Annotated in this window: 55 protein-coding genes (2 of these 55 running past the window's edge); 21 read left to right on the top strand and 34 right to left on the bottom strand. The window is 68.9% G+C overall.

The genetic code is table 11. The features are described from left to right. Window positions 1-1294, bottom strand: partial view of a tetratricopeptide repeat protein gene (locus FHW85_RS08520; RefSeq protein WP_343203683.1) — the 5' portion only. The gene continues 443 nt to the left of window position 1, outside the view; the window shows 1294 of its 1737 coding nt (coding positions 1-1294); the start codon lies at window positions 1292-1294; its stop codon lies off the left edge, out of view. 105 nt (window positions 1295-1399) lie between these two features. On the opposite strand from FHW85_RS08520, the gene hemA reads away from it, so the two are divergent. Beyond that, entirely contained in the window at window positions 1400-2674 is a 1275-nt protein-coding gene (gene hemA, locus FHW85_RS08515) for a glutamyl-tRNA reductase (protein WP_167256765.1), read from the top strand. Between the two features lie 68 nt (window positions 2675-2742). Beyond that, window positions 2743-3837 (top strand): peptide chain release factor 1, encoded by a 1095-nt coding sequence (gene prfA, locus FHW85_RS08510; RefSeq protein ID WP_168647960.1) that lies wholly within the window; start codon window positions 2743-2745, stop codon window positions 3835-3837. 61 nt (window positions 3838-3898) lie between these two features. On the opposite strand, the gene FHW85_RS08505 is transcribed toward prfA, so the two are convergent. Further along, window positions 3899-4960, bottom strand: coding sequence for a fimbrial protein (locus tag FHW85_RS08505; RefSeq protein ID WP_168647959.1), 1062 nt, complete (start codon window positions 4958-4960; stop codon window positions 3899-3901). A 345-nt stretch (window positions 4961-5305) separates the two neighbouring features. Between FHW85_RS08505 and FHW85_RS08500 the strand changes: the two genes are divergently transcribed. Beyond that, window positions 5306-7408 (top strand): tetratricopeptide repeat protein, encoded by a 2103-nt coding sequence (locus FHW85_RS08500; RefSeq protein WP_168647958.1) that lies wholly within the window; start codon window positions 5306-5308, stop codon window positions 7406-7408. 124 nt (window positions 7409-7532) lie between these two features. Next, window positions 7533-8315, top strand: a complete 783-nt coding sequence (gene ppk2, locus FHW85_RS08495; RefSeq protein ID WP_168647957.1) for a polyphosphate kinase 2 — start codon at window positions 7533-7535, stop codon at window positions 8313-8315. Between the two features lie 13 nt (window positions 8316-8328). Here ppk2 and FHW85_RS08490 read toward each other — a convergent pair whose 3' ends face one another. From FHW85_RS08490 to FHW85_RS08480, 3 genes are read right to left on the bottom strand one after another with little or no spacing between them, the layout of a single operon-like run. Beyond that, on the bottom strand, window positions 8329-8595 hold the full coding sequence (locus tag FHW85_RS08490; RefSeq protein WP_167256761.1) for an acylphosphatase: 267 nt from the start codon (window positions 8593-8595) through the stop codon (window positions 8329-8331). A 4-nt stretch (window positions 8596-8599) separates the two neighbouring features. Further along, complete coding sequence (locus tag FHW85_RS08485) at window positions 8600-9088, bottom strand: TlpA disulfide reductase family protein (protein ID WP_168647956.1); 489 nt, start codon at window positions 9086-9088, stop codon at window positions 8600-8602. Continuing rightward, on the bottom strand, window positions 9085-10347 hold the full coding sequence (locus FHW85_RS08480) for a YihY family inner membrane protein (RefSeq protein WP_167256759.1): 1263 nt from the start codon (window positions 10345-10347) through the stop codon (window positions 9085-9087). Before FHW85_RS08480 ends, FHW85_RS08485 begins: the two co-directional genes overlap by 4 nt. A gap of 107 nt (window positions 10348-10454) precedes the next feature. On the opposite strand from FHW85_RS08480, the gene wrbA reads away from it, so the two are divergent. The 4 genes from wrbA (at window position 10455) to FHW85_RS08460 (ending at window position 13716) form a co-directional block, all read left to right on the top strand. Continuing rightward, complete coding sequence (gene wrbA, locus FHW85_RS08475) at window positions 10455-11057, top strand: NAD(P)H:quinone oxidoreductase (RefSeq protein WP_168647955.1); 603 nt, start codon at window positions 10455-10457, stop codon at window positions 11055-11057. Next, window positions 11054-11407 (top strand): DUF2069 domain-containing protein, encoded by a 354-nt coding sequence (locus tag FHW85_RS08470; RefSeq protein WP_168647954.1) that lies wholly within the window; start codon window positions 11054-11056, stop codon window positions 11405-11407. The genes wrbA and FHW85_RS08470 overlap by 4 nt, the downstream gene beginning before the upstream one ends. Window positions 11408-11468: 61 nt before the next feature. Further along, window positions 11469-13109 (top strand): acyl-CoA dehydrogenase family protein, encoded by a 1641-nt coding sequence (locus tag FHW85_RS08465; RefSeq protein ID WP_168647953.1) that lies wholly within the window; start codon window positions 11469-11471, stop codon window positions 13107-13109. 121 nt (window positions 13110-13230) lie between these two features. Next, window positions 13231-13716, top strand: a complete 486-nt coding sequence (locus tag FHW85_RS08460) for an asparaginase domain-containing protein (RefSeq protein ID WP_167256755.1) — start codon at window positions 13231-13233, stop codon at window positions 13714-13716. A 144-nt stretch (window positions 13717-13860) separates the two neighbouring features. Here FHW85_RS08460 and FHW85_RS08455 read toward each other — a convergent pair whose 3' ends face one another. Together FHW85_RS08455 and sufT are read right to left on the bottom strand one after the other, a co-directional pair. Then, entirely contained in the window at window positions 13861-16491 is a 2631-nt protein-coding gene (locus FHW85_RS08455) for a protease pro-enzyme activation domain-containing protein (protein WP_168647952.1), read from the bottom strand. 640 nt (window positions 16492-17131) lie between these two features. Further along, window positions 17132-17686: a putative Fe-S cluster assembly protein SufT gene (gene sufT / locus FHW85_RS08450; protein ID WP_167256753.1), complete on the bottom strand. Its 555-nt coding sequence runs from the start codon at window positions 17684-17686 to the stop codon at window positions 17132-17134. A gap of 184 nt (window positions 17687-17870) precedes the next feature. Between sufT and FHW85_RS08445 the strand changes: the two genes are divergently transcribed. Next, window positions 17871-18302, top strand: coding sequence for a hypothetical protein (locus FHW85_RS08445; protein ID WP_167256752.1), 432 nt, complete (start codon window positions 17871-17873; stop codon window positions 18300-18302). Between the two features lie 21 nt (window positions 18303-18323). Here FHW85_RS08445 and FHW85_RS08440 read toward each other — a convergent pair whose 3' ends face one another. Next, on the bottom strand, window positions 18324-19751 hold the full coding sequence (locus FHW85_RS08440; protein WP_168647951.1) for an NAD(P)(+) transhydrogenase (Re/Si-specific) subunit beta: 1428 nt from the start codon (window positions 19749-19751) through the stop codon (window positions 18324-18326). Then, window positions 19751-20056, bottom strand: a complete 306-nt coding sequence (locus FHW85_RS08435) for an NAD(P) transhydrogenase subunit alpha (protein WP_167256750.1) — start codon at window positions 20054-20056, stop codon at window positions 19751-19753. Before FHW85_RS08435 ends, FHW85_RS08440 begins: the two co-directional genes overlap by 1 nt. Window positions 20057-20194: 138 nt before the next feature. On the opposite strand from FHW85_RS08435, the gene FHW85_RS08430 reads away from it, so the two are divergent. Genes FHW85_RS08430 through FHW85_RS08420 form a run of 3 tightly spaced genes read left to right on the top strand, consistent with a single transcriptional unit; the run spans window position 20195 to window position 21687 of the window. Then, window positions 20195-20782, top strand: coding sequence for an RNA polymerase sigma factor (locus FHW85_RS08430; RefSeq protein ID WP_167256786.1), 588 nt, complete (start codon window positions 20195-20197; stop codon window positions 20780-20782). Continuing rightward, window positions 20779-21153: a hypothetical protein gene (locus FHW85_RS08425; protein WP_167256749.1), complete on the top strand. Its 375-nt coding sequence runs from the start codon at window positions 20779-20781 to the stop codon at window positions 21151-21153. The genes FHW85_RS08430 and FHW85_RS08425 overlap by 4 nt, the downstream gene beginning before the upstream one ends. 3 nt (window positions 21154-21156) lie before the next feature. Next, window positions 21157-21687 (top strand): DUF3106 domain-containing protein, encoded by a 531-nt coding sequence (locus FHW85_RS08420; RefSeq protein ID WP_167256748.1) that lies wholly within the window; start codon window positions 21157-21159, stop codon window positions 21685-21687. A 51-nt stretch (window positions 21688-21738) separates the two neighbouring features. Here the strand turns inward: FHW85_RS08420 and FHW85_RS08415 are convergent, their stop codons facing one another. Then, complete coding sequence (locus tag FHW85_RS08415) at window positions 21739-22839, bottom strand: NAD(P) transhydrogenase subunit alpha (protein WP_167256747.1); 1101 nt, start codon at window positions 22837-22839, stop codon at window positions 21739-21741. Between the two features lie 202 nt (window positions 22840-23041). On the opposite strand from FHW85_RS08415, the gene cdd reads away from it, so the two are divergent. The 3 genes from cdd (at window position 23042) to FHW85_RS08400 (ending at window position 24976) form a co-directional block, all read left to right on the top strand. Beyond that, window positions 23042-23455 (top strand): cytidine deaminase, encoded by a 414-nt coding sequence (gene cdd / locus FHW85_RS08410; RefSeq protein ID WP_167256746.1) that lies wholly within the window; start codon window positions 23042-23044, stop codon window positions 23453-23455. Window positions 23456-23522: 67 nt separating this feature from the next. Next, a complete protein-coding gene (locus FHW85_RS08405) occupies window positions 23523-24092 on the top strand; it encodes a nitroreductase (protein ID WP_168647950.1) in 570 nt (189 codons plus the stop codon). After that, a complete protein-coding gene (locus FHW85_RS08400) occupies window positions 24089-24976 on the top strand; it encodes a 5'-3' exonuclease H3TH domain-containing protein (RefSeq protein WP_167256744.1) in 888 nt (295 codons plus the stop codon). The genes FHW85_RS08405 and FHW85_RS08400 overlap by 4 nt, the downstream gene beginning before the upstream one ends. An 87-nt stretch (window positions 24977-25063) precedes the next feature. On the opposite strand, the gene FHW85_RS08395 is transcribed toward FHW85_RS08400, so the two are convergent. Together FHW85_RS08395 and FHW85_RS08390 are read right to left on the bottom strand one after the other, a co-directional pair. Beyond that, the gene (locus tag FHW85_RS08395; protein ID WP_168647949.1) at window positions 25064-25663 is read right to left on the bottom strand and encodes an ankyrin repeat domain-containing protein; all 600 of its coding nucleotides are present in this window, start codon (window positions 25661-25663) and stop codon (window positions 25064-25066) included. Between the two features lie 105 nt (window positions 25664-25768). Next, window positions 25769-27304: a catalase gene (locus FHW85_RS08390; RefSeq protein WP_168647948.1), complete on the bottom strand. Its 1536-nt coding sequence runs from the start codon at window positions 27302-27304 to the stop codon at window positions 25769-25771. Window positions 27305-27456: 152 nt separating this feature from the next. On the opposite strand from FHW85_RS08390, the gene FHW85_RS08385 reads away from it, so the two are divergent. The 4 genes from FHW85_RS08385 to FHW85_RS08370 all read left to right on the top strand — a co-directional run bounded on the left by FHW85_RS08385 (window position 27457) and on the right by FHW85_RS08370 (window position 30522). Beyond that, window positions 27457-28281, top strand: a complete 825-nt coding sequence (locus FHW85_RS08385) for an AraC family transcriptional regulator (RefSeq protein ID WP_168647947.1) — start codon at window positions 27457-27459, stop codon at window positions 28279-28281. A 46-nt stretch (window positions 28282-28327) separates the two neighbouring features. Further along, window positions 28328-29299: a DMT family transporter gene (locus FHW85_RS08380; protein WP_168647946.1), complete on the top strand. Its 972-nt coding sequence runs from the start codon at window positions 28328-28330 to the stop codon at window positions 29297-29299. A 52-nt stretch (window positions 29300-29351) separates the two neighbouring features. Next, entirely contained in the window at window positions 29352-29918 is a 567-nt protein-coding gene (locus tag FHW85_RS08375) for an NUDIX hydrolase (protein ID WP_168647945.1), read from the top strand. Window positions 29919-30162: 244 nt separating this feature from the next. Continuing rightward, entirely contained in the window at window positions 30163-30522 is a 360-nt protein-coding gene (locus tag FHW85_RS08370) for a hypothetical protein (protein WP_167256738.1), read from the top strand. 160 nt (window positions 30523-30682) lie between these two features. Here the strand turns inward: FHW85_RS08370 and FHW85_RS08365 are convergent, their stop codons facing one another. From FHW85_RS08365 to FHW85_RS08320, 10 genes are all read right to left on the bottom strand, one after another. After that, window positions 30683-30985, bottom strand: coding sequence for an STAS domain-containing protein (locus FHW85_RS08365; RefSeq protein ID WP_208399793.1), 303 nt, complete (start codon window positions 30983-30985; stop codon window positions 30683-30685). A 127-nt stretch (window positions 30986-31112) separates the two neighbouring features. Continuing rightward, window positions 31113-32294, bottom strand: a complete 1182-nt coding sequence (locus FHW85_RS08360) for a methyl-accepting chemotaxis protein (protein WP_168647944.1) — start codon at window positions 32292-32294, stop codon at window positions 31113-31115. A 13-nt stretch (window positions 32295-32307) separates the two neighbouring features. Beyond that, window positions 32308-33408: a chemotaxis response regulator protein-glutamate methylesterase gene (locus FHW85_RS08355; protein ID WP_167256736.1), complete on the bottom strand. Its 1101-nt coding sequence runs from the start codon at window positions 33406-33408 to the stop codon at window positions 32308-32310. Window positions 33409-33580: 172 nt separating this feature from the next. Further along, a complete protein-coding gene (gene cheD / locus FHW85_RS08350) occupies window positions 33581-34219 on the bottom strand; it encodes a chemoreceptor glutamine deamidase CheD (RefSeq protein ID WP_167256735.1) in 639 nt (212 codons plus the stop codon). Beyond that, complete coding sequence (locus tag FHW85_RS08345; protein ID WP_167256734.1) at window positions 34216-35091, bottom strand: protein-glutamate O-methyltransferase; 876 nt, start codon at window positions 35089-35091, stop codon at window positions 34216-34218. Before FHW85_RS08345 ends, cheD begins: the two co-directional genes overlap by 4 nt. A 249-nt stretch (window positions 35092-35340) precedes the next feature. After that, window positions 35341-37056: a methyl-accepting chemotaxis protein gene (locus FHW85_RS08340; RefSeq protein WP_168647943.1), complete on the bottom strand. Its 1716-nt coding sequence runs from the start codon at window positions 37054-37056 to the stop codon at window positions 35341-35343. 9 nt (window positions 37057-37065) lie between these two features. Then, window positions 37066-37578: a chemotaxis protein CheW gene (locus FHW85_RS08335; RefSeq protein WP_168647942.1), complete on the bottom strand. Its 513-nt coding sequence runs from the start codon at window positions 37576-37578 to the stop codon at window positions 37066-37068. A gap of 588 nt (window positions 37579-38166) precedes the next feature. Next, window positions 38167-40149 carry a chemotaxis protein CheA gene (locus FHW85_RS08330; RefSeq protein ID WP_168647941.1) on the bottom strand — a complete coding sequence of 661 codons (1983 nt, stop codon included), beginning with the start codon at window positions 40147-40149 and terminating at the stop codon, window positions 38167-38169. Window positions 40150-40159: 10 nt separating this feature from the next. Next, window positions 40160-40522, bottom strand: a complete 363-nt coding sequence (locus FHW85_RS08325) for a response regulator (RefSeq protein ID WP_167256730.1) — start codon at window positions 40520-40522, stop codon at window positions 40160-40162. A gap of 11 nt (window positions 40523-40533) precedes the next feature. Next, a complete protein-coding gene (locus FHW85_RS08320) occupies window positions 40534-40842 on the bottom strand; it encodes an STAS domain-containing protein (RefSeq protein WP_168647940.1) in 309 nt (102 codons plus the stop codon). A gap of 239 nt (window positions 40843-41081) precedes the next feature. Here FHW85_RS08320 and FHW85_RS08315 point away from each other — a divergent pair, with 239 nt between their 5' ends. Together FHW85_RS08315 and FHW85_RS08310 are read left to right on the top strand one after the other, a co-directional pair. Then, a complete protein-coding gene (locus FHW85_RS08315; RefSeq protein WP_167256728.1) occupies window positions 41082-42221 on the top strand; it encodes a flagellar hook-length control protein FliK in 1140 nt (379 codons plus the stop codon). Next, window positions 42218-42478 (top strand): flagellar biosynthesis protein, encoded by a 261-nt coding sequence (locus tag FHW85_RS08310; RefSeq protein ID WP_168647939.1) that lies wholly within the window; start codon window positions 42218-42220, stop codon window positions 42476-42478. Before FHW85_RS08315 ends, FHW85_RS08310 begins: the two co-directional genes overlap by 4 nt. A gap of 222 nt (window positions 42479-42700) precedes the next feature. Here the strand turns inward: FHW85_RS08310 and FHW85_RS08305 are convergent, their stop codons facing one another. The 12 genes from FHW85_RS08305 to fliR form a co-directional block, all read right to left on the bottom strand. Then, a complete protein-coding gene (locus FHW85_RS08305; RefSeq protein ID WP_168647938.1) occupies window positions 42701-43174 on the bottom strand; it encodes a chemotaxis protein CheW in 474 nt (157 codons plus the stop codon). Between the two features lie 36 nt (window positions 43175-43210). Further along, window positions 43211-44251: a flagellar motor protein MotD gene (gene motD / locus FHW85_RS08300; RefSeq protein WP_168647937.1), complete on the bottom strand. Its 1041-nt coding sequence runs from the start codon at window positions 44249-44251 to the stop codon at window positions 43211-43213. Next, window positions 44248-44988 (bottom strand): flagellar motor protein, encoded by a 741-nt coding sequence (locus tag FHW85_RS08295; RefSeq protein WP_168647936.1) that lies wholly within the window; start codon window positions 44986-44988, stop codon window positions 44248-44250. The genes motD and FHW85_RS08295 overlap by 4 nt, the downstream gene beginning before the upstream one ends. 1 nt (window position 44989) lies before the next feature. Continuing rightward, window positions 44990-46942: a chemotaxis protein CheA gene (locus FHW85_RS08290; protein WP_168647935.1), complete on the bottom strand. Its 1953-nt coding sequence runs from the start codon at window positions 46940-46942 to the stop codon at window positions 44990-44992. Between the two features lie 13 nt (window positions 46943-46955). Next, window positions 46956-47588, bottom strand: coding sequence for a protein phosphatase CheZ (locus FHW85_RS08285; RefSeq protein ID WP_168647934.1), 633 nt, complete (start codon window positions 47586-47588; stop codon window positions 46956-46958). After that, the gene (cheY, locus tag FHW85_RS08280) at window positions 47585-47992 is read right to left on the bottom strand and encodes a chemotaxis response regulator CheY (RefSeq protein ID WP_167256719.1); all 408 of its coding nucleotides are present in this window, start codon (window positions 47990-47992) and stop codon (window positions 47585-47587) included. The genes FHW85_RS08285 and cheY overlap by 4 nt, the downstream gene beginning before the upstream one ends. A 48-nt stretch (window positions 47993-48040) precedes the next feature. Continuing rightward, entirely contained in the window at window positions 48041-48838 is a 798-nt protein-coding gene (locus FHW85_RS08275) for an RNA polymerase sigma factor FliA (RefSeq protein WP_167256718.1), read from the bottom strand. Next, complete coding sequence (locus FHW85_RS08270; RefSeq protein ID WP_243868124.1) at window positions 48835-49797, bottom strand: MinD/ParA family protein; 963 nt, start codon at window positions 49795-49797, stop codon at window positions 48835-48837. The genes FHW85_RS08275 and FHW85_RS08270 overlap by 4 nt, the downstream gene beginning before the upstream one ends. Further along, a complete protein-coding gene (gene flhF, locus FHW85_RS08265) occupies window positions 49794-51143 on the bottom strand; it encodes a flagellar biosynthesis protein FlhF (protein WP_168647933.1) in 1350 nt (449 codons plus the stop codon). Before flhF ends, FHW85_RS08270 begins: the two co-directional genes overlap by 4 nt. A 180-nt stretch (window positions 51144-51323) precedes the next feature. Continuing rightward, on the bottom strand, window positions 51324-53423 hold the full coding sequence (flhA, locus tag FHW85_RS08260) for a flagellar biosynthesis protein FlhA (RefSeq protein WP_167256716.1): 2100 nt from the start codon (window positions 53421-53423) through the stop codon (window positions 51324-51326). Window positions 53424-53444: 21 nt separating this feature from the next. Beyond that, window positions 53445-54578 carry a flagellar biosynthesis protein FlhB gene (gene flhB, locus FHW85_RS08255; RefSeq protein WP_167256715.1) on the bottom strand — a complete coding sequence of 378 codons (1134 nt, stop codon included), beginning with the start codon at window positions 54576-54578 and terminating at the stop codon, window positions 53445-53447. A 15-nt stretch (window positions 54579-54593) separates the two neighbouring features. Beyond that, window positions 54594-55211 carry the 3' portion of a flagellar biosynthetic protein FliR gene (gene fliR, locus FHW85_RS08250; RefSeq protein WP_168647932.1) on the bottom strand. Its footprint extends 153 nt past the window's final position, so only the last 618 of its 771 coding nucleotides appear in the window; its start codon lies beyond the right edge, outside the window — the gene reads right to left on this strand; its stop codon occupies window positions 54594-54596.

Genomic DNA, 55211 nt, shown 5'->3' with positions numbered 1-55211 from the left:
CCGGGTCGTCCGGCACCACCTGCAGCGCGCGGCTGAACGCCGCCTCGGCCTGGGCGAACTTCTGGTCGGCCATGTACAGGCTGGCGTCGGCCTCGTAGGCGCGGCGCAGCTGGGCCGGCTGGTCGAGGTAGTCGGTCTGCATCTGGGTCAGCAGCTCGTGGGATTCCGAAGCCCGGCCCATCTTGTGCAGCAGGATGGCGCTGCGCAGGTCGGCTTCGAAGGCGTGGTCGTCCTCGTCCGGCACCTGGTTGTACCAGTCCAGCGCTTCCTCGTTCTTGTCCAGCATTTCGGCCAGGGTGCCGAGCAGGAAGTTGTTGCTGTCGCGTACGTCGCGCGGCGCGCGCTGCAGCTGGGCGTAGATGCGGGCGATCGCCTTGCTGTCGTTGGCGCGCGCGGCCAGGGTGGCGCGCAGGGCGTAGGTCTCGGTGTTCTGCGGACCGTTGTCGAGCACCTTGGTCGCCCCGGCGTAGTCGCCGGCCTGGCCCAGCAGGGTGGCGTAGGCCATGCGCAGGCCGGCGTTCTTAGGCTCGCGGCCCAGCGCCTTCTGGAACATGGCCTGCGCGCCGGCGCGGTCGCCGTTGCGGTACTTCAGCTGGGCGGCCCAGGCGTAGGTCTCGGCGCTGTTGAAGCGCTTGATCGCGGCGTCGGCCAACTGCTGCGCGTAGGCGTGGCGGCCGAGCTTGTCGCCCAGCTCGCTCATGGCCAGCCAGGCCTGCGGGTCGGACGGCAGGCGTTTCGGGGTGGCCAGGGCTTCCAGCAGGCGGGCGGAAACGGCGGTATCGCGGCTGCCGAGCAGCACGCGGCCGAACTGGCGCCAGGCGTCCGGATCGCCGCTGGAGATCAGCGCGTCCAGCTGCTTCTGCGCTTCGCCGGTGTCGCCCCGGTCCAGCGCCAGCTGGGCCCGCACCGTGGCCAGGTCGGCCGGCTTGGCGCCCAGCTGCTGCCAGCGCTCGATGGCGCGTCCGGCCAGCACGGGATCGTGGATGGCCGTGGCCAGCTCGGTCGCCTGCTGGGCCACGCGCGGGTCGTTGCTCAGCCCCATGGCCTTGGCGTAGGCCGCGGCAGCGGACTTGAGGTCGGTGCGGACGATCGCCATCTCGCCGGCCAGCAGCTGGGCGGTGAGGTCGTGGTCTTCATCGGGAGTGACCACCGCCAGGTGATCCAGCGGCTGCGCGGACGCCGGCTTGGCGGCCTGCTGGCCCGGTACCGTGGCGCATCCGGCCAATACGGCCAGGCCGATGGCGCCGATCGCAAAATGCCGCAGTTGCTTGAACTTGGCCCACCTGCTCAGCACACTATTCTCCGTTCATCCGTCATATAGCCGCCGCTCCCCGGGAACGGCCAGTATCGCGGCCTAGTTTACGCCGCGGATGCCTGCCGCTCCCAAACGATCCTCACCATGCCGCTGATCGCCCTCGGGCTCAATCACCTCACCGCGCCGGTCCAGCTGCGCGAGCAAGTGGCGTTCGACGAGTCGAACGCCGGCGCCGCGTTGCAGGAGCTGACCAGCCAGCCCGGCGTGGAAGAGGCGATGATCCTGTCCACCTGCAACCGCACCGAGCTCTACGTCAGCGTCGCCGCGGGCGCCGAGGCGGTGCCGGAGGCATGGCTGAGCCGGCACCATCAGCTGACTCCCGGCAAGCTCGACGAGTTCCTCTACCGCCACGACGAGGACGACGCCGTCCGCCACATGTTCCGCGTGGCCACCGGCCTGGACTCGATGGTGCTGGGCGAGCCGCAGATCCTCGGCCAGGTGAAGGACGCCTACCAGGTGGCGCGCGACGCGCAGACCCTGCGCGCGCCGATGGACCGCCTGCTGCAGCACACCTTCGCCGTGGCCAAGCGCGTGCGCACGGACACCCGCATCGGCGCGCATACCGTGTCGGTGGCCTTCACCGCGGTGCGCCTGGCCGAGCAGGTGTTCACCGACCTGAAACAGGCCTGCGTGCTGCTGATCGGCGCCGGCGACACCATCGAGCTGGCCGCGCGGCATCTGGCCGACAAGAAAGTGCGGCGCCTGATCGTGGCCAACCGCACGCTGGAAAACGCGCAGGAACTGGCCAGCCGCCACGGCGGCTACGCCATCGGCCTGCACGACCTGCCGCAGCACCTGGCCGAAGCCGACATCGTGATTTCCTCCACCGCCGCGCGGCTGCCGATCGTGACGCGGCCGATGGTGGAGAAAGCCATCGGCGCGCGCCGGCGCAAGCCGATGTTCATGGTGGACATCGCCGTGCCGCGCGACATCGAGCCGGCGGTGGGCGAACTGGAAGACGTGTTCCTCTACGGCATCGACGACCTGCGCCAGGTGATCGACGACAACCGCCGCTCGCGCGAGGCCGCGGCCCGCGAGGCGGACGCCATCATCGACCTGCAGGTCGACCGCTACATGGCCTGGCGCCGCGCGCTCACGCTGCGCAATCCGGCGGTGGACATGCGCCAGCACGCCGAGGCGCACCGCGACGAAGTGCTGGAGAAGGCGCGCGCCATGCTCGCCCGCGGCAGGTCGCCGGACGAGGCGCTGGCCTTCCTCGCCAACACCCTCACCAACAAGCTGCTGCACCATCCCAGCGCCCGCCTGCGCGAAGCCGCGCTGGCCGGCGACATGGACCTGCTGCACGCGGCCGGGCGCCTCTACGGGCTGGACGAGAAGGAACCGGACGCCGAAGGCTAGCGGGCCTGTCCAACGCCGCTGCTTCCTGGCCGTACCGGCCGCGTCCCTTCCCTCTTCCGCGCCCGCCCATGACTCCTTCGATCCGCCGCAAACTCCAATCCCTCGCCGAACGCCACGAAGAAGTCGGCCTGCTGCTCGCGCAGCCGGACGTGCTCGCCGATGGAGGCCGCTTCCGCGATCTGTCGCGCGAATACGCGCAGCTGGAACCGGTGGTCGGCGCGCTGCGCGAGCACGAGCAGGCGCAGCGCGAACTGGACGAATCGCGCGCCATGCTGGCCGACCCCGACATGCGCGAACTGGCGGCCGACGACGTCGCTCGCCTGGAAACGCGCCTGGCCGAACTCGACGCCGAACTGCAGATCCTGCTGCTGCCGAAAGACCCGCGCGACGAAGCCAACCTGTTCCTGGAAGTGCGCGCCGGCGCGGGCGGCGACGAGGCGGCAATCTTCGCCGGCGACGTGTTCCGCATGTACGCGCGCTACGCGGAGCGCCAGGGCTGGCGCGTGGAGATCCTGAGCGAGCATGCCGGCGAGCATGGCGGCTACAAGGAGATCGTGGCGCGCGTGGAAGGCCCGATCGTCAACGGCCTGGGCGTGTACTCGCGGCTGAAGTTCGAATCCGGCGTGCACTGCGTGAAGCGCGTGCCGGCCACCGAGGCGCAGGGCCGCGTGCACACCTCCACCGCCACCGTGGCGGTGCTGCCGGAGCTGGACGACATCGAAGAGATCCAGATCGCGCCGGCCGACCTGAAAGTGGACACCTTCCGCGCCTCCGGCGCCGGCGGCCAGCACGTCAACAAGACCGACTCGGCCATCCGCATCACCCACCTGCCCAGCGGCATCGTGGTCGAGTGCCAGGACGAGCGCAGCCAGCACAAGAACCGCGCCCGCGCGATGAGCCTGCTCAAGGCACGCCTGCTCGACGAGGCGCAGTCCAAGCAGACCGCCGAGCAAGCCGAGTCGCGCCGCCTGCAGGTGGGCAGCGGCGACCGCAGCCAGCGCATCCGCACCTACCGCTACAAGGACAATCTGGTCACCGACCACCGCATCGGCCTGGACCTGTATCGGCTGCCGGAGATCATGCAGGGTGATCTGGACGAACTGGTCGCGGCGTTGAACCGCGAGCATCAGGCCGACGAGCTCAAGTCGCTTGCCGACCATTAACCTGGCGGCCGATCCGTGGGCCGTCCAAAGTCATCCCCCAACAGCTGATGGCATCAGCCGTCTATTGATACGACAACGTAAAAGTCATACTTACTTCGATCGGTCCGGGCGGAAATGGCTCCGCCATGGGACCTACGACATATCGAGCAAGCAGCGGAATCTTCAGCACGCCGTCCGGAGTATCGCCAATAAGAAACTGATTTTCCGTGCCGGCGGCGGAAGCATCCGGACCGAAATTCTGAAGCGTCCCATCGCCACGCTTGATCTGTATCCCGCGCCACTTGCCCCATTCCCCCCGTTGGACAAGATAGCTAATACGGCTTTGGGGATTAATGGCATCGGTCATGACCATATAAAGATGTGCGCCCTTGCTGCAGTTCAGATCGATGGAGAATGGCGTGTCTCCCGCATACATCCATTTACCGTCCCTCGACGTCAGGGCTTGCCGTGACACGGTCGGAAGCGTCACGCTCTGGGTAGGATTGGTCACCGTACAGGTCGTCACCGCAGGTTTGCTGATGGTGTAACTGTAGGTCCATTTGGTCTTTGCCTGATTCTCGTTGCCATAGACTTGGCCGGCCACACCGGTAATGAGCCACATGGATCCGGTCCCCGCGGATACCTTATCGGCGGTCTTGACCAGTTCGATCGCCCCGCTCCAGTGGAAGCTCGTCTGGCCCTGGGGAGCGTCACTCATATCGACGGCATTGGCGTAGCCCACCGGGCCAAACGGCACAGAGTTGCCTGACGCATCGAGAAACCGGAAGCCGATGCCGGACACGCCAGTCGCGTCACCGCTGGAAACCTGATAGACGTTGGTGAGCCCCTGCACGGCGGTAGCGGCCCATGCGCCATCGGGCATGATGGTCCAACGCTTGCCGCCCGTAATGCCCGTCGGCTTACAAGTCCATGTCCAGTTGATGTTCACTCTGCTGCCCGGGATAACCCCGCCTATCGGCAGGTCCCTAGGTATTTGCAGATTGGTCAGCGGTGTTGTCGATGGCACCGGCGGGCTGCCCGCCTGGGTGCAGTCATTTGTCGCGGCATTCGCTGTTGAAGCCGCCAATGCGAGCAGAAGCGCCAGGAGCAACTGCAGATATATGGATTTGGCTGTGCAGGGCATATATGGGCTCGATAATTGCGGTCCTGGCACGAGAGGCACCAGGCAAGCCGGGATTCGGCTGTTCGGGGTCGGCGAGGCACATCGCAAACGGCCATCCGAGGAGAATTTAACGGGGACATGCACTGGAATAGCATTGGAAAATGCCGGCATTTCGCAGCCATTCCCTATGTGAAACGCATTTCTGGTTTTTTCTAAAGCATTGAATCCGAGCGCCAAGATTTCACAGTCCAGGTATTCCCGTGCCTGCGAACGGTCTGCCCGCCCTCCGAACCTCTCACCCGGTCTGCTTATCGGGTCACGCACCCGGCGATTGGCAGTGCCCGCAGCGTGGGTTAGCGTGCGCGGATGAAGCAGGCTTCACGATCCGAACTCCTCGCCCTCCATCACCAGCTGGCCCGTCTGCTCGACCGCGCTGACGCGGCCGGCGCCGAGGCGCTGGCGGCGCGCGCGCGCGCGGCATCGCCGCAGGACGTCGAGCTCGCCCGCCTGCATGGCCTGGCCCTGCTCCAGCTGGGCCGCGCCGACGAGGCGCGCGCCGCGCTGGAAGCCGCGGCGGAACTGGCGCCGGACAGCGTCGAAGTGCAATGCAACCTGGCCGGCGTGGAGCTGGAGCAGGGCGATGCCGAAGGCGCCATCGCGCGCCTGCGCGCCGCGCTGCGCAAGCAGCCCGGCCACGCCGCCATCCTGCTGGCGCTGGGCAATGCGCTGATGGCGGTGGGGCGCTACGCGCAGGCGCGCGAGTCCTACGCCATGGCCACGCACGGCGCGCCCCAGCATGCCGGGCTGCGGCTCAATCTCGCCGCGGCCGAACTGGAACTGGGCAATCTCGACCAGGCCGCGCAGCACACCGACGAAGGCCTGCAGCTGGCGCCCGACTACGACGGCGCCTACGCCATGCGCGCCCGCGTGCTGCACGCCATGGGCCGCGTCGACGAAGCGGCCGAGGCCTGGCTGCAGGCCGAACGCTGCGCGCCGGAACAAGCGCTCTACCCGTTCCACGCCGGCCTGCTGCTGGACGACGCCGGCAACCTGCCCGCCGCCGCCGAAGCGTTCGAGCGCGCGCTGCGCCTGGACGCCGCCGCCGGCGCCGCGCTCGCCATGCTGGTCTTCGCCAAGCGCCGCCTGTGCGACTGGCGCGGTCTCGATGAACTGAGCGAACGCCTGCATCGCGCGGTGGCCGAAGGCCGCGACGGCGTCATGCCGTTCGCGTTTCTCGCCGAGGAGGCCAGCGCCGCCGAACAGCGCCGCTGCGCCGCGACCTTTGCCGCGGGCGTGGAAAAGATCGCCGCGCCGTGGCGCCACGTGCTCGCCTTCGAACCCGCGCAGCGCACCGCCATCGACCCGCTGCGCGTGGGCTTCGTCTCCAACGGCTTCGGCGAGCGGCCGATCGGCCAGCTGCTTACCGGCGTGCTGGAAAAACTCGGCGACGAACGGCTCCAGGTCCACGTGTTCTGCCTGGTGCCCGACGATGGCGGCCCGATCCGCCAGCGCCTTGCTGCAAGCACCACCGTGCACGACGTCACCGGCCTGGCCCCGATGGAAGTGGCGCGCCGCGTGCACGCCGCCGGCATCGAGGTGCTGTTCGACCTGCGCAGCTACGGCGGCGGCGCCAACAGCGACCTGTTCGAATTCCGCCCCGCGCCGGTGCAGGTGAACTGGCTGGCCTATCCGGCCACCGCCGGCGCGGCCTGGACCGATTACCTGCTGACCGACGCCGTGGCCCTGCCCGCACCGCTGCGCGAAGGCTTCAGCGAGAAGATCGTGCGGCTGTCGCGCTGCGCGCTGCCGTTCGACGACCGCACGCCGATTGCCGCGCCGCCTTCGCGCGCCGACTGCGGCCTGCCCGAAAGCGGCACCGTGTTCGCCAGCTTCAATGGCCACCACAAGCTCAACCCCGCCAGCTTCGCGCGCTTCATGCTGATCCTGCAGCAGGTGCCGGGCAGCGTGCTGTGGCTGTATTCCGGCAACGACGGCACCGACCAGCGCCTGCGCCAGGCCGCCGGCCTGATGGAGGTGGATCCGGACCGCCTGGTCTTCATGCCGCGCTTGCCGCATGCCGAGCACCTGGCGCGGCTGGCGCATGCCGACCTGTTCCTGGACACCCTGCCCTGCAATGCGCAGTCCACCGCGGCCGACGCGCTGTGGGCCGGCTGTCCGGTACTCACCTGGATCGGCCGCACCCTGGCCGGCCGCCAGGGCGCCAGCCTGCTGTTCCATGCCGGCCTGCCCGAGCTGGTGGCCGACGACGAGGACTCGTTCGTCTCCATGGCCGTGCACCTGGGCAAGGACCGCGAGGCGCTGGACACCTTGCGCCGCCATCTGCAGGACGCGCGTGCCGACAGCCCGGTGTTCGATACGGCCGGCTTCGCCAACGACCTGCGCCGCGCCATCCAGGCCATGGGCGCGCGCCATCGCATCGGGCGTCCGCCGGCCGACCTGGATCTTTGATGCCCCGTTGTAGGTTGGGGTGAGCCACAGGCGAACCCCAACGGTGCGAGACTCTTGAAGTTGGCCATGTTGGGGTTCGCCTGCGGCTCACCCCAACCTACGCCCCGAACCGCTGGAGACCGACATGAGCAACAAGGACAAGGGCTACCGCAAGACCATGGAGGAACTGCAGCTCGAGCTGGCCGGCCTGCACCGCTGGCTCAAGCGCAGCGGCCATCGCGTGGTGGTGCTGTTCGAAGGGCGCGACGCGGCCGGCAAGGGCGGCACCATCAAGGCCATCACCGAGTCGATGGATACGCGCGGCTATCGCGTCGCCGCACTGGGCAAGCCCAGCGAGGCGGAGTCGACGCAGTGGTATTTCCAGCGCTACGTCGAACACCTGCCCGCCGCCGGCGAACTCGTGCTGTTCGACCGCAGCTGGTACAACCGCGCGGTGGTGGAGCCGGCCATGGGCTTCTGCACCGAGCAGCAGCGCGAGGACTTCCTGCACGCCGTGCCGCACTTCGAGAAGCTGCTGGCCGACGACGGCATCGTCCTGATCAAGTACTGGCTGGCGGTGGACCAGAAGAAGCAGGAAGAACGCTTCGCCGAACGCGCCGAGGACCCGCTCAAGCGCTGGAAGCTCTCGCCGGTGGACCTGGCCTCGCGCAACAAGTACGCGGAAATGGGCCAGCTGCGCGACCAGATGATCGAACGCACCAACCGGCCGTACGCGCCGTGGTTCGTGGTCGACTACAACGACCAGAAGCGCGGCCGCGTCAACCTGATCCGTCACCTGCTGGAACATATCCCGCGCAAGGAGACCAGCATTCCGGAAGTGAAGCTGCCCAAGCTCAAGGGCAAGCCGCGGCGCGAGCACGTCACCGACAAGGCGCAGTGGGTGCCGGATACCTTCGCGGACGAGTAAGCCGCACGGGCGCTCAGCCCGTGCGGAAATCCTCCGGCTCTTCGCCGTTCCACTCGCTGCGCGCGACCTCATCGACCCGCGCCGCCGGCGGCCCCTTGCGCAGCCATTGCTCCAGCGCATCGATGGCGACGGGGCTGCCGCAGGCCAGCACCTCGACGCCGCCGTCCGGCAGGTTCCTGGCATAGCCGGCCAGCCCGCGCACCAGGGCCTGCTCGCGGGTGCAGGCGCGGAAGCAGACGCCCTGCACCTTGCCGCTCACCCGGAACAAGGCCGCGGCCATGGCCTTATTTCCCCGCCTTCGGCAGGCCGACCGCCTCGCCCAGCGAGGCTTCGGTGACCGGGCCGACAAAGCGCTTGGCCACCTTGCCGTCCGGCCCGATCAGCCAGGTGGTGGGCAGGCCGCGCGGTTCGTCGAAATCCTTCGGCGGCTGGTCCAGGGTGACCTGGGCGATCGGGTAGCTAACCGGATGCTTGGCCAGGAAGGCCTGGATATCGGCCTTGTCGGTGTCCTCGTAGGCCAGGCCGATGGCGGCGACCTTGTCCTTGTGCGTGGCGACGAAGCGTGAGATGTCCGGCATCTCCTTGATGCAGGGCACGCACCAGGTGGCCCAGTAATTGACGATCACGTACTTGCCGCGCTGCTGCGCGAGATCGTACGGCTTGCCGTCGAGCGTGCTGATCTTCAGCGTGGGCTGCGCCGGCATGGCGGCCTGCGCGGCGGGCACGCCGGCGGCCAGGGCCGCGGCGAGGACGATGGCGGTGAAACGATTCATGCGACCACTTCCTTCGAAGTTTCTTGCGTAGCGGGGAAAACCTGATCGAGCTTGGCGTCCAGCTTCTCGCGCAGCAGCTTGGCCGTGGAACACAGCAGCTGGAGCAGCTCGTCCGGCAACTTGATGCCGAGCGATTGCGCCTCGCCGGCCGGGTCCAGCGGCAGACGATAACCCGCATATTGGTAAACGCGCAGCAGGTCGGTGGCATCCAGGCTGCGGCTGAGCAGCCAGCCGCCGGATTCGCTGCGCTGGACCAGGTCGGCGCGCTGCAGGTCTTCGAAGAAGGCGGCGATGGAACCGCTGCGCAGGTACGGTTCTTCCAGGCGCACGATCGCCGGGTCGACGCTGTAGCCCTTGCGCTGCGCATCGACGAAATGCCGCAGCACCACCATCAGGCCGAGGAATTCCGAACCCTCGGGCAGGCATTCGGTCGGTATCTGGTATTCGTAGGCCGAGATCGACGCGGCGATCGACGCGCCGAGGATCACGATGATCCACGAAAGATAGATCCACAGCAGGAAGATCGGCAGCGCCGCCAGCGCCGCGCCGTAGATCTGCTGGTAAGTCTGCGCGTGATGCACGAACAGCGCGAAACCCCAGCGCGCCAGCTCGAACAGCACCGCGCCGAGCAGCGCGCCGATCGCCGCGTGCTTCAGCGATACGCGCCGGTTCGGCACCACCACGTAGAGCAGCCACAGCGTCACGAAGGTCACCACGAACGGCAGCGCGCTGAGCAGATAGGTGCCGAAGTTGAAGCTGGCCGCGCTCTTGATCAGCGGCAGCGCGGTGACATACGAGCTTGCGGCCAGTCCACCCACCACCAGGACCGGCCCCAGGGTCAGCGCGGCCCAGTACAGCAGCAGGCGCGAGCCCCAGGCGCGCGGGCGGTGCACGCGCCAGATGCGGTTGAGGCGGTCCTCGATGCTCACCATCATCGACACCGCGCTGAACAGCATCACGATCACGCTGATGCCGGTGAGCTTGCTGGCGTTGTCGGCGAAGGCCAGCAGCGCGTTCTTCACCGTCTCGGCCGCGGCCGGCACCATGTTGAAGACGAAATTGATCAGCGTATTGCGCCATTCGGCGAATACCGGAAACGCCGAGAACATCGCCAGCACCGCCACCACCAGGGGCACCAGCGATACCAGGGTGGTGTAGGACAGCGCACCGGCCGTCTCGAAGCACTTGTCGTCGATGAAGCGCTGCCACAGGAAGCGGCTGAAGCTGGTGGTGCGGTCGCGGTCGATGCGCCAGGCCATGCGGGTCCTCGTCGGCTGCCGCCGCCAGGGGCGCGGCGGCTACATGGGCGGAACGGAACGGTACACTAACCGATCCGCAGCGAACGCCCCAACCCAAGGCGCAAGGCATGAGCCGAGACATCCTGGTCCTGTACTACAGCCGCAGCGGCCACACCGCGCGCCTGGCGCGGCTGGTCGCGCGCGGCGTGGAAGAAGCCGGCCTGCAGGCGCGCCTGCGCCAGGTGCCGCCGGTGGCGCCGGTGACCGAGACCGCGCAGCCGCCGGAACCAGAAGAAGGCGCGCCCTACGCCAGCCGCCAGGACCTGCTCGAATGCGCGGGCCTGGCGCTGGGCAGCCCCACGCGCTTCGGCAACATGGCCGCGCCGCTGAAGTACTTCCTCGACAACACCGGCGCCGAATGGGCCAGCGGCGCGCTCGCCGGCAAGCCCGCCGCGGTGTTCACCTCCACCAGCACCATGCACGGCGGGCAGGAATCCACCTTGCTGAGCATGGCTTTGCCGCTGCTGCACCATGGCATGTTGCTGGTCGGCGTGCCGTATACGGAGCCTGCGCTCACCGCCACGCAGAGCGGCGGCACGCCGTACGGCGCCAGCCATGTGTCCGGCGCGCAGGGCGACAACGCCATCAGCGAACACGAGCGCGAACTGGCGCGTGCGCTGGGCCGGCGCCTGGCCGACGTGGCGCGCCGGCTGGCGGACAGCGGCACGTGAGCGCGGCGCCGGTTCCGCGCGCGTACCGCATCGGCCTGGCCGCGTGGGCTGCGCTGGTGCTGCTGCAGTTCGCCTGGCACGGCTGGCTGTTTCCGGCGCAGCTGATGCCGGTGTGGCTGGTGCTGCTGATCACCGTGCTGCCGCTGCTGCTGCCCTTGCTGGCGCTGCGCCGCGACGTGCGCCGCGCGCTGCTGTGGGTGGGCATCCTGGCGCTGTTCTATTTCTGCCACGGCATCGCCGAGGGCTGGAGTTCGTCGAGCGAGCGCTGGCTGGCGCTGGTGGAGATCGTGCTGACCTTGCTGCTGATCGGCGCGCTGGGCGCGGGTGTGCAGCGCAGGCCGGCGCGCTGACGAAGGCCGAACAAGCGCCGGCCTATACTCCGCGGGCATTCTCAAACCCAGGGAGGGCCGCATGGGATTCCTGCAAGAAGCGCCGCAGCTGGCGCATCCGTACCGCGACGACCGCCTGCTGGTCGACCTGCTCGACCGCGTGCTGCCGGCGGAGCGCCGCGCCGCCATCGAAACCGACCTCGACGCCCTCGGCGACTACGCGCGCCTGGCCTGGCGCCGCGTCTGCAGCACCACGCGGCGCAAGCCGGTGCTCACGCAGTGGGACGCCTGGGGCCGCCGCGTCGACCGCATCGAGCTGACGCCCGCCTGGCAGGAAGGCCCGCTGCTGACCACGCGCCACGCGGTGCTCGCCGCCGGCCACGAAGCGCATCCGGAAGCGCGCGTGGAGGAATTCGCCCGCGTCTATCTCTATCACCTGGCCAGCGAGTTCTATACCTGCCCGCTGGCGATGACCGACGGCGCCGCCACCGCGCTGAAGGCTTCCGGCAATGCACAGCTGATCGAACGCGCGCTGCCGCATTTCCTCAGCCGCGACCCGGCGAACTTCTGGCTCAGCGGCCAGTGGATGACCGAGAACGCCGGCGGCTCCGACGTGGGCAACACCGAAACCGTCGCTCGCCGCGATGCGGACGGCCAGTGGCGGCTGTACGGGCGCAAGTGGTTCAGTTCCGCGGTGGTCGGCGAAGCCGCCCTGGCGCTGGCCCGCCCCGAAGGCGCCGGCAGCGGCGCGGGTGCGCTGGCGCTGTTCTATGTGGAGACCATGGACGACGGCCAGCGCAAACCCGAGCTGGTCATCGACCGCCTCAAGGACAAGCTCGGTACGCACGAGCTGCCCACCGCCGAGATCCATCTCGACGGCCTGCCGGCCTGGCCGGTGGGCGAGCTGGAACACGGCGTGCGCCAGGTGGCGCCGATGCTCAACGTCACGCGCAGCTGGAACGCGATCTGCGCGGTGGCCAGCATGGCGCGCGCGCTGCAGCTGGCGCGCGACTACGCGCGCCGCCGCCAGGCCTTCGGCCGCAGCCTCGCCGAGCAGCCGCTGCACGCGCAGACGCTGGCCGGCATGCAGGCGGAATTCGAGGCCGCGTTCGCGCTCGGCTTCGAAGTGGCGCATCTGCTCGGCCGCGCCGAACACCGCGCCGCCACGCCGGACGAAGCCGCGCTGCTGCGCCTGCTCACGCCACTGGCCAAGCTGTGGACCGGCAAGCTGGCCATAAGCATCTGCTCGGAAGCGCTGGAGTGCTTCGGCGGCGCCGGCTATATCGAGGACACCGGCCTGCCCCAGCTGCTGCGCGATGCGCAGGTGTATGCGATCTGGGAAGGCACCACGAACGTACTATCGCTGGACTCGCTGCGCGCGCTGGCCGGCAAGTCGCCCGAGGCCCTGCGCGCATGCATCGCCCATTGGCTGGCCGACAGCGACGACATGCACGCCGCCAGCGCCGTGCAGCACACGCTGGACGCGGCCATGCGCTGGCTGGACACGCACGGCGCGCAGCGCGACGCGCTGGAAGCCGGCGCGCGCGGCCTGGCCTTGACCCTGGCCCGCTGCGCGGCGGCGGCGCTGCTGGCGCGGCAGGCGGCCTGGGCCAAGCGCCAGCGCGGCGACCTGCGGCCAGGGGCGGCGCTGCGGCGCTTCGTCAGCCACGGGCTGGACCGGCTGGATACGCTGGATGCGGCGGATACCGCGCTGCTGGCGTAGGTCAGGGTGAGCCGCAGGCAAACCCCAACATGACCACGTTCAAACGCCTCGCCTCGTTGGGGTTCGCCTATGGCTCACCCCAACCTACACTAATGCCCTTCCTCCACCACGGCCTTTCCCCATGCAGCACCTGACCATCGTCACCACCGGCGGCACCATCGACAAGATCTATTTCGACGACAAGTCGGACTACAAGATCGGCGCGCCGCAGATCGGCGAGATCCTCGGCCAGCTCGGCGTCGCCTTCCAGTTCGACGTGATCCCGATCCTGCGCAAGGACAGCCTGCACATGGGCGCCGAAGACCGCGCCCTGGTGCGTTCCGCCATCGAGGCGCAGCCGCACCGCCACGTGCTGGTCACGCACGGCACCGACACCATGGTGGAGACCGCGCGCGAACTGGCCCAGATCAAGGGCAAGGTGATCGTGCTCACCGGCGCGCTCAATCCGGCGCGCTTCCAGGGCTCGGACGCGGTGTTCAACATCGGCTGCGCGGTGGGCGCGGTGCAGACCCTGCCGGACGGCGTGTACATCGCCATGAACGGCCGCATCTGGGACCCGGCCAAGGTGCGCAAGAACCGCGACGCCAATCGCTTCGAGGAAGCGTAAGCATCCATGTAGGTTGGGGTAAGCCGCAGGCGAACCCCAACAGACGTACGATTGTCGCGATGTTGGGGTTGGCCTCCGGCTCACCCCAACCTACGTGGAAAAAGAAACGGGCCCGGTCTTGCGACCGGGCCCGTTTCATTTTTCTCACTGCACGTTGAGGTTGACGTCGTCCAGCACGAACGAGGTCTGCAGCGAGCTGTCCTCGGTGCCCGTGAACTTGATGGTCACGGTCTGGCCGATGTACGCGCTCAGGTCGAAGGTCTTCAGCGAGTAGCCCGAAGCCTTGTTGAGGTTCGAGTACGTCGCCAGCGTCTTCAGCACGGTGCCGCTGCTGTTGAGCACCTGCACGTTGAGCTTGTCGTACGCGGTCGAGGTGGTGGTCTCGGCGGTGTCGACGTGCAGGTAGAACGTCAGCGAAGCCGAGGTCTTGCCGGCCGGGATGGCCACGCTCTGCGAGACGGTGTCGGTATGGCTGCTGCCATAGCCGTCCAGCCAGGTGAACCAGGTGCCGCCGTGGGCGGTCTGGCCGCTGCAGCTGGAGTTGCTGCACAGCGCGCCGGAGCTGATCGACCACGGCGAGGCCGTGCCGGTCTCGAAGCCCGGATTGCCGAGCAGCTGGCTGGAACCGCCGCCGCCGCTGGACACCGTGACCGACGAGCTCTTCGAGCTGGTCTTGCCGCTGGTGCCGTCGGTCACCGTCTCGGTGACGGTGTAGGTGCCGGCCGCCGCGTAGGTGTGGCTGGGGCTGGTCGCGGTGGAGGTGCCGCCGTCGCCGAAGGTCCAGGCGTGCGACGAAATGGTGCCGCCGGTATCCGTGGAGCTGTCGGTGAAGTTGGCCACCAGGCCGCTGGTGGTGAAGCTGAAGTTGGCCGTGGGCGTGCCGCCGGTGCTGCCGCCGCCGGAGACCCAGTTCGCCGCCGCGAAGGCGTTGACCTTGGAGATGTCCAGGCTGCCGAAGCCGGTGGTGTAGTCCCAGCCCGCCGCGGCGTTGTAGCCGTGGCCGCTGTAGCCGTTGTTGCCCGAGGTCACGTCATGCAGCAGCTCGGGGTGGTTCGGGAAGTCGCCGTAGAACTTCGAGGTCGGGAACGGCAGCGCATTGCCGTTGTTCGACTGCAGGCGCGCCCACACGCCGACGAAGATCGGCGAAGCCAGGCTGGTGCCGCCGATGGCGTAGGTGCTGCCCTGGTAGACGATCTGCGCGCCGCTGGACTGCGCCGCGTCGAAAGCCACGTCGGGCAACACGCGCTTGGTCACCGAGGAACCGAGCGCGGCGGTCTGCCAGCTCGGCGCGGTCTCGAACGAGCTGACGCCGCCGCCGGTGGCCCACAGGCGCTTGCGCGTGTCGGTGGAGCTGACGTTGGCCAGGCCTTCGTTCCACACCGTCTCACCGGCCCAGGTGGTGCCGTTGGTCGACAGCGTGGTGCCGCCCACCGCGACCACGTACGGCGAAGCCGCCGGCTCGCTCACCGAGTAAGCGGTGAGGTCGGCCGTGACGGTGCCCGAGGAATTGGTCAGCACGCCGCCCTGCGACTCGTACACGCCTTCGTCGCCGGAGGAGATCGAGAAGGTCTGGCCCTGCGCGACGGCCTGCTGGAACACGTTGTCGTCGGCCTGCTGGGTGCCGGCGTTGTGCGCGGCGGTCTCGTCTTCGCCCAGCGACACGTTGACCACCTTGGCCACGTTGTCGGTCACGGCCTTGTTGTAGGCGGCGGTGATGCCGGCGTCGGTCAGCGAGGCGTTGTTGGTGCCGTTGGCCGCCGTGTAGAAGATCAGCTTCTGCACGCCGCCGGTGGTGCCGACGATGGTCTGGCTGTCCAGGTTCCACTCGCCGTCGCCGTCGGTGTCGTCCCACAGCGCGGCCGTGCCCACTTTCACCGTCTGCACGTTGGTGGTCGGCAGGCCGGCGTTGCTGGTGAAGGTGTTGAGGTCGTTGATGGTGGTGGTGGTGGCGCCCCAGGTGACGATGCCGACCGTGGTGTTGGTCGCTGCCGGCACGCTGCCGACGTCGTAGATCGCCGGGAAGTCCTTCGGGTTGTGGCTGGCGACGGTGGCACTGGTCGCGTTCGGGTGGATCTCGGCCGGGGTCAGCTGCTTCAGCACGTGGTGCATGGTGTGCTTGACGCTGACGTCCTGCAGGCCCAGCACCGCCTCGACGGTGTCGGCGAGCGAGGACGGCACCTGCACTTCGCCGTCGTTGGCCACGCGCTGGCGGCCGCGGAACTGGAAGGTCTTCATGGTGGTGCGGAACGCGGCCTGCACGTGGCCGGCATTGCCGTCGGCCTCGACCAGCAGGTTGTTCGGCGACACGGTGACGTTGCCGAAGCCGGCGGCGCGCAGATGCGCGATCACCGCCTGCACCTGCTGCTCGGTCGGCGCATAGGCCGCCTTGAACTGCTCAGGCGTGAGGTACTTGCCGTAGTGCGCGCTGCCCGGCGTGGCCAGCTCGTGCAGGAACTGCTGCAGCTGGTCGGCGTTGCGCAGCTTAAGGCTGACCGCGATGTGCAGCGGCTTGCTCTGCTCCAGCGGGGTGACCAGCGCGTTGTCCACGGTGGGATTGCCGCGCATGCGGATGGTCCACTGCGCGGCGCCGCCGGCGGTGGACAGGGTGGAAACGCCGGCGCCGGCGCGGTCGATCGCCGGATGGGTCTTGGTGCCGACCCAGCTGTCGGCGGCCTGCGCCGAACCGGCCAGCATCGCCAGCGAAACGGCGGCCGGCAGAAGAGCCTTGCGATACAGCTTGTTGGTGATGCTCCGCGAGTGATTCAGACTGCTCATTCCGTGACTCCCCAGACATTTTTCAGGCACGAACGGACCCGATGCGGCCGGTCGGCCCCATGATGGAAATGCCGCGCTTGGGTGCGGCGCCTTTGGTGTGTGATTGCCCAGCGATCCTGTGTACGCCCGGCCCGCTGTCCCCTGGTCGCTCCTGACCCAGACGCGCCTGACTCTCTGCGTTGCTATTGAGCGAACCGCTGCCCCGCGGTGGCGCTCACGCATCACCCGTCAACCTCCCCGCCGACGGATTCATTGACGCTAAGGGGCGGCGCACGATTTCGTCAATGCGCGCAAAACCCCTGGAAATAAGTGATTTCCGACACCTTCGCGTCAGCAACTTTTTACGAAGCCGCGACGTTGCGCGAACGCTTGCATGCACGTGTTGCACGCGCACGCGTGATGGCGACCAGTCATGCCCGCACGATATGACGATATGCCCGCCTCGATTTCTTGCGTTTGAAACGAAGCGGCCGCGAGCATGCCTTTCGCCTTGGATAAACGAATGCTGAATAATGGTTGCAGGCGCGACTATCGCGTGCATTTCGAAGACAGGAATCGGTCGCGCGAAACGTGTCGCGACCCACAAAAAAAGCGCCGCGAGGGGCGCTTTTTTCCTAGGTCTTTTTCCTAGCGCAATGCGTCAGAGCATGCCGGTTTCCAGCTTGGCGATCTCCGACATCATCGAATGATTCCACGGCGGGTCGAACACCAGGTCGACGTCGGCTTCCTTCACCGTGGGGATCAGCTCCAGCTTGGTGCGGGCGTCGTCGATCAGGATGTCGCCCATGCCGCAACCGGGGGCGGTCAGGGTCATCTTCACATAGACCTTGCGGCCGCCTTCGACCGCGTCGAGGCTGACGTCGTAGACCAGGCCCAGTTCCACCACGTTCACCGGGATCTCCGGGTCGAACACGGTGCGCAGCTGCTGCCACACCAGTTTTTCCACGTCGGCGTCGGTGGCGTCGTCGGGCAGCTCGATCGGCGGGGGCGGCTCCTTGCCCAGGGCGTCCGCGTCCTTGCCGGCGATGCGGAACAGGTTGCCCTCCACGTACACGGTGAAGCTGCCGCCGAGCGCCTGGGTGATGTAGCCCACCTGCCCGGCCGGCAGGTTGACCGTTTCTCCCTGCGGCACCATCACGGCGTCGCAATCGCGCTCCAGGGTGAAAGGTTCGCTGCTAAGACTGAAACCGCTCATGCCGATCCTGAGAAAGTCGAAAAGCCCGGGCTTGGGGCCGGGCCAAGCTGCCTATTATGCCGTCCGCTGACCCAGATCAGGCCGCCGGGAGCCGATCTCAAGATGCGGCCGCGCTATGATTCGGGGCTTTCACCCTCAGGGAAGAGCCGCACGTGCCAGCCCCGCTTACCGGTCACCGCCCCTTATGAGCGCGCGCGCGCTGTTCTCCCTGCTTTTTGCCCTGGTCAGCGCGGTGATGCTGGGCCTGGCCTTCGGCGCGGTGTGGATGCTGCCGACCTTGTTCTTCTCGCGGGTGATGCCCTGGCTGGCCCTGCTGATCGGCTGGCTGCTCGGCCGCCTGATCCGCGGCTGGGTGCGCCCCGAGCCGCGCGGCGCCGCGGTGCTGGCCGCCCTGGCCACCGCGCTTTCCTGCGCCTATGTCTGCCTGCTCACCGCCGCCGCGCGCGTGGCCGGCCTGATGGGGCTGGGCCTGGTCGACGCCATGAAGATCGCAGGCTTCGGGCTGCTGACCGATCTGGTGCGGCTGAACCTGGCCGGCCTGGACCTGCTGTGGTTCGCCGTGGGCATCGCGCTGTCCGCCTGGGTGGCCTGGAAGACGGTGCCGAAGCGGGCCTGAGCCCGCGCCGGCAAGGCGGACTCAGGTATCCAGCGTCTTCAGCTCGGCCACCAGCTGGCCCGCGGCCGCCTGGCCGTCGCCGTACAGCATGCGGGCGTTGTCGGCGTAGAACAGCGCGTTCTCGATGCCGGCGAAGCCGGTGCCCTTGCCGCGCTTGACCACGATCACCTGGCGCGCGTTCGCCACGTCCAGGATCGGCATGCCGTAGATCGGCGAGGCCGGATCGGTCTTCGCCAGCGGGTTGACCACGTCGTTGGCGCCGATCACCAGGGCCACGTCGGTGGCCGGGAATTCCGGGTTGATGTCGTCCATGTCGGCGATCAGGTCGTAGGGCACGCCGGCCTCCGCCAGCAGCACATTCATATGCCCGGGCATGCGCCCCGCCACCGGGTGGATGGCGAACTTCACCTTCACCCCGCGCGCGATCAGCAGCTGCGCGAACTCCCACACCTTGTGCTGCGCCTGCGCCACGGCCATGCCGTAGCCGGGCACGATCACCACGCGCTCGGCGTAGGCCATCATCACGGCCGCGTCGGCCGGCTCGATCGGCTTCTGCGCGCCGTCGATCGCCTGCGCCGCGCCGCCGCCCGCGCCGAAGCTGCCGAACAGCACGTTGCCCAGCGAGCGGTTCATCGCCTTGGCCATCAGCTGGGTGAGCAAGGTGCCCGCCGCGCCGACCACGGTGCCGGCGATGATCATCGCCTCGTTCTGCAGCACGAAGCCTTCGAAGGCCACGGCCAGGCCGGTGAAGGCGTTATAGAGCGAGATCACCACCGGCATGTCGGCGCCGCCGATCGGCAAGGTCATCATCAGGCCGAACAGCAGGGCCAGCACGAAGAACGCGGCGATCAGCCCGAAGCCCAATTGCCCGCAGGCCAGCGCCACGCCCAGCGCCACCGCGGCGGCCAGCACCAGCATGTTCACCGTGCGCTGGCCGGGGAACACGAAGCGCCGGTCCAGCCAGCCCTGCAGCTTGGCGAAGGCGATCAGCGAACCGGAAAAACTCACCGCGCCGATCAGCGCGCCCAGCACCGCCAGCACCAGCTGCGCCGTGCCCGGCGCGGCGCCGTCGGCCGTGAAGCGGCCGCCGTCCAGCAGGGTGATGCTGCGGCTGGCGTAGCCGATCAGCTCGACCGCGCCGATCGCCGCCGCCGCGCCGCCGCCCATGCCGTTGTACAACGCCACCATCTGCGGCATCGCCGTCATCGCCACGCGGCGGCCCGACCACCACGCGGCCGACACGCCCAGCAGCACCGCCACCAGGATCAGCGCGCGGTTGTGCATGTCCGGCAGCGCGAAGGTGGCCAGCACCGCCACCAGCATGCCGACGCCCGCCCACACGATGCCGCCGCGCGCGGTGCGCGGCGAACTCATGCGCTTCAGGCCCAGGATGAACAGCAGGGCGGCCAGGAAATAGCAGGCCTTGATCAGGGTCGGCAGCCAGGCCATCACTTGGCCTCCTTGCCGCCGGCGGACTTGCTGGTCTTGAACATCTCCAGCATGCGCTCGGTCACCACGTAGCCGCCGGCCGCGTTGCCGGCGCCCAGCAGCACGCCGATGAAGCCGATCGCAAGTTCAAACGATGTCTGCGCATGCCCTAGCGCGACCATGGCGCCTACCAGCACAATGCCGTGCACGAAATTCGAACCGGACATCAGCGGGGTGTGCAGGATCACCGGCACTCTCGCGATGATCTCGTAGCCGGTGAACGCGGCCAGCATGAAGATGTAAAGCGCCAGGAACCCGTCGATCATGACCCCTCCCTGCCTGCCTGCGGTTGTCGGCGCATCATACGGTTGCGGGTCAACCCGTGCGAGCGTGCCGCGTTGAGGCGGGGAGTCGAACCGATGGAGTCTGCCGATGTCCGATCCGACGAACCGGACGACAGCGCCATGAACAGCGCCGTCTCCACGCTCGAAGCGGAACTGCTGGCCAATGACGTCCAGGCAGTCCCGACCTCGCTGGATGCCTTCCTGGCCCAGGTGGAACGCCGCGCGTTCCGCCTGGCCGAAATGAGCCTGGGCCACCGCGAGGACGCCATGGACGCGGTGCAGGACGCGATGCTGCGCCTGGTCCGCAACTACCGCGACAAGCCCGCGCAGGAATGGACCCCGCTGTTCTGGGGCATCCTGCGCCGCCGCATCGTGGACCTGCAGCGCCGCCGCAAGGTGCGCTCCATCGTGGTCGGCTGGCTGGGCGGAGGCCGCGACGACGACGGCGACGAGCTGCCGGCATGGGAACCGGCCGATAACGGCCCCGGACCGCTGGACCGGTTGCAGGACGCGCAGTCTTATGAAGACATGGCCGCCGCCGTGCGCAAGCTGCCGCGGCGCCAGCAGGAGGCCTTCATGCTGCGCGTGCTCGAAGGATTGGACGTAGCGGAGACGGCCCAGGCCATGGGCTGCTCCGAAGGAAGCGTGAAAACCCATCTGTCGCGCGCGATGCACAACCTGCGCGACCAATTGGAGGACTGGCGATGAATGCGCCCGACAACCTGGAACGCCGCGCCCGCGCGCTGTACCGCGAGGCCAGCCGGCAGATCGATCCGGCCACCGCCGGCAAGCTGCGCGCCGCCCGCCGCGAGGCGCTGGCTGCCGCGGCCGCGCCGGCGCACGCACGCTTCGCCCGCATGCTGGTGCCGGCCGGGGCCTTCGCCGCCATCGCGGTGGCCGCGCTGATGGTGTTCTCGCCGCGCGACAGCGTGCCGCTGCCGCCCGCCGGCGCCGCGCAGACGCTGGAAGCCGACGGCGACCTGCCGCCGGACCTGAGCAATACCGATCCGTCGCTGATGCAAAACCTGGACTTCTACGATTGGCTGGCCACCAACGACGCCAGCCAGGCGAGCCGCTGATCCATGCATCCAGGCCGTATCGCCCGTTTTCTGCTGCTTGCCGCACTGTTGTTGTCCGGCGGTCTCGCCGCGCCCGCCTGGGCGCAGCAGGGTCCGCCGCCCGGCGCGCCGCGTTCGTGGGACAGCCTCTCGCCTTCCGAGCGCGAGATGCTCGCCCCGCTGCGCAACGAATGGAACAGCACGCCGCCGGAGCGCCAGGCGCGCATGCTCGACCGCGTGCACCAGTGGAGCACCCTGCCGCCGGACAAGCGCCAGGAAATCCGCCAGCGCATCGAGCAATGGCAGCAGATGACGCCGGAGCAGCGCGACCAGGCGCGCGAGAACATGCGCAAGTTCCAGCAGCTCAGCCCCGACCAGCGCGCCCAGCTGCACGACGCCTTCAAGCGCTACCAGCAGCTGCCGCCGGAACAGCGCCAGCAGCTGATGCACCAGTTCCGCCAGGAACACGGCATCCCGCCGCACCGCCCCCCACCGCCGGGCATGCCGCGGCCGATGGGCGGCTTCGGATCGCCGCCGCACGGGCCCAAGCACTGATAAAAAAGCCCCGCACGTGCGGGGCTTTTTTTGTCGCGCCGAAGGCGCCGCTCAGGCGTTGAAACGCACCTCGCCAGCCTGCGTCACGCAGCTCTTCGCCACCAGCTCGTCGCCGAAGTCCGGCGCCAGCGCGCCGTCCTTCACCAGCAGCTCGACGAAGTTGTAGACGTTGCGCGCGTACATCTCCGACGCATGCAGCGGCGCGCCGGCCGGCAGGTTGAGCGGACCGAGCACCACCACGCCGCCCTGCTCCACCCGTTCGCCCGGCCGGGTGAGCTCGCAGTTGCCGCCGCCTTCCGCGGCGAGGTCCACGATCAGCGCGCCCGGCTTCATGCCCTGCACCATCGCGGCGGAAAGAATCTTCGGCGCGGGACGTCCGGGCACGGCGGCGGTGGTGACGATCACGTCCACCGACTTCAGATGCTCGGCCAGCGCCTGCTGCTGCGCGGCGCGTTCTTCCGCCGACAGCTCGCGCGCATAGCCGCCGCTGCCGGCCGCGCTCACACCGAGATCGAGAAACTTCGCACCCAGCGATTCCACCTGCTCGCGCGTTTCCGGGCGCACGTCGTAGCCCTCGATCTGCGCACCCAGCCGGCGCGCCGTGGCGATCGCCTGCAGGCCGGCCACGCCGGCGCCGATCACCAGCACGCGCGAGGGCCGGATGGTGCCGGCCGCGGTGGTAAGCATGGGAAAGAATTTCGGCGCCGCTTCCGCCGCGATCAGCATGGCGCGATAACCGGCCACCGCCGCCTGCGAGCTGAGCACGTCCATCGCCTGCGCGCGCGTGGTGCGCGGCAGCAGTTCCAGCGCGAACGAAGTCAGCTTGCGCGCACCGAGCGCGGCGACGCGCGAGGCCGCGCCGTAGGGCCGCAGCTGGCCGACCACCAGGCTGCCTTCGCGCAGGCCGCTCCACACCGCGTCGTCCGGCGGCAGCACGCAGGCCAGCAGGTCGGCCTGGGCCAGCACGGTGGCGGCGTCGGCGAAATCGACGTCCGCATAACTCGCATCGGGAAACCCGGCCGCCGCGCCGGCATCCCGCTCCAGCAGGACGCGCAGGCCCTTGCCGCGCAGCTTCTTCGCCACTTCGGGCGTGATCGCCACGCGGCGTTCGCCGGCGGCGGTCTCTCGCAATGCGGCCACGGTGATCGGCATCGTGCGGGTCCTCGGGCGGAAGATGGGGCGATCTTACGGGATCGGGGATCGGGGAACAGGGATCGGGGAACGAAGCAGCGCGCGCTTCACCCGGTGCCCGCTCCCTGTTCCCCGTTCCCCGCTCCAGAGCTAGACTGGCCCACCGCCGTTCACCCGGCGCCCGTGCGCCGGCCTGCCGCGGGGGTCCCATCCGGAGATCCCGATGCCTGTGCAACCCGTGACCGATCCCCTGGTCGAACTCGCCCGCGAAGCCCGCGAGCGCGCCTATGCCCCGTATTCCCGCTTCCTGGTCGGCGCCGCGCTGCTCACCCGCGACGGCCGCCATTTCCTCGGCTGCAATGTGGAAAACGCCTCCTACGGCCTGTGCAACTGCGCCGAGCGCACCGCGCTGTTCACCGCCATCGCCGCCGGCTGCAAGCCGGGCGATTTCGTCCGCCTCGCCGTGATCGGCGACACCGAAGGCCCGATCAGCCCCTGCGGCGCCTGCCGCCAGGTGATGGACGAGCTGTGCGACCAGTCGATGCCCGTGCTGCTGGCCAACCTGCACGGCAAGCTGCAGGAAACCACGGTGAAGGAGCTGCTGCCCGGCTCGTTCCGCCTGCCGCTCACCGCGTAGCGAACGCGAGTCGCCTCCCCGGTCACAGGCGGTTAGCATGGACGCTTTGCTTTTGCAGGAATCCCGCATGTCCTCCCCGCTCCAGCCGCTGCTGCAACGCCACTCCGCGCCCACCGCCCAGCTGGGCGAACCGGCGCCCGACGCGGCCACGCTGCGCGCCCTGCTGGAGGCAGCCATCCGCGTGCCGGACCACGGCAAGCTGGTGCCGTTCCGCCTGATCCTGCTGCGCGGCGAAGACAAGCTGCGCTTCGGCGAGCGCCTGGCCGCACTGGCCGAAACGCGCGATCCGGACCTGCCCGATTCCAAGCGCGAGAAAGAACGCCGCCGCTACACCTATGCGCCGCTGGTGATCGTTGTCGTCGCGCGCATCGATGCCGGCAGCAAGGTGCCCGAGATCGAGCAGCGCCTCAGCGCCGGCTGCGTCGCCTACAACCTGCTGCTGGGCGCCTCGCAGCTGGGCCTGGGCGCGCAGTGGCTGACCGGCTGGGCCGCCTACGACGAACAAGTCGCCGGCATGCTCGGCCTGGCCGCGCACGAACACATCACCGGCTTCGTGCACCTGGGCACGCTGCAGCTGGACGTGCCGGACCGCGACCGCCCCGCGCTCGACGACCTGCTCAGCACGTGGCAGGCATGAGCACGCTGGCGGCCCATCTGGTCGACGGAAGCCTGTACGTGTTCCGCGCCTGGCATTCCATGCCGGACGAGTTCACCGACACGGAAGGCCACCCGGTCAACGCGGTGCACGGCTTCACCCGCTTCCTGTGCGAACTGCTCGAACGCACCAAGCCCGAACACATCGCGGTGGCGTTCGACGCCTCGCTCACCACTTCGTTCCGCAACGCCATCTACCCGGCCTACAAGGCCAACCGCGAATTGCCGCCGCCGGATCTGGAACACCAGTTCGTGCTGTGCCGCGAAATCACCGCGGCGCTGGGCCTGGTCACCCTGATCGACCACAGCTACGAAGCCGACGACCTGATCGGCAGCTCGCTGTGGAGCCTGCGCGGGCACGGCTTCCGCAGCGTGATCGTGTCGGCCGACAAGGACTTCGGCCAGCTGCTCGGCGAGCACGACGAGCAATGGGATTACGCGCGCAACCTGCGCTGGGGCCCGGCCGGCGTGCACGAGCGCCTGGGCGTGCATCCGCACCAGGTGGCCGACTACCTCGCGCTGTGCGGCGACGCGGTCGACAACATTCCCGGCGTACCCGGCATCGGCGCCAAGACCGCCGCCGCCCTGCTCGCGCATTTCGGCAGCCTCGACGCGCTGCTGGAGCGCGTGGACGAAGTGCCGTTCCTGCGCATCCGCGGCGCCGCCAGCTGCGCGCAGAAGCTGCGCGAGCACAAGGACGCCGCGCTGCTGTACCGCCGCCTTACGCGCATCGCACTGGATGCGCCGGTGTCGATGGCCGCTGACGCACTGGCCTGGAACGGCGCGAACGCGGCGGCGCTGGACGACCTGAGCGAACGCCTGCGTTTCGGCCCGCTGACGCGGCAGCGCCTGAAAGCGCTGGCGTAGGGCGTAGGTTGGGGTGAGCCATAGGCGAACCCCAACGATGCGTGGCGTTCGATGTTGGGGTTCGCCTATGGCTCACCCCAACCTACGTCAATGTGCGGCGCGCTCGATCGAACGCGCGACCTCGTCGGCGCCCTGCTCGTGCGCGATGGAAGCGGCGGTGCGCCCTTGCGCATCCTTCATGGCGAAGTTCGCGCCGCGCTTGCGTAGAAGATCCAGCAGCCGCGCATTGCCCGACAGCGCCGCATACATCGCCGCCGTCTGCCCTTCGCGGTTGCGGTCGTCCGCCTTCGCGCAGGGCTGATCCAGCAGCAGCTTCGCCACCGACAGCTCGCCCTTGAACGCGGCGCCCATGGTCGCCGTGCTGCCGCGGTGGTCGCGCGCGCAGGCGTCGGCGCCGAGTGCGATCAGTTCGCGCACGGCCGCCTCCTGCCCGTGGTAAGCGGCGAGAATCAGCGCGGTGTAGCCCTGCGGTGTGCGCACGTCGACCGGAAAGCCGGACTTCACATACTCGCGCAGCAGCACCACGTCGCCCTGGCGCGCCGCTTCGAAGAAATAGGTTTTCAGTTCCGCCTCGGCTTCCGCGCGGCGCGCGGCTTCCGGCGTAGCAGCGGCGGCCGTGGCCGCGGGCGGCGGCGGCGAGCCGCAGGCGGCAAGCAGCAGGCACGAAGCCAGCATCAAGCGCTTCATCGCGCGTCTCCTGAAGTGATGAAACCTGAAGTGATGAAAGGTGCCGCACGGCCCGGGAGCTGAGAGCGTGACTCCCGGGCCGGCGGCCACTGCAAGCGAGAGTGCTTACAGTGCTCGCGCGAGGCGTTCGATCTGTGCCGGCTGGGCGCCGACGGCCTTGGCGATACGAGTGCCGTAGTCCGCGTCGGCCTTGTAGAAATAACTGAGCATGGTGTCGCGCACGCGGGCGTCCTTCACCTGCCCGAGATCACCGGCGAGATTGGCGATCAGGTTGCTCTTCTGCTGCGGCGACAGGCTGCGGTACAGCTCGCCGGCCTGCTCGAAGTTCATGCTGCGCGCGATGCGCTGCTGCTGCGTGGTGCCGCTCAAGGGCAGCTGGCTGGCCTTGTAGCGCGCATCGTCGGCATAGGCACCGGCGGCTTCGCTGGGCTGGTAGTTGACGTCCGAATCCGTGGCGCCGGCATTCATCGCGCCGTCCTGGTGATACGCACGCACCGGAACCAGCGGCCGGTTGATCGGCAACTGCTGGTTGTTCACACCCAGGCGATAGGTCTGCGTGTCGGCATACGAGAACAGGCGGCCTTGCAGCAGGCGGTCCTCCGAGGCTTCGATACCCGGCACCATGCGTACCGGCGCGAACGCGGCCTGCTCGGTTTCCTGGAAGAAGTTGGCGGGAACGCGGTCGAGCGTCATGGTGCCCAGCTTCGTCTCCGGCACGTTCGGCCAGACCTTGGTGGCGTCCTGCGGATCGAAGGCGAAGCCGGCCAGCTGCTCGGGCTTCAGCACCTGCACGTACAGATCCCACTGCGGGTAGTTCTTCGCCGCGATGGCGTCGTACAGGTCGTGCGTGAGGTTGTTGAAGTCCTTGCCCTGCATCGCCTCGGCTTCTTTGCCGCTGAGGTTCCTGATGCCCTGGTGGCTCTTCCAGTGGAACTTCACGTAATGCACCTCGCCCCTGGCGTTGACGAACTTGAAGGCGTGCACGCCGAAGCCGTCCATGGTGCGGTACGAGGCCGGCGTGCCGTTGTCGCTGTACACCCAGGTCAGCATGTGGGTGGCTTCGGGCACGTGCGAGAAGAAATCGAAATAGCGGTTCGGATCCTGCCGGTTGGTCACCGGCGAGGGCTTGAGCGCATGCACCATGTCCGGGAACTTGATCGCATCGCGGATAAAGAACACCGGCAGGTTGTTGCCCACCAGATCCCAGTTGCCCTGGTCGGTATAGAACTTGGTGGCGAAGCCACGCGGGTCGCGCAGCGTCTCCGGCGAGCCCGAAGGATGGATCACCGTGGAGAAGCGCACGAAGACCGGCGTGGTCTTGCCGGCGGCGGCGAACAGCGAGGCGGCGGTCAGTTCGCTGAAATCGCCGGCGGAGACGAAGCTGCCATGCACGCCGGTGCCGCGCGCATGCACCACGCGCTCAGGGATGCGTTCGCGGCCGAAGTGCTGCAGCTTTTCCACCAATTGCGCGTCCTGCAGCAGGGCCGGACCGGCCGGGCCGGCGGTCTGCGAGTTCTGGTTGTCGCCGACCGGGGCGCCGTTGGCGCGGGTCAGCGTGTTCTGCGCATGGGCGTGGGCCGCGAGCAGGGCAAGGCCTAGCAGCGACGCGCCCAGGGCACGTACGTAGCGGTGGAATGGCATGGGTTCTTATCCTTAGGGTTTGGCAGCGCTCTCCCACTGCCAGCTCTCCTGGGTGAGACTACGTAAGACTTTTCCATATGCCCATTCGATATTTCCTAACGAATCGATAGAGCGTATATATCCAAATCTTCCCGGCAGAGCCCCCGACCCACGTGCAAGGCGTCCCTCACGCATTCGAGCATCTCCGCGATTGCGCGGAGTTCCGCCTGCCCTCCCACCGCGAGGGCATCGAGCTCTATCGCGCGCATATCGTGCGGCACGCGTTCGAGCCGCACGTGCATGACGGCTTCGGCCTGGGCGCGATCGAATCCGGCGTGGAACGCTTCCGCTACCGCGGCGCCGAGCACCTGGCGCCGCCCGACTCGCTGGTGATGATGAATCCCGACGAGCTGCACACCGGACGTGCCGAGACCGAAGGCGGCTGGCACTACCGCATGGTCTACGTCGAGCAGTCCGCGGTGGACGCGATCACCGGCGAAGCGGGCTGGTGGTTCGGCGACGCGGTGCGCGCGGATGCGGCCGGCGCGCGGCGCATCACCGTGCTGCTCGATGCGCTGTGGCAGGCGCGCGAGCCGCTGGCCTTCGACGGCCTGATGCTGCAGCTGCTGCAGGAATTCCGCCGCCACGCGCGCACGCCGCAGCCGCTGCGGACGGAGGCGCTGTCGCGCTTCGAGCCGGTGATCGACTACCTGCGCGAGCATCTGGCCGAACGCCTCACCCTGGAAGAGCTGGCCGCCGTCGCCGGCCTCAGCCCCTTCCATTTCCTGCGCCAGTTCCAGGCGCGCCACCACGCCACGCCGCAGCAGATGCTGATGGCGTTCCGGCTGTCCGAAGCCAAGCGCCGCCTTACCGGCGGCGAAGCACCGGCGCAGGTCGCCGCCACCACCGGGCTGGCCGACCAGGCGCACCTGACCCGCGCCTTCGCGCGCCGCTACGGCGTCACGCCCGCGCGCTACCAGCGCCAGCTGCAGCGATAGCAATCTCGTACAAGACCACCGCGCGCCGCACCTGCAAGCTGGCCGGATGTGGACTGGAACGCTCTATGCACTCGTCGCCGGCCTGATGTGGGGCCTGGTCTTCGTCGGCCCGCTGCTGGTGCCGGAATACCCGGCCGCGCTGCAGTCGGTCGGCCGCTATCTGGCCTTCGGCCTGATCGCGCTGCCGCTGGCCTGGCTGGACCGCGCCGCGCTGCGCCAGCTCGCGCGCACCGACTGGATCGAGGCGCTGAAGCTCGCCGCGGTCGGCAACCTGCTCTATTACCTCTGCCTGGCCAGTGCGATCCAGCGCGCGGGCGGCCCGCTGCCGACCATGATCATCGGCACCCTGCCGGTGGTGATCGCGGTCAGCGCCAACCTGCGCAATGCGCGCCGCGACGGCCGCCTGCCGTGGGCGCGGCTGGCGCCTTCGCTGCTGCTGATCGGCGCCGGCATCGCCTGCGTCAACCAGGCCGAGCTGGCCGCGCTGCGGGCGCAGTCCGGCGCGGACCTGAGCCGCTACGCCACCGGCGCCCTGCTCGCCTTCGGCGCCGTGGCCTGCTGGACCTGGTACCCGCTGCGCAACGCCGACTGGCTGCGCCACCACCCCGGCCGCAGCCCGCGCACCTGGGCCACCGCGCAGGGCGTGGCCACGCTGCCGCTGGCGCTGACCGGCTATGCGCTGCTGTGGCTGCTGATGGGCGCCGGCGGCAACCCGTTCCCGATGCCGTTCGGCCCGCGTCCGCTGTTCTTCATCGCGCTGATGGCGGCGATCGGCCTGTTCGCCTCCTGGCTCGGCACGCTGTGCTGGAACGAAGCCAGCCAGCGCCTGCCCACCGCGCTGGCCGGACAGCTGATCGTGTTCGAGACGCTGGCGGCGCTGAGCTATGCATTCGCGCTGCGCGGCACGCCGCCGGGTGCGCGGACGCTGCTGGGTATCGGCCTGCTGGTGGCGGGCGTGGCGTGGGCGACGCGGGTGAAGCCGGTGCCGGTGGAACATCCCGAAGCCGAGCGGTTGTAGCCGTCATGCGGGGACGGCACCATGCGGGGCTTCCTTCCAGCACAGGCTGCCCATGCACTCGAACGACCGCATCCCCAAAGACGCCCAGGCCCCGGTGGAAACGCTCTACGAAGGCCGCTGGCTCAGCCTGCGCAAGCGCGGCCGCTGGGAATACGCCGAGCGCAACAACCCCGCGGGCGCGGTGATCATCCTGGCGGTGACGCCGGACGACAAAGTGCTGTTCGTCGAGCAGTACCGCGTGGCCATCCTCAAGCACACCATCGAGATGCCCGCCGGCCTGATCGGCGACGAAGCCGGCCACTACGGCGAGAGCGCGCTGATCGCCGCGCAGCGCGAGCTGGAGGAAGAAACCGGCTACCGCTGCGCCCGCGTGGAATTCGTCCACGAAGGCCCGTCGTCCTCCGGCATGAGCACCGAGATGATCGCCTTCGTGCGCGCCTGGGACCTGGTGAAGGTGGGCCCGGGCGGCGGCGATGAGAGCGAGAACATCGTGGTGCACGAAGTACCCCGCCGCGAGGCCGGCGCCTGGCTGTTCGCGCGGGCGGCACAGGGGTATTCGATCGACCCGAAGCTGTTTGCCGGCCTGTGGTTTATCGAACACGGCCGCCCCGAAGCCTGAGTCTTTACCCCCTCTCCCCCTGCGGGGAGAGGGCTGGGGTGAGGGGGCGGGCGAAGCGTAGAAGCAGGAGCAGCAAGCAGGCGACGCTTCGTAGAGCCCTCTTGGCGAGCCCCGGCCCCTCATCCGGCTGCCGCCACCTTCTCCCCGGAGGGGAGAAGGGCCCAATAGCTAAAGTTTCTACCAAACCGGCCGATCTGTAGGACGTCGTTCCTTATCAACGATTTCCCATCGATCGGACCCGCCCATGAAAACTCTCCTCGTCGTCGCCCTGCTGCTGGCCCCCGTCGCTTCGCACGCGGCCTGCGCCGCCACCGATTTCGCCATTTCCGACTTCAAGATGAAGTCCTCCGGTTCGGGCACCGGCATGCGCCTGAGCCTCGCCGGCCAGCTCACCAATCATTGCGGCTCGGCCGCCGCCGCGCAGATCCGCATCGAAGCCAAGGATGCCGGCGGCAAGGTGCTGCAGAGCAAGCAGGGCTGGCCGGCCGGCACCGCCAATATCGGCCCGGGCCAGTCGGTCAGCTTCGACCTCGGCCGCCTGTTCCGCTACGAGTCGGACATGCAGGACTACACCGTCAGCGTTTCCGAAGTGAAGACCTGGTAATACGGCACCGCAAGCCCACCGGAACCATTGCTTTTCTTTGAGGCCCCGCGAGGGGCCTTTTTTTGCGCCCGGAGAAACCAGGCGCCGGGAAAATCCAGGCAAAAAAAGAGGCGGTCCCCGGCAGAGACCGCCCCGCTCACCCAACCGTCCGCTTACCCGTTCAGTGCAGCACGAACAGCTTGTCGAAGCCCGCCACCCGCAGCGTGCCGCGCAGCTCGCTGCCGGCATTGACGATGCGGATCTCCGAACGCTCGCCGCCGGCGTGCTCGCGCAGCAGCAGCAGCATGCCCAGCGCGGAGCTGTCCATGCGGCTCACCTCGCCCAGGTCGATCACATAGCTGCGCGCGGCGCGGCCGCCCAGGCAGGCATCGTGGAAGTCGCGGTGCACGGTGAAGTCGAAACGCTCGCCCAGCTGCAGGGTGAGGCAGTCTTGCTCGGTGTCGTGATGGATGGTCAGGCTCATGGCTTGGTCCTTGAATCGGGAACGGGGAACGGGGAATGGGGAACATGAAGGTAGGAACAAGCCCGAACGTCACGGGTATCCGCAACCCGCATGTTCCCCGTTCCCTATTCCCCGTTCCCCGCTCCACTCAAAATAGCTCGATCTCGCCGGCGTCCATCGAATTCTGCAGGGCCGGGCCGCGCGAACGCAGGCGGGCCTTCTCGCGCTGCATGGCAAGGCGGGCGCGCACGCGCTGCGCGTGCGCGGCCAGCGCGCTGGCCTCCACGTCGGCGCAGGCCAGCTCCTCGATGTCGCGGGTGCATTCGGCGGTCACATCCTGCAGCTCCACCAGGCGCGTGCGGGTCTGGTTGATCAGCTGGCTGAGGATGTCCTCGAACTGCAGCGAGCGGATGGTGGTGGACACGTCGCTGCCCAGGCCGCGGTTGATCTCCACCACCTGGTCGGCGACCTGGCTGGTACGCGCGTCGCTCTCGGTCACATGCGCCAGCATCGCGTCGATGCCACCCTTGGTCGACAACGCCATGTTCAGGTCCTGCGAGGCCATCGCGCCGACCAGCCCGCGCAGCTGCTCCATCGCGGTGCGCGCGCGCTCCACGTGGCTGCCGATCTGCTCGTTGAACTGGTTGGAATTACTGGCCAGATTGCGGATCTCGCCGGCCACCACCGCGAAGCCGCGGCCGGCCTCGCCCGCGCGTGCCGCCTCGATCGAGGCGTTCAGCGCCAGCAGGTTGGTTTCCTCGGCGATGGTGTTCACGTTCTTCAGCAGGCCGAACACCGCGTCCATTTCCTTGGCCATGCCGTCGATGCGGTAGACGATGCGCAGGCTGTCGCGCGACAGCTGCACGATCAGGCCGACGAAATGCTCCAGCAGGTCGCTGGTGCGCGCGGCGAAGTCCTGCACCGACACGCCGTCCTTCTGCCCGTCGATGATCTGCTTGAGCAGCGACTGCTGCTGGCCGGTCTTGTGCGACAGGCCGTCGAAGCCGCCGCCCAGCTCGGATACCGCGTCGCGCAGCAGGTCCAGCGCCTGGTGCAGTTCGCGGGTGGCGTGGCCGAGTTCCTCGACCAGGGCCTCGCGCACGTCTTCCAGCGCTTCGCGCACGGGTGCGTTGTCGGGCTGCGGCGCGGCGATCGTCACCACGCGCGCCGGCGTGCGGCGCTGCTCGACGATCCAGGCCGCGGCGGTGGCGAGGATCGCCAGCGGCGCCAGCCAGGCGGGCTGCCACAGCAGGCACAGCAGCAGCGCCGCGGCGCTGACGCTAAGGCCCAGCGGCAGGCGGGGAAAGGACGGGGCGGGAATGGCAGACATGACAGCGTCCAGGTCAGCGGGTGGCGGCGCGCAGCGCGTTCGCCACAGGTTGGCGCGCCAGTTCCAGCAGGCGCGCGGCGATATGTTCCAGCGGTTGCATCTCGGCCGCCGCGCCCAGCTTCCAGGCGGCGCCGGGCATGCCCCACACCACCGAGCTGGCTTCGTCCTGCACCACGGTGGCGGCGCCGGCTTCCTTCAGTTCCAGCAGGCCGCGCGCGCCGTCGTCGCCCATGCCGGTGAGCAGGGCGGCGATGGTGGTGCGGCCGACGGTGGCGGCCATCGAGCGGAACAGCACGTCCACGCTCGGCTTGTGGCGGTTCACCGGCGGGCCGTCGTGCAGGCGGCAGACGTGGCGCGCGCCGTCCCACATCACCAGCAGGTGCTGGCTGCCCGGCGCGATGTACGCATGGCCGGGCTGGATCGGCTGGCCATCGCGCGCTTCGCACACGCGCATCGCCGAGCAGTTGTCCATGCGCGTGGCGAACGGGCCGCTGAAGGCGGCCGGGATGTGCTGGGTGATCACGATCGGCGGCGCGTCCGGCGGCATCGATTCCAGCACCACGCGGATCGCCTCCGTGCCGCCAGTGGAGGCGCCGATGGCGATGATCGGGCTGCCGCCGCGGCTGTCCGCCGTCTGCGCGCGCGGCAGCACCGCATCGGCGGAAAGCCGCGGCGCCACTTCCAGCTTGCGCACCGCGGTGCGCACGCGCGGGCGCGCCAGCGCGGCCAGCTTCACCTTGGCGCAGATGTCCTGCGCACCCTCGGCGAAGGTGCTGGCCAGGTCGCTGCTGGGCTTGGTGAAGAAATCCACCGCGCCCAGTTCCAGCGCGCGCAGGGTCACTTCCGCGCCCTGCTGGGTCAGCGAGGACACCATCACCACCGGCATCGGCCGCAGGCGCATCAGGTTCTCGAGAAACGTGAGGCCGTCCATGCGCGGCATTTCCACGTCCAGCGTGAGCACGTCCGGCTCCAGCTGCTTGATCTTTTCGCGCGCGATGAAGGGATCGGCCGCGGTGCCCACCACTTCGATCATCGGATCGCAGGAGAGCATGGTCGTCAGCAGCTTCCGCACCAGGGCGGAATCGTCGATCACCAGGACTCGGACTCGGGACATGCAGGCTTCTCTTCAGTGATGCGAGGGTGGAAGGTCGTCGTGCTGAGGGATGAGCAGTGAGGGCGCCACGCCGGCTCGCGCGGCAGCCCCCTGTTCCTGGCCGTCTCCGGCTTGCATCTGCTGCCGCGCGGGCGCCGGTCGCACGCCCTCACTGCTCGTCCCTGCGAACCGGTCAGAACAATTCCACCTCTCCCTTTATCGGATCGTTGGCCAAACGCTTGAGGTACTTCCGCTCGCCGTCCACCAGCACGCTGGCGTGGTGGCCGCGCAGCTGGCGCACGCGGGCCTTGCCGCTGCACGGGAAGAACTGCACCTGGCGCGGGTAGACGTCGCCCACGTCCTCGGCCACCAGCTCCAGCCGCTCGGCGGCCAGGTAGCGGCGCACGAAGGCGATATTGCGTTCGCCGATGTCGGTCATCTGGGTCAGCACGCGGCCGCCGCCGAAGATCTTCACCTCCAGGTCTTCGCGCCGGCCGCCGGCCTTGAGGATGGCGTTGATCAGCTGCTCCATGGCGTCGTTGCCGTAGCGCGCGGCGCGGCCCACGGTGGACGACCAGGCGTCGCGCTCGCCCATCGGCTCGGGCAGCATGAAATGGTTCATGCCGCCGATGCCGCGGCGGCGGTCGCGGATGCAGGCCGACACGCAGGAGCCGAGCACGGTGGCGATCAGTTCCTCCTGCCGGCTGACGTAGTACTCGCCGGGCAGCACCTTGGCGGTCATGCTGGCCTGGGCCGGGTCCCAGTAGCGGCGCACGTGCTCGAAGCCGGGCAGCACTTCGCCGGTGGGCGCGGGGCGCGTCTGGGCGTTCATGCGGGCTTCTTCCGGTAGACGGTGCGGCCGACCAGGGCGAAGTCGTCGTTCAGGCCATGCATGGATTCGGAGTGGCCCAGGAACAGATAGCCCTCGGCCACCAGCTTGCCGGCGTAGCGCCGGAACAGGCGCTCCTTGGTCGGCTTGTCGAAATAGATCACCACGTTGCGGCAGAAGATCGCATCGAACACGCCGCTCATCGGCCATTCGTGCAGCAGGTTCAAAGGCTGGATCGCCACCAGCTCGCGCAGGCGCGGATGCACGCAGGCCAGGCCCGCATAGCTGCCTTCGCCGCGCAGGAACCAGCGCCGGCGCCGCTCGGCGCTGACGCCGCCGAGCTTGTCCAGCGCGTAGACGCCTTCGCGCGCGCCGGCCAGCGCCTGCGGCGAAAGGTCGGTGGCGAGGATCTTCGCGTCCACGCTGGAACCGTGCTTCTCCAGCGCCTCGGCCAGCACCATCGCCAGCGCGTAGGGTTCCTCGCCGGTGGAGCAGCCGGCCGACCAGATGCGCAGGCGTTCGCCGCTGCGGCGCTTCTCGGCCAGCCACTGCGGCAGCAGGGTCTGCTCCAGCAGGTCGTAGTGGTGCGACTCGCGGAAGAACGAGGTGACATTGGTGCTGATCGCGCTGGCCAGGTCGCCCATCTCGGCATCCGGATCGCGGCGCAGCAGCTCGCAGTATTCGCCGAACTCCTTCAGGCCCAGCGCGCGCAGGCGGCGCAGCAGGCGGCCCTGCACCAGCTGGCGTTTCTGCTCGCTGAGCGCGATGCCGCAGTGCGTGAGCACGAATTCGCGCAGGAAATCGAAATCGCGGTTGCCGAGCAACGGGCCGCCCACGCCTGGCGCAGCGGCTTCCTGGGAAAGGTTCGCGGCCATGTTTCAGCCCCCCTTCCCGCCGTTGGAAACACTCCCCCTGCGAACACTCACGACACACCTCTTATCGTTGTCTTGCTGCTGACTTCCCTTACTTCCCCAGTCCCCAAACTGGAATCCTTCTCCCGCCGGGAGAAGGTGGCGGCAGCCGGATGAGGGTTCGGGCGGAGCGGTGTACATCATCCTTGCGCTCCGCCCGTACCCTCACCCCAACCCCTCTCCCGATGGGAGAGGGGCTTTACAGCCGCCTCCTCAGAACTCTTTCCACACCCCAGCGTCAGCCGTCTCCACCGCGCGCTGCGCACGCACCGGCGCGGAACTGCGCACCGCCGCGAACACCGCCTCCGCTTCCGCGCTGGCCGTGGCTGCCGCCTTGCGCGCCGGAGCCGCCACCGCCGCTTCGTCGCCCAGGCGGAAGAAGCCCACCTGGCGCGACAGCTCGCCGGCCTGTTCCTGCATGGCCCGCGCGGCCGCCGCGGCTTCTTCCACCAGCGCGGCGTTCTGCTGGGTCATCTCGTCCATCTGGGTCACGGCGTTGTTGACCTGGTCGATGCCGGCCGACTGTTCCTGGCTGGCCGCGGCGATCTCCGCCACGATGTCGGTCACCTTCTTCACGCTGTCCACGATCTCGGCCAGCGCCTTGCCCGACTGGTCCACCAGCGCGGTGCCGGTACGCACCTTCTCTGCGCTGTCGGCGATCAGGCCCTTGATCTCCTTCGCCGCACCCGCGCTGCGCTGTGCCAGGTTGCGCACTTCGGTGGCCACCACCGCGAAGCCGCGGCCCTGTTCGCCGGCGCGCGCCGCTTCCACCGCGGCATTGAGCGCCAGCAGGTTGGTCTGGAAGGCGATCTCGTCGATCAGGCTGACGATGTCGGAAATCTTGCGGCTGGAGTCGTTGATCTCACGCATCGCGCCGACCGCCTGGGTCACCACTTCGCCGCCGCGCTCGGCCTGCTCGCGGGCGCCGCGGGCCAGCTGGTTGGCGTGGCTGGCGTTCTCGGCGTTCTGCTTCACGGTCGAGGTCATTTCCTCCATCGAAGAAGCCGTTTCCTCCAGGCTCGACGCCTGCTCCTGCGTGCGCTGGCTCAGGTCGTCGTTGCCGCGGGCGATCTGCTGCGCGGCGGTGCTGACCGCGCCGGAACCGTGGCGCACTTCGCCGACGATGGCGGCGAGGCGCTGGTCCATGCTGCGGAAGGCGTTGAGCAGCTGGCCGAGCTCATCGTTGCGGCCGGCCTCGATGTCGTGGCCGAGCTTGCCTTCGGCGATCTCGTTGGCGATGCGCACGGCGCGGTTCAGCGTGCCGATGATCGAGCGGATCAGCATCACCGCGGCGACGATGGCGATCAGCAGGCCGGCGATCAGCGCGATCAGGCTGGCCGCGCGGATCCAGCCGAAGCGGGCGAGCTGGGCGTCGTAGATGTGCTTGGCTTCGATGCGCTGCGCTTCGGTCAGCTTGGCCAGCGCATCCTGGCGCTCCATCAGGAGCGGGCGCACCTGCATCTCGAGCACGTCCGACGCGGCCGGGTCCTTCTGGTTCAGCGCGTCGAGCATGTCCTTCTTGGCCTGGGCGTAATCCTCGTCGGTGGAACGCCACTTCTTGTACAGCTCATCCAGCTCCGGCGAGCGCGACATGGCGGCGTACTGCTTCTTCAGCAGGGCCATCTCGTCCTGGTACTTCTGGAACTCGCCGAGCTTCTGCTTGAGCGCGTCGGGCTTGTCCAGCAGGTTGCTGGACTCGCCCAGCACGATGAAGGACATCAGCGAACGCGTGTTGATGCGGCTGACGATTTCCGACGGCACCATCTCGTCGTCGTACATCTGGCGCATGCCCTCGTTCTGCAGGTGCATGGCGCCGAGGCCGACGGCGGCGCCGCCGATCAGCATGAGACCGAGCAGGCCGAGCACGCCGCGCAGGCGGTTGCGGACGGTCATGGCGGGAAGCTTGAACTTGATTGCGGGGATCTTCATCGGAATTCCTTAGGCCACGGCCTTCTCGTCGATAGCCGCGGGCAAGGCGGCCTCCAGCATCTGCGCGTCCTGCGGTTGCAGCAGTTTGTCCACGTCCAGCAGCAGCACCATGCGCTCTGCCACGGAGGTGAGTCCCTTGAGGTATTCGGTATCCACGGAGGTGCCCATGTCCGGCACCGGGCGCACCGCGCCGGCGTTGACGTCGAGCACGTCCGACACGCTGTCGACCACCACGCCGAACAGGCGGCCGGCGACGGTGACGATCACGGTGACGGTGGTCTGGGTGTATGCCTCGCTCGGCAGGCCGAAGCGCAGGCGCAGGTCCAGCACGGGCACGATGGCGCCGCGCAGGTTGAGCACGCCCAGCACGTAGTGCGGGGCCTGCGGGATGCGGGTGACCGGGGTCCAGCCGCGGATTTCGCGGACGGCCAGGATGTCCAGGCCGTATTCCTCGGGGCCGAGGCCGACGGTGAGGTATTGGGTGGGGGCCGCTTCGGCGGCGCCGGGCGATGGCTGGCTCATGGGGGTCTCGTTTGCGCGGGTGACCGCGCCTGTATTGCCGTTATCGGCAGGTGAACGGTTGGCTTGAGAGTTTTCCTGGGGGATTTGCTGGGGGATTGGGTGCCCGTCCTACTCGTCATCCCGGCGTAGGCCGGACGAGCGCGTAGCGCGAAGAACGCCCGTAGGGCGGCCCCGAAGGGGTGAGCGAAGCGAATCATCCAGTAGCGACTAGGTGGGGTTGTCGCGACTTGGCCGCTTATGCAGCGGGCATTCCGGACGCCTGCCGGCGCCCGGGTCACTTTCTCTTTGCTGGCTCAAAGAGAAAGTAACCAAAGAGAAATAGCCTCAAGTCAAAGGCTCGCGACGCGACTAGAAGGAGCAGTGAGCGGCTGCGGTAGCCTGATTAACCTGGGTCTACACGAAACGACGGTGCGTTTACGTAGCGGGTGCTTCAACGTGCCGTGGCGAAGAGGATGTTCAAGAACCGAGGCCAGCTTTTGTTCTTCGTTCCTGCCTGCCTCACGACACCACCCCTCTCCCCTCCGGGGAGAGGGCAGGGTAAGGGGCCGGGCGGAGCGTACCGTGCGGCGTACCTCATTCTTTTGCTCGTCAGGCCGCGCGGCGGCGGGACAGTTGGCGTGACAAGCCGGCCACGTCGACGATCAGGGCGACGGAACCGTCCGCCAGGATCGTTGCGCCGGAGATGCCGGAGACGCGGCGGTAGTTGGCTTCCAGCGACTTCACCACCGCTTGCTGCTGGCCGATCAGTTCGTCGACGAACAGGCCGAGGCGGGAGCCGTCGCCTTCGACGACGACGACCAGGCCTTGTTCGATCGGGCGGCGGGTGCCGTGGCAGGCGAAGGCATCCTGCAGGCGCAGGACGGGGAGCCAGCCGTCGCGGAAGTGGAACAGTTCGCCGCCGCCGGTGACGGTGCGCAGATGTTCGCTGCGCAGTTGTACGGTTTCGATGATCGAGGCCAGCGGCACGATGTAGTGCTCGCCGCCGACCAGGGCGGTGAGGCCGTCGATGATGGCCAGGGTCAGCGGCAAGGTGATGGTGAACACCGAACCCTTTCCGGCCACGCTGCGGATCTGGATGCTGCCGCCCAGATCCACCACGTTGCGGCGGACCACGTCCATGCCGACGCCGCGGCCGGACAGGTCGGTGGTGACGGCGGCGGTGGAGAAGCCGGGCTGGAAGATCAGGTCGGCGACGGCTTCGTCGGTCAGGCCCTCGGCGCTGGCGATAAGGCCGCGCTGCAAGGCCTTGGCGATGATGGCTTCGCGATTGAGGCCGGCGCCGTCGTCGCTGATTTCCACCACGATCGAGCCGTTGCGGTGGGAGGCTTCCAGGCGCAGCGTGCCGGTGTCGCCCTTGCCGGCGGCGCGGCGGCGGTCGGGGGTTTCCAGGCCGTGGTCGATGGCGTTGCGCACCAGATGCACCAGCGGGTCGCCGATCTTCTCCAGCACGGTCTTGTCCAGCTCGGTCTGTTCGCCGACCAGGTCCAGCTTCACCTGCTTGCCGAGTTTCTGGCTCAGGTCGCGGACCATGCGCGGAAAGCGGTTGAACACCGAGCCGATCGGCAGCATGCGGATGCCCATCACGCTTTCCTGCAGCGTGCGCGTGTGGCGCGCCAGCTGGGCCAGTCCCTGCTGCAGCATCTCCAGGCGCGAGGCGTCGAAGTCCTCGCGGAAGGTGTCGAGCATGGACTGGGTAATCACCAGCTCGCCCACCAGGTTGATCAGGCTGTCGATCTTGTCGATCCCCACGCGCACCGAGGATTCGGTGGCGGCGGCTTCGCGCACGGCGGCCTTGGGTGCCGCGGCCGCGGGAGCGGGTACGGCAGCCGCTGCTTCGGCGACGACCGGCGCGTGATGCACCTGCGCACCGGGCAGCGCTTCGATAGTGAGATCGCATTCGTCCTCGACCCAGTCGAACACGCTTTGCACCGCGGCGCGGGTCACGTCGCCGCGCAGTTCCAGGCGCCAGCCGAGGTGGCATTCGGACGGATCGAGCGCGGCCAGGCCGGGCAACCGGTCCAGCTCGGCCTCGGCTTTCAGTTCGCCCAGCTCGCCGAGTTCGCGTAGCAGGCGCAGCGCGTCGTTGCCGCCGGCCAGCATGCCCCGGTGCGGGCGGAACGCGATCGACCAGCCGGTGGCGGCGTCGTCGCTGCGCCGCGCCGGCGCGGCGGCCGGTGCGAGCGTGCGGCCGACCATCGCGGCCAGTTCATGCCGCAGCGCCTCGCTGTCGGCGTCGGCCAGCGGCTGGCCGGACTGCGCGCGGGCGAACATGCCGCGCAGGCAGTCCACCGAGCGCAGCAACACCTCCACGATGCCGGCGTCGACCGCGCGGCGGCCGTCGCGCAGCTCGTCGAGCAGCGATTCGGCTTCGTGGGTGAAGGCCGCCATGTCCGGGAAACCGAACGTGGCGGCGCCGCCCTTGATCGAATGGGCCGCACGGAAGATGCCGTGGACCAGTTCCTTGTCGCCGCCGCCGTCCAGCGCAAGCAGCGCCGTCTCCATGGCGTCGAGGCCTTCGTGGCTCTCGTCGAAGAAGGTCTGATGAAACTGCGCCAGGCTCACCGTGCTCATAAGAATGCCCTTAGCCGAGCACGCGCTTGACCGTGGCCAGCAGCTGCTCCGGATCGAACGGCTTGACCAGCCAGCCGGTGGCGCCGGCCGCCTTGCCTTCCATCTTCTTGTCCGTGTGCGACTCGGTGGTCAGCATCAGGATCGGCACGCCCTTGTACTCGGGCATGGTGCGCAGCTCGCGCACCATGCTGATGCCGTCCATCACCGGCATGTTCACGTCGGCCAGCACCAGGTCGAAACGCGCGCCCTTGGCGGCGTCCACCGCCAGCTGGCCGTTCTCCGCCTCGCTCACATCGTGGCCCGCGCCGCGCAGGGTGAAGGCGACCATGCCGCGCATGGAAGCCGAATCGTCTACCGCCAGGATCTTTGCCATCGTCTACCTCGTCAGGCCGGCATCGCTGCCGGCAGTTCCAATGTCTGTGCCAGGCCCAGCCGGGCCGCCCCGTCGCGCAGCACGTCGCTGGCGCCCGCCCACCGCACCGCCATGCCGCGCGCCGCCGCCTCGCGGCGGAATACCGCCAGCAACTGCAGCGCAGCCGTGTCCACGCGTTCCACCGCGGCGCCGTCCAGCTCCGCGGCGGGTGCGGACAGGGCCGCTTCCAGCGCGGCCTTCACCGCCGCCAGGTCCGCGATGCGGCAGTCCGCCGGCAGCGCCACGCGCCCGTCCGCCTTGTCCGTCTTCGCCTTGCCCATGTCCCGCCGTCCTGCCTGTGTGATGGCTTACAGGGCGGTTATCGGCGGGGACGCGGGCGTCTTTAGGCCGGGTGCGCGGCTTTTTTTCCGTGGCCGGCACGGAATGTGCTCCCACTTTCCGGATGGCCTGGCGCGGCGTCGGAAAATCGCCGCTCAAGTTCCTGCGCGTCCGGCCGAAGACATGCGTGTAGCGATGGCAAAGGCGTCAAACCGGTGACGCTCATAGCCCAGGAGCCGAAGTGATCATCCAGCCAACCAGCCTTGCCGCATTGACCTGGGCCGGCGCCGCTTCCGGCGCCAGCGCGGACAGCTGGCGCGTCGGCGCCGTGCTGGCCGCGCGCACCCTGGGCTACAGCGAACAGGCCAAGCTGGTGCTGCAGATCGGTTCGCTCACGGTCGAGGCCGAACCGCCGGGCACTCAATTGCCCTCGCAGTTCCAGGTGCGCGTGCTGAGCCTGGGCGCGGAACCGAAGCTGGAAATTCTCGGCGGCCCGCCGCTGGACCAGGCCGTGAGCCGCGCCCTGCGCGAACGCCTGCCGCAGCAGAACGGCTACGCACCGCTGCTGGCCACGCTGGGCGCGCTGGCCCAGCGTCCGCTGCTGCGCCAGCTGCCGCCGCCGCTGCGCGCGGCGCTGGCCTTGCTGGAACACAGCATCCGCACGCCGGTGGAGATCGCGCATGCCGCCGGCCTGAAAGAAGCGGTGAAGCGCAGCGGCCTGTTCCTGGAATCCCAGCTCGCCCATCCGCAGACCGACCTGGGCGAACTGGGCGAGGACGATTGGAAAGCCGCCCTGCTCCGCCTGGCCGCCACGCTGGATCGCGGCAGCCCGCCGCAACCGAACAGCGACCACGCCGAAACCGCTCCGCCGCTGGCGCAGCGCGGCCTGGTGGCGCAGCCGCGCGCGCCGATGCCCGAATCCGCCCAGCCCGGCGAAGTCGACAGCCTGCTGGTGCGCCTGCACGGCGAAGTGCATGCCGCGCTGGCGCGGCTGGAAGTGGCGCAGCTGGAGACCCAGGCCAGCGGCGCGTGGATGATCGAGATTCCGCTGCAGGGTGAAGGCGGTCAGGACATCCTGCAGTTGCAGATGACGCCGCATGAGGACGATCCGGAGCAGCCCACCTCGTGGGTGCTGGGCTTCGCCATCGACCTGCCGCGGCTGGGGCCGGTGCAGGGCGAGCTGCAGTTGCGCGGCCTGCGTCTTTCGGTGCGGCTGTGGGCGCAGCGGGCCGAGACGACGATACGTCTGGAGCGGCTGTTCGGCGATCTCAGCCATCAGCTCACGGCCAATGGCCTGCTGCTGGATCAGCTCACCTGCCAGACCGGCATGCCGCAGCCGCCGGGTTCGCGCAGCGCGGTGCTGCTGAAGGCGACCGCATGACGCAGGCCTTGCCTCCGCCGAGCCGCAAGGTGACTTTGCGCGTGGCCGCGGGTGGGGCTGCGTCGCCTGCGTTGCCGCCGGAGGCGTTGGAGCAGTTGTTGGCGCGGGCGCGGGGGTTGGGGATTGCGTTGCATCATGATGCGCAGGTGGGGGCGTTGCTTGCTGCGCTTAAGTTGCGCGCCGATATTCCGGTGGAGTTGTATGCGGCTGCCGCGGCTGTCTTGAGCAGCGTTTATCGCGCGTCTGAGGAGGGGTGAGGCTGCGCCTCGCTTTGCTCGTCATCCCGGCGTAGGCCGGGATCCAGTGGCGACTAGGTGTGGTTGTCGCGACTTGGCCGCTTATGCAGCGGGCATTCCGGGCGCCGGCAGGCGTCCGGAATGCCCGCTGCATAAGCGGCCAGTTAGCGGCCAGCGACAACCGAGCGATACCGCTACTGGATCCCGGCCTACGCCGGGATGACGAGTAGGAAGCGCCTCAGATCAGGCGACAGCCTCCAACCCCTCCGGCAAGCGGCAAAGCCGCCTCACATCCAACAACGCAACAAACCCACCCGCGCAAGGCGCCACCCCCTCCACCGGATCGTCCTCACGAACCACCCTCCCCGGCGGCGCCGCCACCACCTCTCCACTCACATCGAGCAGATCGCCAACGGCATCCACACGCAACCCGACAAGGTGCCCCTGGTGCGACAACACCACAATCCGCCTCCGCGCACTCTCGCCAGCATCAACCGGCAAGCCCAGCCGCCGGCACCCATCCAGCACCGGCACAATGCGCCCGCGCAACTGGCGAATGCCAAGCAGATCCGCCGCCGCCCCCGGCACCGGCGTGATATCCCCATCGCGCACCACCTCGCTCACCTGCGTCAGCGGCGCCGCATACGGCTGCCCGGCCAGATGAAAGATCAGCCAGCCGCGTTCGGCGGGCGGCGCGGAAGCGCGGTCCTCGTTCATGCGTAACTCTCTCGATAAGTCATGGCGGCGCGCAGCTCAGCCGTTCTCGGCGGGCGCAATCTGCACCGTGCGCAACTTCGCGGCCACCGGCAGACTGCCGGTCGGCACCGCGGGCACGGCGACCGCGGGCATCGCTTCCGGCAACACGGCATGTTCCGCCGGTGGCGCAACAACGTGCATGACCGGCGCCGGCGCATCCGGCGCGCTCGCCGGCGCGGCCTGCGCCACCGCCGGCTCCGCGCGATCGGCATCGCTGTAGAAGCGCGCCGGACCCTGCTGGTCGCCCAGCACCACCACCAGCACGCGGCGGTTGCGGTTGCGGCCTTCTTCGTTCGCATTGTCCGCGGCGGGGCGGTACTGCCCCCAGCCCATGATGCCGATGCGGTTCGGATCCACGCCATTGTCGGCGAACAGCCGCGCCACGCTCGCCGCACGCGCGGCGGACAGCTCCCAGTTCGACGGAAAGACCGAGGTATTGATCGGCTTGTCGTCGGTATAGCCTTCCACCCGCAGCGGATTGGGGAACGGCGACAGAATGCCGGCCACGCTGCGCAGCGTGGTGTCCGCCTCGGGCGACAGCCGCGCCACGCCGCTGGGGAACAGGATGTCGGTGCGGATCTCGATCTCCAGCCAGCTCTGCGTGCGGCGCACCACCACCAGGCTCCGGTCGATCAGCGGCTGCAGCGCGTGCTGCACTTCGTCCTGGATCTTCTGCAGGTTTTCCTGCGCATTCTCGCGCGTGGTCAGCGCGCCCTGGGTCATCTGCGGCGGCAGCGACTGGCTCGGCAGCGCCACGGCCAGGCGCGGGCGCAGCGACGGCGGCGTGGTGCTGGTCGAGCGCTTGGCCGGCACCGGCGCGGGCGCGGTCGCGCTGTTGGTCTGTACCGGCTGGATCTGCTTGTTGTTGCCGTTGAAGGCTTCGATGATCGACTCGGACATCACGCGGTACTTGCCCTCGTTCACCACCGACACCGCGTACATCACCACGAAGAACGCGAGCAGCAGCGTCATCAGGTCGGCGTAGGGGATCGCCCAGGCCTCGTGATTGACGTGGTCCTCGTGCTTCTTCTTCCTCATGTGAGGTAGCCCTGCAGGCGGCTTTCGATCTGGCGCGGGTTGTCGCCGCGGGCGATCGAGACCAGGCCTTCGATGATGATCTCGCGCATCTTGCCCTGCTTGTGGATCATGCCCTTCAGGCGCGAGGACATCGGCAGCATCAGCAGGTTGGCCAGCGCCACGCCGTAGATGGTGGCGACGAAAGCCGCGGCGATGCCGTGGCCCAGCTTGCTGGGGTCGGCCAGGTTCTGCATCACGGCCATCAGGCCCATCACGGCGCCGATGATGCCCATGGTCGGCGAGTAGATGCCGGCCTGCTCGAACACTTTCGCGCCGGCCAGGTCCTCGTGCTCGCGCGTGTCCTGCTCCACTTCCAGCACGCCGCGGATCGCTTCCGGCTCGCTGCCGTCGACCAGCAGCTGCAGGCCCTTGCGCACGAACGGATCCTGCTCGGACTCGATCTGCGGCTCCAGGCCGAGCAGGCCCTGGCGGCGCGAGATCTCGCTCCAGCCGATCACGCGGCTGATCAGATCGTTGGGCACGTGCCTGGGCGGCTTGTAGATCATCGGCAGCATGCCCATCGCATGCTTGAGCACCTTGCCCTGGGTCTGCACCAGCAGGGCGGCGATGGTACCGGCGAAGACGATCACGAAGGCCGCGGGGTTCCACAGCGCTTCCACGCTGGAACCCTTGAGGATGGTGCCGAGGATCACGACCACGAAGGCCAGGATCGTGCCGATGATGCTAACCAGATCCATGTCAGACCACCGCTTCTAAGGTTGGGGATAGCCGCGGCGCCAGCTGCCACGGACCGCCTTCGCCGGCCAGGCCCGCCAGGTCCAGCACCAGGGCCAGACGCCCGTCGCCGGTGATGGTCGCGCCGGCCACGCCGGCGGTGCCGGCGAACAGCGGGCCCAGCGGCTTGACCATCACGTCCTCGCGGCCGAGCACGTCGTGCACCAGGCAGCCCAGGCGCTGGTGGCCGATATGCAGCACCACCACGTGGCGGCCCGCCGTCGGCGCGGCCGCCGACCATGCGGCCAGGTCGCCCAGCGGCAGCGCGCGGTCGCGGTGCGCGGCGATCAGGCTGCCGTCGAGCAGGCGGTCCTGCCCGGCGGAGAGTTCGAATACTTCGTCCACGTTGCTCAGCGGCATCGCGAACAGGCGCGCGCCGACGCGCACCATCAGCACGCGCACGATCGCCAGCGTCAGCGGCACGGTCAGCTCAAGCTCGCTGCCCTGCCCCAGCTTCGAGCGCACCTGCAAGGTGCCGCCCAGTTCCGCCACGCGCGTCTTGACCACGTCCATGCCGACGCCGCGGCCGGAGATGTCGGACACCTGCGCGGCGGTGCTGAAGCCTGGGCGGAAAATCAATTCCAGGCATTCGGTCTCGGACAGGCGCGCGGCCTGCGCCGCGTCGATCACGCCCTTCTCCACCGCCTTGCGGCGCAGGATGTCCGGATCCATGCCGCGGCCGTCGTCGGCCACCACGATCACGATGCGCTCGCCGCGCTGGCTGGCCGCGAGGCGCACGCGGCCCTTGCGCGGCTTGCCGGCGCTTTCGCGCACGTCCGGCGTTTCCAGGCCGTGGTCGACCGCGTTGCGCAGCAGGTGAATCAGCGGATCGGCCAGCGCCTCGACCAGGCTGCGGTCCAGGTCGGTGTCCTCGCCTTCCAGCACCAGCTCGATCTCCTTGCCGAGCTGGCGGGCCAGATCGCGCACGATGCGCGGGAAGCGCTGGAACAAGCGGCCCACCGGCTGCATGCGCATGCCGAGCACGGCGCCCTGCAGTTCGTCGGCCACGCGATCGAGTTCGCCGGCCGCGGTGTTGAACGGTTCGTCGCCGCTACTGGCGGCGAGGCTCAGCAATCGATTGCGCACCAGCACCAGTTCGCCGGCGCGGTTGACCAGCGCATCGAGGCGGCCGGTGTCCACGCGCACGGTGGCTTCCGGCGGCGGCGCGGCCTTTGCCGCGGCTTTGGCCGGCGCGGGCGCTGCGGCAGCCTTCGCCGCGGCGCCGGGTGCGGCGCCCTTGCCATGCAGGCTGTCGAGCAGCGCTTCGAACTCGCTGTCGTCGATGGTGCCGGCCGACGGCTGCACCGGCGCGCCGGGCGCCTTGCCCTTGCCGTGCAGGTTGTCCAGCAGGTTTTCGAACTCGGCGTCGTCGATCGTCTCGGACGCCGGCGGCTGCACCGGTGCACCCGGCGCGCCGCCCATGCCGTAGAGACTGTCGAGCAGCGCCTCGAATTCACTGTCGTCGATGGTGCCGCTCTCCTCCGCCGCCGGCGCGGGGGCCGGCACGGGGGCAGGCGCCGGAGCCGGCGCTCGTGCCGCATGCGGCTGCAGCCGCACCAGCAGCGCCGCGGGCGCCACCGGCATGTCGCCGGACGCGGCGAGCGCGGCCATCATCGCGTTGACCAGGTCCAGCGCTTCCAGCAATGCGTCCATCCGCGCCGCATCGATCAGCACGTGGCCGGCGCGCGCTTCGTTGAGCAGGTCCTCGGCGTGATGGCACAGCTGCACCATCGGGTCGATGCCGAGGAAGCCCGCGCCGCCCTTCACCGTGTGGAAGGCGCGGAACACCGCATTGAGCAGTTCGGCGTCGCGCGGCGCTTCCTCCAGCGCCACCAGCTGTTCGCCCAGGCGCTGCACCAGTTCCCCGGCCTCGACCAGGAAATCGTCGCGCAGCTCGCTGTCGAGTGACGGATCCATCGGAACCCCGCGCTCAGAAACCGAATTCGCTGAGCAGGCGGTCCGCCTCGTCCTGGCTGTTCACCTTGGCCGCGGCCACCGGCGCTTCGCCGCCGGCCAGCGCGCCGGTGAGGCGCACCAGTTCCAGCAGCGAGGATTCCACGCTGCCGATAAAGGTGGACACTTTCTTGATGCGCTGGCCGGACAGGTCCTGCCACGACTGCGCCATCACCATGTCCGACAGCCCTTCGCGGCACTGCCCGGCAAACTGCCGCGCCTGCGTCGCCAGCTCCGCCGCTTCGCCGCCGCCGGCCAGCACGGCATCGGCGCTGCTTTCCAGCGCGCTGGCCTGCGGGCGCATGCGCTCGGCGAAATCGATGCTGCGATGGGCGGCCTTGGCGCTCATCTCCAGCACGTCGTGCAGATGCTGGCGCGCGTCGGCCACGCTGCCGGGCACGCCTTCCTGGGCCAGCTCGCCGCCGAGGCGGCGCACGGCTTCGTGCAGGTCGCGGGCCAAGAGGCCCAGCGCGCGGAACAGGTGCTGCTCGCGCTGGCGCACCATGGTGTCCAGCGCCAGCTCGAAGGCGGCGCCGTCGGGGCTGGCCAGCAGCTCCTGCACTTCCTGCGGCAACGCCGCGCTCATGGGGGTAATCATCACGGCGCTCATGCGCTTGCTCCTTGCGCGGCGAGCCGCTCGAAGATCTTGTCCAGCTTTTCCTTCAGCGTGACCGCGGTGAAGGGCTTGACGATGTAACCGTTCACGCCGGCCTGGGCGGCGGCGATGATCTGGTCGCGGTTGTTCTCGGCGGTGACCATCAGCACCGGCAGGCCTTTCAGCGCGGGCTCGGCGCGGATCGCGCGCAGCAGGTCGATGCCGGTCATGTTCGGCATGTTCCAGTCGGTCACCACCATGTCGAACGACTGCTGCTTGAGCACCGCCATGGCATTGACGCCGTCGTCGGCTTCCTGGATCAGCGCATTGGTGAAGCCCAGCTCCACCAGCAGGTTGCGCACGATGCGCCGCATGGTGGAGAAGTCGTCCACCACGAGGATTTTCATGTTCTTGTCCAACGTCGGCTCCAGGGGTCCTAGTGGGGTTTGAGGGGTCTGGTTCGGAGCTCAGCGCGTCGCCGCGGCCGCGGACTTCGTGCCGCCGCGGCGCCCGCCGCCGGCGCCCTTGGCGTCTTCGGCTTCGCGCCAACCGGTCATCCGTGCACGCAACCGGATCAGCGCCTGCCCATGGATCTGGCACACCCGCGATTCCGTCACGCCGAGCACGGCGCCGATCTCCTTCAAATTCAGTTCCTGCTCGTAGTACAGCGACATCACCAGCTGCTCGCGCTCCGGCAACCCGCCGATCGCCTCCACCAGCGCCCCGCGCATGCCTTCCTGCTCGAAGCGGTCCTGCGGCCCCAGGCCTTCCTGGTCGGCCACGTCGAGCGCGGCGCCGTCCTCGTCGTCCTCCGGCGCGGAGAGGCTGAGCAGGCGCGCGCTGGCCGCGTCGGCCAGGATCTGGTGGTACTCCTGCGCGTCGATGCCCAGCCGCCGGATGACCTCGGCGTCGGTGGCGTCGGCGCCCGTTTCGTTCTCGATCTGGCGCACCACCTCCGAGACTTCGCGCAACTTGCGGTGCACCGAGCGCGGCGTCCAATCGGTCTTGCGCAGCTCGTCCAGCATGGCGCCGCGGATGCGGATGCCCGCATAGGTCTCGAAGCTGGCCATGCGGTCGGTCGCATAGTTCCGCGCCGCTTCCAGCAGGCCGATCATGCCGGCCTGCACCAGGTCGTCCACGTCCACGCTGGGCGGCAGCCGGCCCATCAGGTGATAGGCGATACGGCGCACCAGCGGAGCGTGCCGGCGCACCATCTCCTCCGTGCTTTCGCGTTGCAGTTGCAGATATTCGGAAGCCACGCTCATCTCACACCCCCCTCGCGTACCGGGTCCGGCGCCATGGCGACCTGCCCTCCAAAAAAGGCGATGCGGTCGCGACCCGTGCGCAGGGGTTCTCCCCATGTATCGACCGCACCCGCCATTTGCTTGAATCCCCGTGCGGACCGGCTGGCCGGCCACAGATCCACCACCGCGCCCTGGCGGCGGATGGCCTGGCGCAGGTGTTCGTCGTAAGGAACCGCGCCCATGAAATCCAGCGCCACGTCCAGAAACCGGTCGCACACGCGGGCCAGCTTCTCGTACAGCTGCCGCGCCTCGCCGGCGTGGCGCACCATGTTGGCCACCACGTGGAAGCGCCGCACGCAGAAGTCGCGGCTGAGCACCTTGGTCAGCGCGTAGGCGTCGGTGAGCGAGGCCGGCTCGTCGCAGACCACCAGCACCACGTCGTCGGCCGCCGCGGCGAACATCACCACGTTGTCGGCCACGCCGGCGGCGGTGTCCACGATCAGGAATTCCGGCGGATCGGGCAGTTCGTCGAAAGCGCGGATCACCGCGGCGTGCTCGCGCGTATCCAGCTGGGCCAGGCGGCGCGCGCCGGAGCCGGCCGGGATCACCTTCAGCCCGTGCGGCGCCGGCAGCATCAATTCGCCGAGCGAGCAGCTGCCGTCCAGCAGGTGGCCGATATGCCGCGACGGCTGCAGGCCGAGCAGCACGTCCAGGTTGGCCAGGCCCAGGTCCGCATCCAGCAGCGCCACCTCGCGCCCGGCCATGGCCAGCGACATGCCGAGGTTCACCGCCACGGTGGACTTGCCCACGCCGCCCTTGCCGCCGGCCACGGCGATCGCGCGGCAGCGGCGCGGCGGCGCGGCGGGCAGCGAATGGCCCGCGCCTGCGGAGAGCGGGCGCACGTCATCGTTGCCGGAAGAATGAAAAGCCGAGAACAGATTGCTCAGGCCCCAGGCCTGGTCCATCGCCAGCGTGGTCATCGTGCACCCGCCACGGCCAGGCCGAAGCGCTCGGCCATATAGCCTTCGTCCACCGCCGGCGCATTGCCCTTGAGCACCTGCGCGGCGCGGCAGACCAGCACGCGCGCATCGGCGGTGGCGAGGTCTTCGGGCACGCGCTGGCCGTCGGTGGTGTAGTCCAGCGGCAGCCGGTGGCGGATCAGCGCGGACAGCGCGCCGCCCAGGCTGGGCGCTTCGTCGAGCTTGGTGAGGATGCACGCCTGCGGCTGCTGCGGCAGGAAGGCGCGCACCATGTCGTCGATCGCCTGCGCCTGCGCATTGGCGGCCAGCACCAGGCAGGTGCGCAGTTCGCCGGCGGCGCGCAGCAGTTGCATCTGCTGCTCCAGGCGCGGATCGCTGCCGGCCACGCCGGCGGTGTCGACCAGCACCACGCGGCGGCCGCGCAGCACGTCGAGCACTTCGCGCAGGCTTTCGGCATCGTGCGCGGGAAACACGCGGGTGCCGAGCAGGCGGCCGTAGTGCTCCAGCTGCGCGGCGGCGCCGATGCGGTAGTTGTCGGTGCTGACCAGGGCCACCTGCGAAGCGCCATGGCGCAGCACGGCGCGCGCGGCGAGCTTGGCGATGGTGGTGGTCTTGCCCACGCCGGTCGGTCCGACCAGGGCCACCACGCCGCCGCTGGCGGCGACGTCGTAGCCGGTGACGGCGAGGCTGCGGCTGAGCACGCCCAGCGGCAGATAGCGCGCCTGGTCGGCGCTGAGGCGGTCGGGCAGTTCGTCGGCGAGGCGGCGCGCCACGTCCGGCTCGATGCCGATGCGCGTCATGTCGCGCAGCACGCGGCCGCGCAGCGGATGGCGGCGTTGCAGGTCGTTCCATGCGAGCGAAGCCATCTGAGATTCCAGCAGTTCGCGCAGGCTGCCGAGCTCGGCGCGCATGCGCGCGGTGTCGAGCGCGGCCTGCTCCACCATCGGATGCAGCGGGGCCGGTTCGGCGGGTGCGGCGGCGGGTTCGGGTTTTGCCGCGATGACCGGTGCGGCGGCGACGGGCGCGGCAACCGGCGCTACCGGTGCACGCTGCGCGGGCGCGGCAACGGGAGCCACCGGCGCGGGCGCCGGCGCACGCCGCGGCTTGGGCGGCAGCACCGGCGGTTCCGCCGCGCGCTCGCGCACGATGCGCACTTCGGTCGGCAACGGTTCGCCCGAGCGCGCGGCCTCGCGCACCAGGGATTCGTCGTAGTCGACAGCGGCGATGATCTCCACGCCCTCGTCGAGACGGCGCGTGGAAAGAATGACCGCGTCGGGGCCTTGTTCCTCGCGCACTTCGCGCATGGCCTGGCGCATGTCGGGCGCTACGAAACGCTTTATTTTCATGAAAAGGTTTTCCTTGCGCCCGGGGAATAGGGAATAGGGAATAGGGAATAGGGAATAGGCAAGCCGCGCTGTTTGCCGGCAAGTCGACCATGAGTTTTTCACTACCTGCGGGCGCAACACGCACAAGTCGCGGCAGCCTTGCTTTTCCGATTCTCTATTCCCCATTCCCTATTCCCCCACTCAACGTCCCAGCGCCTGCACCAAACGCACCCGACGGTTGTCGGGCACCTCGTTGTAAGCCAGTACGTGCAGGTTCTGTGCCACGTGGCGGGTGAAGCGCGCGAGCCACGGCCGCAGCTGCGGCGCGACCAGCAGCACGGCCGGTTCGCCGCCCATTTCCTGGCGGCGCGCGGCGTCGGCGACGCCGCTCTGCAGGCGGTCGGCCAGGCCCGGTTCCACCGCGGCGCCCGCCACGCCGCCATTGGCCAGCGAACCGAGCAGGATCTGCTCCAGTTCCGGCGCCAGCGTGATGACCGGGATCTCGGTGCCCAGGCCGGCGATCTCCTGCACGATCTGGCGGCCCAGCGCCACGCGCACGGCGGCGGTGAGCGCGCCGGGATCCTGACTCTGGCCCGCGTGTTCCGCCAAGGATTCGACGATGGAACGCATGTTGCGGATCGGCACCCGCTCGGCCAGCAGGTTCTGCAGCACCTTCACCACCACGCCCAGCGACATGCGCTTGGGCACCAGGTCTTCCACCAGCTTCGGCGCGGCGGCGGCGAGGCGGTCCAGCAGCTGCTGCACGTCCTGGTGGCTGAGCAGTTCGTGCGCGTGGCCCTGCAGGATGTGCGACAGATGCGTGGCCACCACGGTGGCGGGGTCGACCACGGTGTAGCCCAGCGCCTGCGCGTTGTCGCGCTGGCCGGATTCGATCCACACCGCTTCCAGGCCGAAGGCCGGATCGCGCGTGGCAATGCCTTGCAAGCTGCCGTGCACGCGGCCGGGATTGATCGCCAGCAGGCGCTCGTTGTGCACCTCGGCCTCGCCCATCGGCACGCCCATCAGGGTGATGCGATAGGTGTTGGGGCCCAGGTCGAGGTTGTCGCGGATGTGCACCGGCGGGACCAGGAAGCCCAGCTCCTGCGACAGCTTGCGGCGCACCGACTTGATCCGCCCCATCAGCTCGCCGCCCTGGTTCTTGTCCACCAGCGGGATCAGGCGATAACCCACTTCCAGGCCCACAGGATCGACGCCGGCGACATCTTCCCAGCCCAGCTCCAGGCGCTCGGCCGGCGCCGCGGCGGGCGCGGCTTCGGCGATGGCTTCCTCGGCCAGCCTGGCGCGCGTCTCGCGCTCGCGCTTGAGCATCATCCACGCGGAGCCGCCGCAGATCGCGCCCAGCAGCAGGAAGGCGATGTTCGGCATGCCGGGCACCAGGCCCATCACGCCCAGCACCACGCCGGCCACCGCCAGCGCGCGCGGCTGGCCGAACACCTGGCCGAGCACCTGCTTGCCCATGTCCTGGGCGCGCGAGACGCGGGTGACGATCACCGCGGTGGCGATCGACAGCATCAGCGCCGGCACCTGCGCGACAAGGCCGTCGCCGATGGTGAGCAAGGTGTAGGTCTTGGCCGCGTCGCCGGCGCTGAGGCCGTGCTGCATCACGCCGACGAAGAAGCCGCCGACGATATTGATCACCAGGATCAGGATGCCCGCCGTGGCGTCGCCGCGCACGAACTTGGAGGCGCCGTCCATCGAGCCGTAGAAGTCCGCTTCCTCGCGCACTTCCTGGCGGCGCTCGCGCGCCTGTTCCTGAGTGAGCAGGCCGGCGTTGAGGTCGGCGTCGATCGCCATCTGCTTGCCGGGCATGGCGTCCAGGGTGAAGCGCGCGGTCACTTCGGACACGCGCGTGGCGCCCTTGGTCACCACCACGAAGTTGATGATGGTGAGGATGGCGAACACCACCAGGCCCACCGCGAAATTGCCGCCGATGACGAATTCGCCGAAGGCCTCGATCACCTTGCCCGCCGCGCCCGGGCCGTTATGCCCGTGCAGCAGCACCACGCGGGTGGAGGCGATGTTCAGCGCCAGGCGCAGCAGGGTGGCCATCAGCACCACGGTGGGAAACGCGGCGAATTCCAGCGGCCGCATCACGTAGATCACCGCCAGCAGGATCACCAGCGACAGCGCGATGTTGAAGCTGAACAGCATGTCCAGCAGGAACGGCGGCATCGGCAGCATCACCATCGCCAGCGCGGCCAGCATCACGATGGGCGCACCGGCCCCGCGGCGGGTGATCTGCTTGAAGGTGTCGAACGCGCTTGCGCTTGCGGCAGCCATGGAGCGGTGTCCTGGAAAGAATCAGCGGTAAGGGCCGAGCAGGTCCGGATCGACCTGCGGCGAAGGAGGCACGGGCGGCGCGTCGCCATGCGCGACGGCCTGGCGCAGCTGGAACACATAGGCCAGCACCTGCGCCACGGCGACGTAGAGCGCGGCGGGAATCTCGCGGCCGAGTTCCGTGGTGGCGTAGAGAGCACGCGCCAGCGGCGGCGCTTCCACCATCGGGATGCGGTGCCCGGCGGCGACCTGGCGGATCTGCATGGCCAGCACGTCGGCGCCCTTGGCGACCACGCGCGGCGCGCGCATGCGGCTCTCGTCGTATTTCAGCGCCACGGCGAAGTGGGTGGGGTTGGTCACCACCACGTCGGCCTTGGGCAGTTCCTGCATCATGCGGCGGCGCGCCAGCTGGTGCTGCACCTGGCGGATGCGGCCCTTCAGTTCCGGATTGCCTTCGCTTTCCTTGTTCTCGTCGCGCAGCTCCTGCTTGGTCATGCGCAGGCGGCGGCCGTGGTCGTAGCGCTGGTAGGCCGCATCGATGCCGCCGATCAGCGCCAGCATGGTGCCGAACAGCAGCGCGGCATGACCCAGCTGCGACAGCGACAGCGCGATGCCTGCGCCGACCGTGCCGCGCCCGGTGGCCTGCATGGCGTCCTGCCGGTGCCACAGGAACCAGGCCAGCGAGGCGCCGATAAACACCAGCTTGAGCAGCGATTTCGCCAGTTCCACCGCGCCGCGCATCGATACAAGACGACCGAGGCCGGCGATGGGATCGAGCCGGTCGAATTTCGGCTCGAGCGCCTGCGCACTGAAACTGAGGCCGCCCAGCAGCAAAGGGGCGGCGAACGTGGCCAACATCGTCGCCACCGCGACCGGCGTGATCAGGGCCATTGCTTCGCGCAACGCGGCAGCGAGCACGCGCGCGGGCAGCTCGCCGGAGAACAGCGCTTCGCGGCTGTAGCCGAAGCCGAGTTCGTAGACGCGCTTGGCGTGGACGAACGCGCGCTCACCGCCGCTCATCAGTGCGGCGACACCCGCCAGCACCACCAGGGCGCCCGACAGATCGCGCGAACGCGGAACGTCGCCCTTCTCCCGCGCTTCGCGCAGGCGTTTTTCCGATGGTTTTTCGGTGCGTTCCTGGTCGTCGCTCTCGGACACGTCAGGCTCCCATCCTTATTGACCCAGCAGCTCGCGCATCACAGACCACGCGCTTTCCTCCAGCGAGCCGAACGCCCCTGGCAACGCGCGCAACGACAACCACAAGGCGATAAAGCCCAGGCACAAGGTGATCGGAAAACCCACCGCGAACAGATTCATCGACGGCGCCGCGCGGCTGATCGCGCCGAAGCCCATGTTCACCACCAGCAGCGCCGTCATCGCCGGCAGGGCGACGCGCACGGCGCCGGAAAACAACTGGCCACCGAACACCGCCACCGCATGCAGCCCGTCCGGCGAGATCGCCCCGGTGCCCGGTGGCAGCGTGCGGAAGCTTTCGGCCAGCAATGCGATCAGGCGCAAATGGCCGTCCATCGCCAGGAACAGCAAGGTCACCAGCAGCAGATAGAACTGGTTGAGCACCGGCGAGCTGCCGCCGCCCTGCGGGTTCACCACTTCGGCGAACCCTAAGCTCATGCTCTGCGCCACCAGCTGCCCGCCGAACGCCACCGCCTCGAAGGTCAGCCGCAGCACGAAACCCACCGACGCGCCGATCAGCAGCTGCCCCGCCATGGTGGCGATGCCGCCGGCGCTCATCGGGTCGATCCGCGCCGGCGCCAGCGGCGCCAGCACCAT

The sequence above is a fragment of the Dyella sp. SG609 genome (genome assembly GCF_012275375.1).
GTDB lineage: Bacteria > Pseudomonadota > Gammaproteobacteria > Xanthomonadales > Rhodanobacteraceae > Dyella_D > Dyella_D marensis.
The sequence above is the reverse complement of the archived record's forward strand: the minus strand, read 5'-3'. Positions and strand labels throughout refer to the sequence as shown.

Coding starts and splice junctions, on each gene's coding strand:
- hemA (WP_167256765.1), top strand. CDS start 1,400: ATGCCGCTGATCGCCCTCGGGCTCAATCACCTCACCGCGCCGGTCCAG.
- prfA (WP_168647960.1), top strand. CDS start 2,743: ATGACTCCTTCGATCCGCCGCAAACTCCAATCCCTCGCCGAACGCCAC.
- FHW85_RS08505 (WP_168647959.1), bottom strand. CDS start 4,960: ATGCCCTGCACAGCCAAATCCATATATCTGCAGTTGCTCCTGGCGCTT.
- FHW85_RS08500 (WP_168647958.1), top strand. CDS start 5,306: ATGAAGCAGGCTTCACGATCCGAACTCCTCGCCCTCCATCACCAGCTG.
- ppk2 (WP_168647957.1), top strand. CDS start 7,533: ATGAGCAACAAGGACAAGGGCTACCGCAAGACCATGGAGGAACTGCAG.
- FHW85_RS08490 (WP_167256761.1), bottom strand. CDS start 8,595: ATGGCCGCGGCCTTGTTCCGGGTGAGCGGCAAGGTGCAGGGCGTCTGC.
- FHW85_RS08485 (WP_168647956.1), bottom strand. CDS start 9,088: ATGAATCGTTTCACCGCCATCGTCCTCGCCGCGGCCCTGGCCGCCGGC.
- FHW85_RS08480 (WP_167256759.1), bottom strand. CDS start 10,347: ATGGCCTGGCGCATCGACCGCGACCGCACCACCAGCTTCAGCCGCTTC.
- wrbA (WP_168647955.1), top strand. CDS start 10,455: ATGAGCCGAGACATCCTGGTCCTGTACTACAGCCGCAGCGGCCACACC.
- FHW85_RS08465 (WP_168647953.1), top strand. CDS start 11,469: ATGGGATTCCTGCAAGAAGCGCCGCAGCTGGCGCATCCGTACCGCGAC.
- FHW85_RS08460 (WP_167256755.1), top strand. CDS start 13,231: ATGCAGCACCTGACCATCGTCACCACCGGCGGCACCATCGACAAGATC.
- FHW85_RS08455 (WP_168647952.1), bottom strand. CDS start 16,491: ATGAGCAGTCTGAATCACTCGCGGAGCATCACCAACAAGCTGTATCGC.
- sufT (WP_167256753.1), bottom strand. CDS start 17,686: ATGAGCGGTTTCAGTCTTAGCAGCGAACCTTTCACCCTGGAGCGCGAT.
- FHW85_RS08445 (WP_167256752.1), top strand. CDS start 17,871: ATGAGCGCGCGCGCGCTGTTCTCCCTGCTTTTTGCCCTGGTCAGCGCG.
- FHW85_RS08440 (WP_168647951.1), bottom strand. CDS start 19,751: ATGGCCTGGCTGCCGACCCTGATCAAGGCCTGCTATTTCCTGGCCGCC.
- FHW85_RS08435 (WP_167256750.1), bottom strand. CDS start 20,056: ATGATCGACGGGTTCCTGGCGCTTTACATCTTCATGCTGGCCGCGTTC.
- FHW85_RS08430 (WP_167256786.1), top strand. CDS start 20,195: ATGAACAGCGCCGTCTCCACGCTCGAAGCGGAACTGCTGGCCAATGAC.
- FHW85_RS08425 (WP_167256749.1), top strand. CDS start 20,779: ATGAATGCGCCCGACAACCTGGAACGCCGCGCCCGCGCGCTGTACCGC.
- FHW85_RS08420 (WP_167256748.1), top strand. CDS start 21,157: ATGCATCCAGGCCGTATCGCCCGTTTTCTGCTGCTTGCCGCACTGTTG.
- FHW85_RS08415 (WP_167256747.1), bottom strand. CDS start 22,839: ATGCCGATCACCGTGGCCGCATTGCGAGAGACCGCCGCCGGCGAACGC.
- cdd (WP_167256746.1), top strand. CDS start 23,042: ATGCCTGTGCAACCCGTGACCGATCCCCTGGTCGAACTCGCCCGCGAA.
- FHW85_RS08405 (WP_168647950.1), top strand. CDS start 23,523: ATGTCCTCCCCGCTCCAGCCGCTGCTGCAACGCCACTCCGCGCCCACC.
- FHW85_RS08400 (WP_167256744.1), top strand. CDS start 24,089: ATGAGCACGCTGGCGGCCCATCTGGTCGACGGAAGCCTGTACGTGTTC.
- FHW85_RS08395 (WP_168647949.1), bottom strand. CDS start 25,663: ATGAAGCGCTTGATGCTGGCTTCGTGCCTGCTGCTTGCCGCCTGCGGC.
- FHW85_RS08390 (WP_168647948.1), bottom strand. CDS start 27,304: ATGCCATTCCACCGCTACGTACGTGCCCTGGGCGCGTCGCTGCTAGGC.
- FHW85_RS08380 (WP_168647946.1), top strand. CDS start 28,328: ATGTGGACTGGAACGCTCTATGCACTCGTCGCCGGCCTGATGTGGGGC.
- FHW85_RS08375 (WP_168647945.1), top strand. CDS start 29,352: ATGCACTCGAACGACCGCATCCCCAAAGACGCCCAGGCCCCGGTGGAA.
- FHW85_RS08370 (WP_167256738.1), top strand. CDS start 30,163: ATGAAAACTCTCCTCGTCGTCGCCCTGCTGCTGGCCCCCGTCGCTTCG.
- FHW85_RS08365 (WP_208399793.1), bottom strand. CDS start 30,985: ATGAGCCTGACCATCCATCACGACACCGAGCAAGACTGCCTCACCCTG.
- FHW85_RS08360 (WP_168647944.1), bottom strand. CDS start 32,294: ATGTCTGCCATTCCCGCCCCGTCCTTTCCCCGCCTGCCGCTGGGCCTT.
- FHW85_RS08355 (WP_167256736.1), bottom strand. CDS start 33,408: ATGTCCCGAGTCCGAGTCCTGGTGATCGACGATTCCGCCCTGGTGCGG.
- cheD (WP_167256735.1), bottom strand. CDS start 34,219: ATGAACGCCCAGACGCGCCCCGCGCCCACCGGCGAAGTGCTGCCCGGC.
- FHW85_RS08345 (WP_167256734.1), bottom strand. CDS start 35,091: ATGGCCGCGAACCTTTCCCAGGAAGCCGCTGCGCCAGGCGTGGGCGGC.
- FHW85_RS08340 (WP_168647943.1), bottom strand. CDS start 37,056: ATGAAGATCCCCGCAATCAAGTTCAAGCTTCCCGCCATGACCGTCCGC.
- FHW85_RS08335 (WP_168647942.1), bottom strand. CDS start 37,578: ATGAGCCAGCCATCGCCCGGCGCCGCCGAAGCGGCCCCCACCCAATAC.
- FHW85_RS08330 (WP_168647941.1), bottom strand. CDS start 40,149: ATGAGCACGGTGAGCCTGGCGCAGTTTCATCAGACCTTCTTCGACGAG.
- FHW85_RS08325 (WP_167256730.1), bottom strand. CDS start 40,522: ATGGCAAAGATCCTGGCGGTAGACGATTCGGCTTCCATGCGCGGCATG.
- FHW85_RS08320 (WP_168647940.1), bottom strand. CDS start 40,842: ATGGGCAAGGCGAAGACGGACAAGGCGGACGGGCGCGTGGCGCTGCCG.
- FHW85_RS08310 (WP_168647939.1), top strand. CDS start 42,218: ATGACGCAGGCCTTGCCTCCGCCGAGCCGCAAGGTGACTTTGCGCGTG.
- FHW85_RS08305 (WP_168647938.1), bottom strand. CDS start 43,174: ATGAACGAGGACCGCGCTTCCGCGCCGCCCGCCGAACGCGGCTGGCTG.
- motD (WP_168647937.1), bottom strand. CDS start 44,251: ATGAGGAAGAAGAAGCACGAGGACCACGTCAATCACGAGGCCTGGGCG.
- FHW85_RS08295 (WP_168647936.1), bottom strand. CDS start 44,988: ATGGATCTGGTTAGCATCATCGGCACGATCCTGGCCTTCGTGGTCGTG.
- FHW85_RS08290 (WP_168647935.1), bottom strand. CDS start 46,942: ATGGATCCGTCACTCGACAGCGAGCTGCGCGACGATTTCCTGGTCGAG.
- FHW85_RS08285 (WP_168647934.1), bottom strand. CDS start 47,588: ATGAGCGCCGTGATGATTACCCCCATGAGCGCGGCGTTGCCGCAGGAA.
- FHW85_RS08275 (WP_167256718.1), bottom strand. CDS start 48,838: ATGAGCGTGGCTTCCGAATATCTGCAACTGCAACGCGAAAGCACGGAG.
- FHW85_RS08270 (WP_243868124.1), bottom strand. CDS start 49,797: ATGACCACGCTGGCGATGGACCAGGCCTGGGGCCTGAGCAATCTGTTC.
- flhF (WP_168647933.1), bottom strand. CDS start 51,143: ATGAAAATAAAGCGTTTCGTAGCGCCCGACATGCGCCAGGCCATGCGC.
- flhA (WP_167256716.1), bottom strand. CDS start 53,423: ATGGCTGCCGCAAGCGCAAGCGCGTTCGACACCTTCAAGCAGATCACC.